The following is a 57,671-nucleotide window of genomic DNA, read 5'->3' on the forward strand; positions in this document are numbered from 1 at the left end:
CGCGTCCGCGGCTTAAAGAGTCCTTTGATCCAATCGAGTGTAGCGGTAATCCAGAAGCCCCAGTTAGAACCGGCCTGCAATTGCTTCATGTATATAAAACCCATCGCCGCGCCGCCTAAGTGCGCAATATTTCCGCCGGCATTCGGACCGGTCGCGCTTAGGAAGGAAAGCACTACTAAAAATGCTGCGATATACTTGATTCGTACGGGACCAATCAGGAATAAAAAGAAAGTATAGTTCGGCAGCTGCGTGGCCGTGGCCACAATGATCGCATTGACTGCCGCCGAAGCGCCCACCATGGTGACGTTATTACGCTCGACAAAGAACGGTACAGTGTTATAGACCAGCAGGTATAGCGCCCCGCCGGCAATGGCGCCTAACACATAAACAGCAATAAGCTTATCACTACCGAGGTACTCGGAAAAGAGGCGGCCAAAATAATATAGCGCCAGCATGTTGAAGAAAATGTGCCCCAGGCCGCCGTGCATGAAAGCATACGTCAGAATGGTCCAGGGGCGGTGAATAAATTCCTGGATTGGCGACGGAATAGTAAACTGCAGGTGTACCCAGCTCAAGGCGCTGGAGAGTCCGGAAATATCACCCACCACCGACAAAATACCCAGCACAACAAAAACGACCACATTGATGATGATCAGCTGGATCGTCGCATTGTTATACCGGCTGAATGCATTCTTAAATTCTTCGAGCATAGGTCAATATCAAAAGTAGCTGCCACCCTGGCTCCGCCAGATGCGCAGCAGTATAAATGCAAAGATAATGCCCCCCAGGTGGGCAAAGTGTGCTACACCGGCACCGCTGAGTAAAAAGGTCATGCCACCCAACACCCACACCAGGTACTTGGCTTTGATCGGAATGGGTGGAAACAACAGCATCATCTCCATATTGGGAAACATCATACCAAAGGCCATCAGCACACCGTATCCTGCACCCGAGGCACCCAGCATCTGCGACCCGGGGCCGTGCAGCACGAATGCTTCCATCAGCAAATGAAATACCCCCGCGCCGATACCCGTCACCAGGTAAAAGATAAGGAACTTTTTCTGGCCCCAGAAATTCTCCAGAATCGGTCCGGTGGTGGCCAGCACCAGCATATTAAAGAAAATATGCATAAAGCCGCCGTGGGCGAACATATACGTAAACAGCTGGTACGGCTTGAAGTATGGCGTCTGCACGCCATACAAGGACAATAGCTCGGTAAGCCCCTGTACAAAGTTCTGCAGTACAAAAACGATCACATTGATGATGACAAGATTGCGTACAACCGGTGTTAATCTGAACATAGAGTGTGTTTTAGTCGCTACCTGTTAAGTCTATCGAAAGTAACTTTCTATTTTATTGAGTTCCAAAATAAAAAACGTCGGCCGGCCATCCGGCGCATAATTGGGTGTGGTACAGGCGAACAAATTGCCGGTCAGCGACCGCATTTCGGCCTGTTCCAGCATCTGTCCCGACCGGATCGCCGCCCGCTTGGCCAGCGACCGCATCAGATTTTCCTGTAAGGGCAGCACCAGCTCGTCCTGGTTGATCTTAAACTGCTCGATCAATCCCTCAAACAGCTCTCTTTCATTGCCGGGTTTTACCCCGGCCGGAATGCCGTTCACCACCATTGTGTTTTTCCCGAAAACCTCCACGCGGAAGCCAAACGCGATCAGCTCCTGGTGGATTTCCAGCACCAGGGCAAAATCGGCCGGCGAAAACGTAATGGCCTGGGGAAACAAGCTTTGTTGGCTTTGGGCTGTCTTGTTCTTGACCTGCGCCATGAATTTTTCGAACAACACCCGCTCGTGAGCAGCCTGTTGATCAATAATCATCATGCCCGATTTTACCTGTTTAACGATGTAACGCCCGTGAAGTTGGAATAAAGGCTTATCTTCTGCCACCGACGTTGTGGTCGTCTGGTTCATGGCACTCTCAAACCGCAACGTATGCACCGGCGGCGTATCCTCCACCGGCCGCGACGGCGTCGGCGTACGCTCCAGGCCTTCAAAGAGCTTTTCCCAGTTGTCGGTATTGTTAGGGTGCTTGTGCAACGCCGTGCTGAAGCGCTCGTCGAAGTAGGCCTCGCGCGTTTCGCCGGCAGCGTTGTTCAGCTTGGCTATCAGGTTTACGTCTGCATCGAAGTCGATGGCCGGTGTCAGATTGTGCGACCCAATGGCCTGACGCACCGCCGCGCGTACCACGGCATATACCGCCCGCTCGTCTATAAATTTGATCTCGGTTTTGGTGGGGTGCACGTTCACGTCGATGTGGCGCGGGTCGATCTCGATAAAAAGCACATAAAACGGAAAGCTGCCCTCCGGCAGCAGCCCTTCAAAGGCGCTCATCACCGCGTGATGCAAATAGTTGCTGCGAATAAACCGGCGGTTCACAAAGAGGAACTGCTCGCCCCGCGTTTTGCGCGCAAAGTCAGGTTTGCCCACATACCCCGAAACTTTTAATTGATCGGTTTCCTCCTGGCAGGTAGCCAGCTGCGCCTGATAGGTCTTGCCGAACAGGTTGACAATACGCTGGCCGATCTTGGCGGCCGCCAGGTCGTACACCAGCTCGTCGGCTTGCTGCAGCATAAACCCAATGTCGGGGTTTGCCAATGCCAAGCGTTGAAATTCGTCTATGATATGGCGCATTTCCACCGCATTGGACTTGAGGAAATTGCGGCGGGCAGGAATGTTAAAGAATAAATTTTTGACGCAAATGCTCGTGCCCTTCTCGCAGGCAACCGGCTCCTGTCGCTTGACCTCCGAGCCCTCCACCGTCAGTAAGGTACCCAGTTCCTGGTCGCCCATGCGGGTCTTCATTTCCAGTTGAGCCACGGCGGCAATGGACGCCAGCGCCTCGCCGCGAAAGCCCATCGTATGAAGTGTAAAGAGATCTTCCGCGCGGCGAATCTTGGACGTGGCGTGGCGCTCCAGGCTCATGCGGGCATCGGTCTCGGTCATGCCCATGCCGTCGTCGATCACTTGTAGTAATGTCTTGCCTGCATCTTTGACGATCAGCCGGATGTTGCGCGCCCCTGCGTCGATGGCGTTTTCCATCAGCTCTTTGATAGCCGACGCCGGCCGCTGCACGACCTCGCCGGCAGCGATCTGATTGGCGATGGCATCAGGCAGAAGCTGGATAATATCAGGCATGAAACAAGACGCTAATGTATGACGATGCAAATGTGCACATTTTACCGCACGATTGGAGATGTTTTTGGCTCAGGTGGCCGAATTGCCGGCCATCCTGTTTTATCCGGTATGGTTTTAACCATTAACTTAGCCGTAAAGTTGGCGGTCTCCCTATTTTTTAAACGCAATAACCGGATGACAAAAAAAATCTTCTTCTGCCTGCTGGCAGTACTCACGGTATTTTCGTCCACGCAGGCTCAAACGACACGTACGCGCGAGGCCTGGGTCGACAGCGTCTTCAACGCCCTCAACACCGGCAAACGCATAGGCCAGCTATTCCTCCTGCCTGTATCGGCCACCATGAACGAATCGCAGCTGCGTGACGTCGAGGCCAAAGTAAAGAACGACCAGGTCGGCGGACTGCTCTTTGCCGGCACCACCACGCCCGTGCTGCAAGCGCGCATCATCCGCCGCATGCAGGGCGAAGCCGACATTCCCCTGCTCATGGCGCAGGAAGCCCCCGCCGGTCTCGGCTCGACACCCGACAGCCTGCTGGCATTCCCGTCACCCATGATGCTCGGCGCCATTCGTCCCGACTCGCTCCTATACCAGCTGGGCCGCGAAGTAGGCCGGCAGTTAAAACTGTTGGGCGTGCAGCTGTACTTCACATCGCTGGGCGACACCGCCCGCAACCCTGCCCCCCTGCGCATGAGCCGGCTCTCGCTCGGCGAGAACCCGCAACGTGTAGCCGCAAAGTCGGTAGCGTTTCTGCAAGGCCTGCAAAGCCGGCAGGTGCTTTTGTGCGCCACACACTTTCCACTCAAAGGCATTACCGTGACCGATGTACAAAAAGGTCATCCCTTTATACAACCGTCGCTCGACTCGGGGCAAGTATACCCCTATAAACAACTTTTCAGTGCCGGGCTATCCGCCGTGATGCCCGCTTCAGGCTCCTTCCCCTTGTTCTATGCCAACAGCAACGATGCGCGCAAAAATGAATTTAACTCCGCCGCGCTCGCGTCTCTCTATACCGGCCCGTGGCTGAAGCAAAACAGCGGCTACCGTGGCATGAGCTTTGGCGACATCCGCAGCACCGCAGGCATGGCCAAAAATCTGCGCGCCGGCGAAGCCGAGCTCAACGCCTTCCAGGCCGGCAACGACATGCTGGTATACCCGGCCGACATCGGCGACGCCATCCGGCGCATACGCCGGGCCATACGCCGCGACGAAACCCTGGAAGCGCAACTCAACGCTTCCGTTAAAAAGATCCTCGCCGCCAAATACGATGCCGGGCTGAACACCCCACAACCACCACCGGTCGATAACGTACCGGCTACATTGCATCCCGCGAAAACACGTATGCTGGCCGAGCGGCTGGAACGAGCGGCCATCACCGTGCTGCGCAACCAGGCGGGCACACTGCCGGTCAAAGTACTCGACAATAAATACTTTACCTACTTTGCCACCGACACGACCAAAGTCAACGGCGCGTTCTACGAATACCTGACCCGCTACGCGCAGACTGCGCAGTATATCATCGACGAAAATACCGGCACCGATGTATTCGCCAAAGCCGCCGAACGTCCCGGCACGATCATCATCGGCATCTTCCCGCAAACCACCCAGGAGACGATCGATCGCGTCAGCGGCATGCTCCCCCGCCTGCTCAACTCCAACGAAGTTATACTCTGCGACTTTGGCAACGAAAATTTTTTACGAACAGCATCGCGCTTCCCCACAGTCATTACCACCTACAAACATTCGCCCGAGCTGTTACGCAGCGTAGCCGAAGTCATCTTCGGCAGCTTGCCGGCCGACGGGCAACTACCCCTCGCCGCCTCGGCGCTTTTACCGGCTGGGCTCGGCGCCGCCACACCGGCACTGAACCGGTTGGGCTATGCGGTGCCCGAGGCCGTCGGCATGGACAGCCGCCTCCTGGCCCGCATTGACGACATCGCCAACGAAGCCATCCGCAGCCAGGCCACACCCGGCTGCCAGGTGCTGGTGGCCCGCCACGGCAAAGTGGTATACGACAAAACCTTCGGTTACCAGACCTACGATCGCAAGACACCCGTCGACGAGCAAACCATTTATGATCTGGCCTCGCTCACCAAAGTGTCGGCCACGTTGCAGGCCGTCATGTTTATGCATGATAAGAGATTGATCGACCTACACCGCAAGGTGTCGCTCTACCTGCCCGAGCTGCGGCGGTCGAATAAAAAAGACATTACCATCATGGAGCTGCTCACGCACCAGGCGGGATTGCAACCCTTCATTCCCCTGTGGCCCCAGACGGTAAAAGACACTACTTTCCTGCCACAATACTACAGCCGCACGCGCAGTGCAGCCTTTCCGTTGCAAGTGTCGCCGCACCTGTACACCAACCAGGTCATGCGTGACTCCATTTGGTCGTGGGTCATTCAGTCCAAGCTGACCGAGAAGCCGCCACGCACACCCTATCCCTACAAATACAGCGACCTGAGCTTTATGATTCTGCAGCACCTGGCAGAGAAGGTGCTCAACCAACCGCTGGAAGACTTCGTGGCCCAAAACTTCTACGAGCCCCTCGGCGCATACACCACGGGCTTCAATCCGCTCGACCGTTTCCCGATGCAACACATTGCCCCGACCGAATACGACAAGATCTACCGGCGCGAGCCTGTAGCCGGTACGGTACACGACGAGCGTGCCGCCATGATGGGTGGTGTAAGCGGCCACGCCGGCCTGTTCAGTACCGCCAACGACCTGGCCAAGCTCGGGCAAATGCTCTTACAGGAAGGGAACTACGGCGGCTACCGATACTATAAAGCGGAGACTGTGCGCCTCTTTTCCGACCGCATGTATAAGGGGCGCCGGGGATTGGGCTGGGACAAACCCGTGCAGAGCGACTGGAACAGCCCCACGTCCCTGCTGGCGTCGCCGCGTACCTATGGACACACCGGTTTTACCGGAACATGCCTCTGGGTAGACCCTGAATTCGACGTAGTCTATATATTTCTCTCCAACCGGGTCTATCCCGACCGCAGCGGCCGCTTGAACTCGGCTAATATCCGCTCGCGTATCCAGGACGTCATTTATCAGGCAATCTTTCAATATTGCGCGAATTCGCAATAAATTAACATTTGCACGGAAACTTACGTGCGCTTAAAAGGGTTACGCTTCCATAAATCCTACCACCACGTGCAACAGATAAAGATCGGCATCGTATGCTACCCTACCTTTGGCGGTAGCGGCGTCGTGGCCACTGAACTCGGCAAGGCCCTGGCCCAGGAGGGCCACAAAGTACATTTCATTACCTACTCGCAACCCCCGCGGTTAGACCTCTTCAACGAAAACCTGTTCTACCACGAGGTGGACTTCCGCAGCTACCCCCTGTTTGAATTCCCCCCCTACGAGCTGGCACTGGCCAGTAAAATGGTCAGCGTCGTGAAGAACGAAGGCCTCGACCTGCTGCATGTGCATTATGCCATACCACACGCCTCGGCCGCATACATGGCCAAGCAGATCTTGCAGTCGCAGGGCATCGTCATACCCGTCGTCACCACGCTGCACGGTACCGACATCACCCTGGTGGGAAAAGACCCTTCCTACGAGCCCGTCGTTACCTTCAGCATCAACCAGTCCGACGGCGTAACGGCCGTGTCAGCAGACCTGAAAAAAGAGACCTACGAATACTTCCCCATCGTGAATGACATCGAAGTCATTCCCAACTTCATCGACCTGGAGAAATTCAAGAAGCAAAAGAAAGATCATTTCAAAAAAGCTATTTGCCCCCACGGCGAAATGCTGGTGGTGCACACCTCCAACTTCCGCAAGGTGAAGCGCATACCCGATGTAATTCACGTCTTCGCCAACATTCGCAAAGAAATTCCGGCCAAGCTGCTGATGATCGGCGACGGTCCCGAGCGTAGCCACGCCGAGAAGATGTGCCGCGAGCTCGGCATCTATGACGACGTTCGTTTCCTGGGTAAGCTCGATGCCGTAGAGGAAGTACTGTCGGTAGCCGATCTTTTCCTCATGCCTTCCGAAAAAGAAAGCTTTGGTTTGGCCGCGCTCGAAGCAATGGCTTGCGAGGTGCCGGTGATCTCCAGCAACACGGGCGGGTTGCCCGAGCTGAACATCAACGGTCAGACCGGCTTTATGAGTCCTGTGGGAGATGTGGAAGATATGACCCAAAAAGCGTTGTTGATCCTCGACAAGAACAACCTTCCACGCTTTAAAGAAAACGCGCTGAAGCGGGCACAAGAATTTGATATAACACGCATATTACCCTTATACGAAAATTATTATCAGCGAATTCTGGAAAAAACTGCAGCTAAAACCATTGTTTAGACGTTATTTCAGCCAGAGCCAGAACCTAATATGTGATTTTCACAAAAGTCTAGTATGTGTATGGAGGCATCAGTATCACCCAAAAACAAAGGAACCAAACAGCTTTTTAACAACCCGATCCTGGAAAAGCTGTCCAGAACACACATTTCAGTTCCTTTGATTGTGTTTTTTGCGTACTCAGGAGGATTGCTCTATTGGAGCATCACGCACACAACCCTTGACCCCTGGCAAACCATAGGCCTGTTCGCCACAGGTCTTATTGTGTTTACGTGGGTGGAATACAATGTGCATCGCCACGTATTCCACATGCCCACCTACAGCAGGGTTCGGGAAAAACTGCAATACACGCTACATGGTGTACACCATGAGTTTCCGAAAGACAAAGACCGGCTGGCGATGCCGCCGCTGCTGAGCATTACGATCTCTACCGTGCTGCTGCTGCTGCTGCGCGTCATCATGGGCGACCTGGTATTTGCGTTCCTGCCGGGCTTCCTGGTGGGCTACGCCGCATACCTGGCCGTACACTACATGGTACACGCTTACCAGCCCCCGAAAAATGTCTTCAAGAAGCTCTGGGTAAACCACAGCGTACACCATTACAAAGACGGCGAAGTGATCTTCGGTGTATCGTCTCCGTTGTGGGACTACATTTACGGTACCATGCGCGACAAGAAGGCAGCCTAGCGCGTTTGTAAAACATTTCAGAAAGCCATCGGGCCATGTGCCGGGTGGCTTTCCTGTTTTTCAGGCTTAGATACGTGTACCTTTAACAGGCGCCGTCTTCACGACAGGCTTCTTAGCATACGTAGGACACGTGTGCGCAAAGCCGCACGAAGAAAGAATCATTGCCACCAGGGCGAAGAGTAAAAGAGACGGTTTCATAACGACTGGTTTAAACTGCAAAACAAAGATATTAACGACGGTTTATCGCCGTTTTCCGTTTCCCATAGAATTCTTACATATGCGTCTAAAGTTTTAAGAAATTAAACTTTGACGCTGAACCAGAATAGTGTAATTATTGGTTACAGTTTGAAAGAACAGCATGCTCGGACACCGCTTTACTAAGTATACGCCACCGGAAGAAAAGGGAAAAAGTGATTTTGACAAATTGCTCAACATCTTCATGCAGCTGGTGCTCATGACTTCTGGAAACGTAGCAGAAGCGCTTCAATGGCTTACGGAAGTAGACCGCCAACATGGCCTGACAAATGGCACGTATGGTATTGGCGATTTTATTGAAGATCTCAAGAAGAATGGATACGTCACCGACGAAGGCCCGCGGGGTGAGTTTAAATTGAAGCCCAAAAGCGAACAAAGCCTGCGGCAATCCGCGCTCGAAGAAATCTTCGGCAAGCTCAAGCGCACCAAATCAGGCGAGCACAACACATCTCACAGCGGGCGCGGCGATGAACAAACGACCGAACGGCGTGACTATCAGTTCGGCGACACACTGGAGCAAATCGCGGTAACAGACTCGTTGCGCAACGCGCAGATCAACCACGGAGTCGAGAGCTTCTTCATGACCGAAGAAGACCTGGAAGTGATGGAGAGCGAATACAAAACACAAACCTCTACCGTATTGATGATCGACATCTCGCATTCCATGATCCTCTACGGCGAAGACCGCATCACACCTGCGAAAAAAGTAGCGATGGCCTTAGCCGAGCTCATCACCAAAAAGTATCCCAAAGACACCCTGGACATACTCGTTTTCGGCGACGACGCCTGGCAGATCGCCATCAAAGACCTGCCCTACCTGCACGTGGGTCCCTACCATACCAACACCGTGGCGGGCCTCGAGCTGGCCATGGACATTTTACGCCGGCGCAAGAACGCCAACAAGCAGATCTTTATGATCACCGATGGCAAGCCCACCTGCATTAAGCAGGGCATAAAATATTATAAGAATGCCTTTGGCCTCGACCAGAAAATACTCGGGGCCACGCTCAACCTGGCGTCGCAGTTGCGCAAGCTGAAAGTACCGGTCACGACCTTTATGATCGCCACCGACCCCTACCTGAAAGCCTTTGTGCGCGAGTTTACCAAAGCCAACAACGGCAATGCGTACTACAGCAGCCTGGAGGGATTGGGCAACCTCGTCTTTGAAGATTTTAAACGGAACCGTACAAAAAACCTGTAACGGAAACTACGGATTGTTCCGCCGTTCCTTCCCGATATACTTATCTGATTTTCACACACCGTATGCAGCATACATCCATCAAAAACGTAGGAGACCTAAAAAAATCGGGCTACACGCCACGGTCTATTCGCGAAGAGCTTCGCCAGAATCTTATTCAAAAGCTTCAAAAGAAAGAATCGGTGTTTGCCGGCATCTGGGGGTATGAAGAAACCGTCATTCCCGACCTCGAGCGTGCCATCCTGGCCGGCCACGACATAAATTTATTAGGTCTGCGGGGTCAGGCCAAAACGCGTCTGGCCCGCCTCATGGTCAACCTGCTCGATGAATATATACCCGTCATCGAAGGCTCTGAATTAAACGACGACCCGCTCGCGCCCATCTCCCGCTTTGGCAAAGACATCGTAGCCGAGCGCGGCGACAATACACCCGTAGTCTGGCTGCACCGCGACGAGCGCTATACCGAAAAGCTGGCCACCCCCGACGTTTCCATCGCCGACCTCATCGGCGACGTAGACCCTATCAAGGCTGCCAGCCTCAAGCTGCCGTACTCCGACGAACGTGTTATTCACTTCGGCCTCATACCCCGCTCGCATCGCTGCATCTTCGTCATCAACGAATTGCCCGACTTGCAGGCCCGTATACAGGTGGCCCTCTTCAACATCTTACAGGAAGGCGACATCCAGATTCGCGGCTTTAAGATCCGCATGCCGCTGGAGATCCAGTTTGTCTTTACCGCCAACCCGGAAGACTATACCAACCGGGGCAGCATCGTCACGCCACTGAAAGACCGTATCGACAGCCAGATCATTACGCACTACCCGCGCACCCTCGACATCGGTCGCCGCATCACGCAACAGGAGGCGCGTCTCAAAGACGAGCAACGCACACGCGTAGCAGCCCATGATATTACCAAAGACCTCGTCGAGCAGATCGCCTTCGAAGCACGCAAGAGCGAATATGTCGATGCCAAGAGCGGTGTATCGGCACGTCTCACGATCTCAGCATACGAAAACCTGGTCGCCGCCGCGGAACGCCGCGCCATTATCAACCAGGAAAAAACAACCAACGTCCGCATTGCAGATTTCATTGGCGTGGTACCGGCCATTACCGGGAAGGTGGAGCTGGTATACGAAGGTGAACAGGAGGGCCCGGGCATTGTCGCCCAGAACCTGATTGGCAAAGCCCTGCGCACGCAGTTCGCCAACTACTTTCCCGACCCCGACAAATTCCGTAAACAGAAAGAGAAGAGTCCCTACAAAAAAATTGCCGACTGGTTTAACGACGGCAATGCGGTAGACGTGCTGCACAACATGCCCCAGGCCGACTTTGAGAAAGCCCTGAAGGCCGTGCCCGGTCTTGCCGAGCTGGTGCAAGCGTTGCACCCCAACCAGGATGTCGCTTCGCGGCTGCTGCTGATGGAGTTTGCCCTGCACGGATTGGCCGAGCACAGCCTCATCAGCAAACACAACCTCACGGCCGGCCTGCAGTTTAAAGACCTGCTCAGCGGCATGCTCTCCATGCCTTCCGGTAAACCGGAAGAAGACGACGACGATAACGACGACGAGTTTTCGAGCGGACGATTCCGGTAGACACCGGCATAACGCCAGGCTCCATGAAGCTACACGAATCGTATACCTTCCATGCGCAGCAATATCAACAGCTCAAGGACCTGGTGGCCCGGGGCGAAGGCCTGACGCTGGAGTTCAAACGCAAAGCTGCATTTCCCGACAAGATCGTTCGGGAGATGATCGCTTTTGCCAATACCAAAGGCGGTATACTCCTCGTCGGGATCGGCGACGACCTCAGCATACCGGGCCTTAAATATCCCGACGACGAATCGTATGTCATACGCCAGGCCTTGCAGAAATGCACGCCGCCGCTGGCGTATACCGAAACATTTATACCCGTTGGCAACGCGCGCACCGTACTGCAATACGAGATCCCGGAGAGCATTGTTAAGCCGCATGGATTACTGGTAGGAGCAGCGCGCAAGGAGTCGTTTGTTCGCGTAGAAGACAAAAGCATCAAAGCGAGCCGTGAAATGCGTCAGATCATCCGTCGTTTAGGCATGAAGCGTGATGTATACTTCCATTATGGCGATTATGAAAAGTTACTGATGCAATACCTCGACAAGCATCCATCCATTACGTTGCAAACATTCATGGCCATTAGTGGACTGAAGAAATCGCAGGCGTCGAGTAAGTTGATTTTGCTAACCGTAGCCCGGGTCTTGAAAGTAACGCCGCACGAGCGGGGCGATCTGTATTCACTGGTATTACGGCCAGGCAGCCGTTCAACGGGGACGTAAAGGTATAAAAAAACTTCGTTTTATTCCCACTATCGAAATCTTAACCATTTCTTTACATTTCGTCATCGCGTTCCAATCAAGCGCAGATCGTGAAGCATGGCTAAAGCAAAGAAGGAGAAAAAAGTTTTCGTTCTCGACACCTCGGTTATCATCTATGAACACAACTCCATCCTGAATTTTGACGAGCATGACGTCGGTATCCCGATCACCGTGCTGGAGGAGCTGGACAACTTCAAAAAAGGAAACGACACCAAGAACTTCGAAGCCCGGGAGTTTATCCGGCTCATCGACAAGCTCGCCAAAGACCGCAGCCTGCAAGACTGGAACCCCATCAACGGCAAGGGTAAGGGCAACTTCAAGGTGCTGATGGACACCCACAGCGCCATAGACGCCAACAAGATCTTCAACGAAGTAAAAGCCGACCACCGCATTCTCAATGCGGCGCTGCAGCTACAGAAAGACGAGAAGTCCAAGCGCGTCATTCTCGTCTCCAAAGACGTGAACCTGCGGCTCAAAGCCAAATCGCTCGGCCTGCAGGCGGAAGACTATACCACGGGCAAGGTGCAGAACATCTCCTCGCTCTATAGCGGCCGCACCGTAATCGACAACATCGACTCCAACCTCATCAACCTGCTCTACGAAAAAGGCTACTGCCCGCCCGAAGAGCTGCTGGGCAAGCTCGCCCCCGTCAAGAACCACTACTATATATTGAAGAGCGGCAAAAAGTCGGCGCTGGCCTACTTCAACCCGTTCAACAATATGATCGAGCATGTCGAGAAACGCGCCGTGTACGGCGTCAAGCCGCGCAATGCCGAGCAAACCTTTGCCATACACGCCGCCCTCAAGCCCGAGATCAGACTGGTGTCTATCCAGGGCGTGGCCGGTACGGGCAAAACGCTGCTGGCGCTGGCCGCCGCCCTCGAGCAGAAACGCGAATACAAACAGATATACCTGGCGCGGCCCATCGTGCCCCTCAGCAACAAAGACATCGGCTACCTGCCCGGCGACATCAAGTCAAAGGTCAACCCCTACATGGAGCCGCTGTGGGACAACCTCAAGTTCATTCAGAACCAGTACAACGAGACCGACAAGGAATACGCCAAGATCACCGAGATGATCAACCAGGAAAAGCTGGTCATTACACCCCTGGCCTATATCCGCGGACGCAGTCTCTCCAACATCTGTTTCATCGTAGACGAAGCGCAGAACCTCACGCCACACGAAGTGAAGACCATCATCACCCGTGCCGGCGAGAACACCAAGATCATCTTCACCGGCGACATCTACCAGATCGATACACCCTACCTCGACTCACAGTCCAATGGGTTGTCGACGCTCATCGACCGTCTGCAAGACCACGAGCTGTACGCGCACGTAACCCTCGAGAAAGGCGAACGCTCCGAGCTGGCGAATTTGGCGAACGAGTTATTATAATTGATTCTGGTTCAAGTCTTCCGACCGAAGGGAGGGCGACTTGGACCTGGCTCAATGGCAGTCTTCAGACTGGCGAGGAACCTCTACCGATGTCGATTTAATGACCACTGATTACGACGTGACCTCGTCATCAGTCTGAAGACTGCCATTAGACAGGCACAAGTCTCCGCCCCGAAACGGGGCTAAGACTTGCGCCAGCGCATACTATAAGATAACTGTTACTACAGTTATTCCTTTTTTCGGACATTACCTTACATCAAATTCCCACAACAGGATTGAGGATTAGGGAAAGCTATTGAAATCGAAGAGAAAACACCGTTTTTTCCTTTGGCTCAGAATTGGTTGCTTACTGGGCAACCCGACAAAGCCAAAACGAAAAATCGTTATGATACTGAGTTTTCTTTTTAAGCAAATGCCATTGCGCAAGCAAGTGAGCTATCTCCAGAAAAACGGAATTATGCTAGGCTCCCGCCTCAAGAACGGCCGCACGATCTATATCTACATGCTCCGGAATCTGTTTGTGGAAGTATACTTCAAAGACGATAATACAGACGAAACCCCGGAGAAGCTTAACATCCTCCAGGGTCTCCACAATCTGAATGAATACTTAGAGAAGGAATTTAAGACAACGACAACCTTCTAACAGTATTCGGTATTATTTCTTCAGGACTTTCAGCATGGTTTCGCCAATCTCAGCAGGCGATTCCACTACGTGAAGGCCACACTCGCGCATGATCTTCATTTTAGCCTCGGCAGTATCATCTGCGCCACCGATGATGGCACCGGCGTGGCCCATTCTACGGCCTGCAGGGGCCGTCTGACCCGCGATGAAACCCACGACAGGCTTCTTGTTACCATTTTCTTTGATCCAGCGGGCAGCCAATGGCTCGTAGTTACCACCGATCTCACCGATCATCACGATCGCGTCAGTCTCGGGGTCGTTCATTAACATCTCCACAGCGTCTTTCGTCGGTGTGCCGATGATCGGGTCGCCACCGATACCGATCGCCGTAGAAATGCCCATGCCGGCTTTCACGATCTGGTCAGCGGCTTCATACGTCAGCGTACCAGACTTCGACACAATACCGATACGGCCTTTCTTAAACACGAAGCCCGGCATGATGCCTACCTTCGCTTCACCCGGTGTGATTACGCCCGGGCAGTTGGGGCCGATCAGGACTACGTCTTTCTTATCTTTTACATATTTTTTAGCAGCCATCATGTCCTTCACCGGAATACCTTCGGTGATGGTGATGATCACTTTAATGCCGGCGTCAGTAGCTTCCAGAATGGCGTCAGCGGCAAAAGCCGGAGGTACGAAAATGATCGATACATCGGCGCCGGTCTTTTCAACCGCATCTTTTACCGTGTTGAATACTGGTCTTCCAAGGTGCTCTGTCCCTCCTTTTCCAGGCGTTACACCGCCTACCACATTTGTTCCGTATTCAATCATTTGACCGGCGTGGAAAGTACCTTCCGAACCGGTAAAACCCTGAACGATTACCCTTGAATTTTTATTGACCAGTACACTCATGGATGTTTAATTTTTAGGAAGCACAAAAATAGGATAATAAAACTTCCAACCAAACGTCCTACATTAGGCCTGGAAACGTGTTTTTAGCACGAAAATCCGACTTTTTCGCGTGTCTGCGCCACATCGCCGCCGTGCGCTGGCACGACACCCGCGCTACGATCCGTCTATCCTCGCGGGGTGCCCTTCCAGTAGAAATTCGATGCTTTTCCAGTGCCTTTCGACTTTGCTTTCGCCCCATACCAGGGGTGGCAAAAGTCTGTCAAATACCGAGATATTCAATAGATATCCAATATATGAGCAATAATTAACCAATAGATATTCAATACTTATATAGGTATTGGATATCTACTGAATATTGCTTGCTGGTATTTGTGTCATTTATTGGTATGATAGGCAGTAAGCCTACTTTTGGCGGGCACGGTAGCCGCCGTAAATGCAAAAAGGCCGCCCCGGAACTCCGGGACGGCCTTTTTTTTGTAAATCGCCTTATTCGCGAATTATTTAATCTTCTTCTGTTCTTTGGGGTCCACTTTTGGCTTCTTCATGTTGTTGCCTTCCAGGAACTGGCTGTAGCTCTCCTTAAAGTCGGGTACAGTCGGCTCCAGCTTGATGGCATCCTGGTAAGCGGTGCCAGCGTCGATCAGCAGGCCATTCTTCTCGTAGAAGCCTGCCAGCATCAGCTTGGCAACGGCCGTTTGCTCCTGACTGAAGTCCGTCAGCTCGGTCTTGATCCGCTCCTTATCAGCTTTCGACAGACGCTTCAGCGTGTAGGGCTCGGATTTTTTATTGGGATCCGTCTTTGAGCTCACGAATACAATGATGTTGTCTTCATTCGCAAACCTGGCGTCGCTCAGATTGATGGTCACACTGGAATCAGACGTCTCGATGTTGGCCAGCACGTCATCAAACATGCTTTTAAAATTCACGACGTAGGGTGCGGGCAACTTATTATTCCAGGCAATCGTGATCGCGTCGTTATAGACCACGGGGTTCTTCGTTGGCAGCGGCAGGTATACCGGAAACTCCTCGCCGCGTGTTACAGACCCAGTAGCCGCCAGGTTGTTTTGACGCTGTTTGTTTGCGCTCAGCACAAAATCAGTGTATTTGTTTAATACACTGGCGTTACCACTAACACGGGCGGCCAGGTCCGCAACTTTGTATTTGCCGGGTTGCTTCAACTCGAGCGTTTTGCCGCTCACGTGCGCCAAACCAATGTAGGCGTTCTCCGAAACTTTTACTTCGTCCTTCGACCCCAGGCTGGAGCCGACCTTGATCGCCTGCCAGTTCTCGCCGGCTTTTACTTCATTCTTTCCTTTGTTGACCAGTACCCGAAACGCATAATCCTGGGCACTTCCTTCCAATGATGCGACCGCCAACAGGCCGATCAAAACCAACTTTAAAATTTTCATAGGGTGTTTGTTATGGGGGTTCTTTTTGACAAAAATAGAACAATAGGGTTATTGCACCTAAACGCAAAAGCCACCGCTTGGGTGGCCTCTGACGTAAAATTTTTTATTTTCTTAACGCTTAATACCTGCACGAATCAAATAATCTTCATACATGTCTTTATATTCTTGCACTTCCGGTGCCAGCTTGATCGCCGCTTCGTAAGCAGCGATTGCATCGATGGGCAATTTCTTTTCTTCATACAGTTGCGCCAGGATGATCTTGTTGATAGCAGTCTCTTCGGTGATGTCCTTCGCAACCTCGTCGATAGACGTTTTCAGCGCCGCACGCTCTGCCGGCGTCAGTTTTTTGATCATCTTCTCGGCTGATTTTTTTGTAGGATCTGCTTTGGAGTATACCTCCAGCACCACCGCGTTCTGTCCGGCAAATTTCGCGTCGTCCAGGTCGATTTGTATGGCGGGCTCGTTGGTCTCGAGTTTTGCCAGCTGTTCACCAAACATGTCGTTGATGACCACGATATAGGGGCCTTCTACTTTGTTGGCCTCCCAGGTAATAACGGTCTTGGCGCTGTTATATACTGTGGGGTTTTCCGGCAATTTGATGGTGATGGCAGTCGCTTCGCCGCGATGTACCGCTCCCGTGGCGCTGAGGCGGTTCTTCTTGGCCTCCGCCGAGTTGTTGCTCATGATAAAATCGGTGTACTTGCCCAGTACCGTAGAGCTTCCGCCTACTTTGGCGGCCAGGTCGGCTACTTTGTAGCTGCCGGGTTGTTTCAGCTCGACCGGTTTGCCGTTGGCATGAACCAGCCCGATATAAGAGTTGTCCGATAGTTTCAGCTCGTCATCGCTTTTCAGCGTGGCACCGGTGCGGATTGGCTGCCAGGCTTCGGCGCCTGATTTAACCTGGTTTGTGCCCTTATTGGCCAGCACTTTAAAAGCATAGCTCTGGGCGCCTGCCAGGGTGGCAGACAGTAAAAAAATCGAAAAAAAGCTCAACTTGACAGTTTTCATGGGTTCTTGGTGTCCTGATGTAATGTTTATACTCCTTCCTTCTTAATGGTAAACCACCCGCGGGTTTTTATCGCAGAAAGACCTGCGCGCACCACGCTGTGATATAACTCAAAGCATGTCCCCACGACCGCCAGCGCCGCCAGCGTATATGTCAGATTAAGCTTGAAATTGAACCAATAGAGGGCATAGATCATTAAAAACGTGCACACCAAAAACTGCGCCAGCTGTACGAGAATACTCAGCGCATCAAACCAAACCGGAATTTTCCTGTTTATATACGTGAACAGCACGACGTTTAGAAAACACACCAGAATCGCAATGGCATACTCCTGCCAGGCCTCCAATTCGTCTATATAGGCTTCGTCCAAAATCATCGAAATAACATTGGCGTGTACGACCACGCCGTACATGTCGGGGCGGGTTTTGCCGGCAAACTGCTTATTGAGTGGTGTGATAAATTTATCGTCCCACGAGGTATCGAGCATGTCGTTGCCCATAAAACCGAAGAGCACGATGCGGTCTTTTATAATGGAAGGTAAAAATGACGTGGTGTCAAACGGATTGTACCAATCGAGATAGGTATAGCGGCTTGAAAACTCTGGGGCAGAGGCTTTATAGGGATCGGGCACGTTGCCGCGGTAATTAATTACTTCGGAGTGATTTCCGCGATCAAGAAAATGCATAGTCTTGGCAGAGTCGTATAACATCGCGATGCGCGTGGAGAATGCCAGTTCTGTTTTGCCACCCTCCATCTTCATGGAGGGATTCAACCGGCGACAAGTCTTCAGGTCTTCCTGGTGCTCGGCGTCCGTCTCGAGATTGGCAAAACCCTCGAAGGCGTTGCGGCGTATGAGGGTGTCGGTGTGTTGCAAGGAATCAAAACGTGCTACATCGCCGTATTGCGCCAGGAGCTTGCTCGATCGTAACAATTTTGTCACCAGCACCACGTTTCCAGCTTCGGCAATGGCATCGGCGAGCATCAGGTTGCTGAGAGTGTCATAGGCCAGCGGACAACAGACAGAATCTATGTGCCCGTCGAAGCATTTACCACACCCAAAGAACACATCGATACCGATGACCTTCGGTTTGAAGCGGCTTATGGCACGAATCTGTTGGGCGATCTCGCCGCGCGTCAGGTTGCCGATGTTGACGATCGTGATATTCTCGTCGGGCGGCGGTACCTCTAAACGTAGGTTGGAGAAGGTGATGTCCGTAAGCTCCATGTCGCCGAGCGCTTTTCCAAGCGGATCGAATACGTTAAAGATGTTGAATTGCGACACTTCCCGAACGGCAAGCAATACCAGGAAAACGAAAATAGTCGCAATGAGCGAGTCTGACCAGAATTTACGCATGGCGGTAGGCGATGTATCAGGTAAATTTAGAAATTTACCGGTGCTTTTCGAAAGCACCCTGCATGACACCCCGTAAAGCGCGTCCTACACCCGATCAATTTGTTACCGGTATCCGGCAGGGTAACCGTGTTTTGCTGGGGCAAGCCATTACCCTGGTGGAAAGCACCCTGCCTGCTGATCAGGAGCTTGCGCACGCCCTGCTGGCGCTGCTGCTGCCCTATACCGGCAACGCCATCCGTATGGGCATTACCGGCGTGCCCGGCGTCGGCAAGAGCACATTTATAGAGACACTGGGCAAACACATTACCACCCAGGGCAAAACGCTGGCCGTCCTCACCATCGACCCCAGCAGCCGGCTGACCGGCGGCAGCATCCTCGGTGACAAAACCCGCATGGAAGAGCTGTCGCGCAACCCGCGTGCCTTTATACGGCCTACGGCAGCCGGCGATGCACTCGGGGGTGTCGCTCACCGCACGCGCGAAGCGATGTTGCTTTGCGAGGCTGCCGGCTATGATGTGATCATCGTCGAGACTGTGGGTGTCGGGCAATCGGAAATTTCTGTGCGCAACATGGTTGACTTCTTTCTGTTGCTGATGCTGGCCGGTGCGGGGGACGAGCTGCAGGGTATCAAAAAAGGTATTATGGAAATGGCCGACGCCCTGGTGATCACTAAATCAGACGGCGAGAATAAAAAAGCTGCATTAGAGGCCCGGGGTGCCTATACGCAAGCGTTGCACCTGGCGTCGCCGTCGGCCAACGACTGGACAGTACCGGTGTTAACAGCTTCGGCTTTAACCGGCGATGGCTTTGATGAGACGTGGGCCACGGTAGAACGTTACTGCGATCACACCAAGGCTTCAGGTTTCTTTCAGACCACCCGCCGCCGGCAGAATATCAACTGGTTTAACGATTATTTTCAGCTGCTGCTGCAAGCGGACCTGCAAGCTTCCGTACAGGCTATCCGCAGTACCCTGGAGCAGGCTGTGGCACGACAGGAAGTATCGTCACATGAAGCGGCGCTTCGTTTACTGCAAGCATACCGCGATCACCATCGTACGCTATAGCGGCACGAGGTCGCGAAACCAGAAGTCGAGCGATGAGGGCTCAGGCTCGCCCGTGGCGGATACTTTCTGAAAGGTATAAGAGCGCTTGACTACCTCTCCCGCGCGAAACGATAGCGGCTTTTGGAATAACGGGCCATCGTATACCAGCGTATGGAATTCACCATTCTCACCACAACAGTCTACACCGGCAGGTAACGAGGCGGCAAAGGTGTTGTCGATTGTTACCCCCAGTCGGCCGGGCATGAACCACGATGCGCTGGCGGAACACAGTACCGTTTTATACCCTGCGGCCAGAAAGTCGTGCAATAGTTTTTCAGAGGGTATGGCCCACAACGGATAGATGCCTTTCAGGCCTACGGCGTGCAGCATCGCTTCGCGGTATGCGCGCAAGTCTTCCAGGAAGATGTCACCGAAGACAACGGCCTTTATACCCGCTGCTGTACATTCCCGGTAGAAGTCTTGCATGAGGGTTTCGTAGGCACCGTGATCAGGCGATTCAGGAAGGTATAATTTGTGAAGGGGCATGCCGAGGCAGGTGGCCTGCTCATCAATCAATTCTTCGCGAACGCCGTGCAGGCCTACGCGACGGGTGCTGGCGCCAATGACGGTGTGCAGGTGCACTACGTTGTAGAGCCCTGTGGCCAGAATCTTGTGCAAGGCAAAGGCGGCATCTTTCCCGCCACTCCAACTGATTGTTACATTTTGTTTTCCCTGCTGCATAAGCCTTTCGCGTCCACACCGTCTCCGGCTGTTGCGGTCTACTATTCTTCCGGTTGTTTGTTTATGGGCGTGGTGACTCCCTTTTTATGTCCATAAGGACAATGACGGCATCCGCGCCCGCAGCAAAAGCCCCGCTTGAGGAAAAAGGCCTCGGTAAAAACCATGAGGCCATTTTCCATGTAATAGTAGGGGCTATTTTCTTCGGGCGCGGATTTTTCCGTCACGTCGTCTTTCATTTCTTAAAGATAAACTGCGTGGGGCCAACGCCCGTCGCGAATGATGTTTTTGCCGTGCCGTCGCTGGCATACACGTATACTTCGCCGCTGGCTGAAAACAACCGGGCATCTCCGACGTAAAAGTCACCATTCTCCGGGTTTACGCCAAACGAATACAGGTCTGTTACATCTTCCGCTGTAAACAATGGCGCCGCGGGCGCTTCTTTAGAATCGACTGGCATGCTATAGATATTGTTGCCACCCGTGAGGTACAGTGTCTTTCCGTCGGGAGAAACCGCCAGATCGGCACCAGCCCGGAAGTCGAGGTGTATTTGCACCTGTACAGTATTCTTTACATCGAAGCTTTCCAAATAGCTCTCCTCTGCGTCATAGGCGCCGCGGCAAATAACCCACACCCTGTTATTAGCATCCAGCACCATGCCGGCGGGGCCAGGCGTCACAGCTATATCTCTGATCACTTCATTTTTTGAGGGGTCGATGATGGATACTACGTGTGCAGCACCAAAGTTGTTAATGGAGGCGAAGAGGTAGCCGCCGGCATAAAATAATTCGCCGACGCCTGGTCTTGTCGGGATCGTGTCGGTGATCGTCATGGTCTTGGCATCCGCGACTACGATAGCGGAGCTGGTCAGGTTGTAGTCTGCATCGTAAGGCCCCCATACGCTGATGTATGCCTTGTCGTTGATTATCGACACGTACTGAGGCTTGTCCAATATCGGCTCAGCTACGGTTTTTTCACGCGCGAAGGTGGTGCTGTTGGCTACTTCGATCGTATTGCTGCCATTCAAAACAAGATAGGCACGATCGCCGTCCAACGTGATGGATTGCAATACGTCGCCTGCAAAATCGCCGGCCGCATTGCGAAATATATTCTGCGCGGAGGAATCTTTTTCGGGATTATAGTAGGTAACGCTGGCATTGGCTGCCAAAAAGTTACCCTCGTTGGCTACCAGCACACCGGTTACAACCGACGAAGCCGTTTTTCCGCCATCATCATCCGAACAGCGTTGGAAGACCAGTATGGCGCTGAAGGCTAGTAGCCATACATAAGATTTCATTTTCATTTCGATATGGAATTTAGTTGGTAATTAAGTTGCAGGGTATAATACCGGCCGGGCATGGCATAGGCGGCATATTGTCTGTATTCTTCGTCCAGCACGTTCTGCGCCGACGCTTGCAGGGTTACTACATGGCGTCCGACGGTTAAGGTCCGCCCCACGGACAGGTCGATACGGGCATACGGATCTAACGAATAGTCTGCTTCGTTCGCAAACAGGTAGTATCGCCGGTCGCTGTACTGCGCCTGTACCGTGGCGTTATAGCCGCGCCAATTGCCGCGCAGGTAGCCTGACGCGGTCTGCACAGGGGTATAGATCAACTGCCTGTCCAGGGACCACGGATCATTGGGTGGCACCTCGGTGCTAATGGAGCGTGTATATTGATAGTTGACGCCTGCTATGACGGTTACGACACCCTGGTATATCGGGCCATGCACACGTATCTCGACACCTCGCACCTGCACATGCCGGATGTTTCGGGGAATGTAGTTGCCTCCTACCGGCACCCATTGTATCCATTGATCGACCTCTTGCGTGTACCACGTATTTTCGACCGTCAGCTGGTTCCAGATCCACCGCCAGCCAGCTTCTGCGGCATAGCTTAGTTCCGGTTGTAGATTCCTGTCGCCTGCGTTCAGCCAGTAGCGATCGTTGAATGTCGGCACGCGGTAGTTGCGGGAGGCGTTGCCGCGAAGGGTAAACGTTGCAGCAGGCCTTTTCACGACAATGTATTCCACGCCGAGATACGGCAGAAAGGGTGGCGAGAAACCTGACACCGCAGGCTGGCGCAGGTTCAACGCCAACGACAAGCGTGTACCGATGCTTTTTTGCAGGGACACCATAAAATCAAACCTGTCTTCTTCGGCATGGCCATCTTTATACTCGTCGATATCAGCGCGGATGTGATTCCACTCGGCGCTTACTTCGGTGTGGATGCGTGCCGGCAGGACAAAGGCATGTTTGACGCTACCCGTCCAGCGGGTTACAAGGTCCTCTTTACGATAAAAGAGTACGTCGCGCACGTAGCCGCCGGTGGCGGTAAATTGGCCGCGGCGGCCGTTGCTTTTGTACTGCAGACTAAGGCGATGATTCTTATCGCGCTGCGTGGCGTCACTAAAATACTGCCCGATGGGCGGCTGCACCTCGCGATCGGCATCATGATACCAATAGTGCAACGCCAGCGACTTTGTATTGGTCAGGTTGTATACGATGTCTTGTAGTATGCCCATCTGCTTGAAGGCCGCATGTGGCTGACGCTGGCCGAGGGCTTGTATCGTAAAGTCATTTTCGCTTTGCACATGGTATACTTGTGTGTGCGAGTTCCACCGCCCCAGGGTGAATGCTCCACCGGCTTCGGTAGTATACTGACCAAAGCTTCCCACTACCTGTGCGATGTGAAATATTTCCTGAGACGACGCTTCGGGTGAGGTTAGCAGCACCGTACCACCCAACGCACCACTACCATAGCGAGCACTGCCGCCACCAGCGTGTACCTTGACAGAACCAAAAGCCGATGCTGGTAAGATGGAGAAGTCTGCTTGCCCAAGGGAGAAACTATTGATATTTATACCGTTCCACAACACGGCCGTATGTTGCGGTGCCGTACCCCGCAGACTAACGCCCGAGATCATGCCCTGCCCGTAACTTCGAAAATACACTGGCAGTTGTGTGGCCAGTACTTCGCCGAGATGCGTGGAGCGTTGCTGACGCAACAATGCAGAGTCGACCGTAGTAAAAGAAGAGCCAGCCAGGAAGCGCTCGTCGGGTATACCATACACTTCTACCGAGTCCAGCAACACGGGGGCTGTCTGTTGTGCAAAACAGTACACGCTTGTGAGCACGCTCACGACTATAAAAATACCTACCCGCATGAATATTTCTTCGACTACTATACTTCTAACCTTTCACCCGAAAGTCGGAAGCCTGAAAACAGATTTTAGTATCACGGCAGGTCTCCTGGCTCGCCCGGCTTTTGCTTACCTTCTCGCCCTCCCGACGCATCGGGACAGACAATGGTGTTGCAGAACAAAAGTTGAATTTCCGCCAGGAGTAGCAAACAGCCTGGCAGACCGGGATTACAGTTGCGGGGACAGCTCCGGATTTGACTTGAAGTCTTACCGGTATTCCCTTTTCATCTTCTGCGGTTGCAAACAGCAGAAGAACCGTGAATCGGGTGCGAACTTAATTATTTTCTTAACATTGCAGCTATGTATCGTGTAATCATTTTTGCGCTGGTGCTCGTCGTGGCGGGCTGTAACCGTCCTGCCGCCGACCAACCAACAGCCGTTTCCCTACCTTCCCAAACGTTATTGAAGTATGCCCGGGGCTTTACAGTCGCCTATAATGGGAATATAAAGACCGTAACAGTATTAACACCGTTTCAGGGGGCGTCCAAAGGTTTTACATATTTGCTCGTGCCGACGGACGAGGAAGTGCCCACCCACGCACCCGACGTGAAGGTGATCCGCACGCCCCTCTCCTCCATCGTGTGTACCTCCACTTCGCATATACCGCTGCTGGACTATCTCGGCGAGACCGACAAGCTGGTGGGTTTTCCGTCGACCGATTATATCAGCTCGGAGAAAATGCGCCGCCGCGTGGATGCGGGCCAGGTAAAGGACCTGGGTGTCGACAACAGTATAAACCTGGAGCAACTGGTCATGCTGAAGCCCGGTATGTTGATGGGCTATACCCAAAGCAGCGACTATGGGCAGTTTAAAAAAATGGAAGACCTGGGCGTGCCGGTAGTGATCAATGCAGAGTACCTGGAGAAACATCCGCTGGGCCGCGCCGAGTGGATCAAGTTTATGGCGTTGTTCTTCAACCAGGAGAAACGTGCCGACTCGGTGTTCCAGGTTATCGAAAAAAGCTATCTCGACGCGAAGGCCGTGGTGGATACTGTACGCACCCGCCCCACGGTGCTGAGTGGCGTGGTGTATGGTGATGCGTGGTTTCTGCCCGGCGGACAGAATTATGCGGCGCGTATCCTGAACGATGCCGGCTGTCAGTACCTGTGGGCGGCAGATTCGTCGACGGGTGCGCTGAAGCTCAGCTTTGAGCATGTTTATGAAAAAGCGCACGACGCCGACTTCTGGATCGGTGTAGGCTCTTACAACACTTTGCCGTCATTACGCGCCGCCGACCATCGCTATGCACAGTTCAAGCCGGTGACTACGCACCAGGTGTACACTTACGATGCACGCAAAGGCGCGCGGGGTGGCAGCGAGTTTTTGGAGCTGGGGTACCTGCGCCCCGACCTGATCTTGCGTGACCTCGTCAGGATCGCGCACCCCACATTGCTGCCTGATCACACGTTATACTTCTACGCGCCATTGCAATAGGGCATGCGCTTCGCGACGACAACCGACCCAACAATTCGTTGAAGGATAGCGCCAGTATGCGCACGACCTTTTAACTTTGTATGCGATGAGGATTGTGAGCCGCTTTTTGTATTGCTGTCTGCTGCTATTTTTTCTTTCGGATGCTGCACATGGCGGTGTGGCCGAGGAGCTGTCGGTTTTTGAAGAGAATGGAAAGGTGGGGTTGAAAGATGACCAGGGCAAGGTGCTGATCCCGGCAAAGTACGATGCACTGGGATGGAGCGACGGCCGCTTTTCAGTCATTGATCAGGCTATTGGGTATAAGCTGAACGGCCGCTGGGGCCTGATCAGCATCACCAACCACACACTCACCAAAAACGAATACGAAGAAATCCTTCCCGGCGATGGGTCGGTGCTCATTGCCCGCAAGCAAGTGCAACCCAATGTACTGCGCGTGGCCACAGGCTGTCTGAATACAGCGGGCAAAGAGATCATCTCCTTTCAATACGACGGACTGCGGCTTGCCTCGCTACGGGCTATTGTCTTTAGCAAAAGCGGCAACACCTATAAGTACGGGCTGCTGTCGCTGGACAACCGCACCGTCATTCCGCAACAGTATCAAAGCATCTACCCGATCGGCAGCTTGCGTTTTGCCGTGGAGAACTTTGACGACAAGATTGCCATCTTCACGGAGACCGGTCGCCAGCTTACCGGCTTTACGATCGACCGCATGGCACCGTTTACCAAGAACTACGCCACCATTTATCAGAATGGCATGCAGGGCGTGATCGATCGCGACGGACAAATAAAAGTGCCGCCGCGGTACCGGGGCATTGCCATTCTGGAAGACGGTACCATCAAAGCACGCGAGGCCGATGAGTGGCAATTCCTGAACGGTCAGAACAAGCTGACACAAAAGGTGCAGGCCGATGCATTGTATCCGGTTGCGCCGAACCGGTTGAAAGTGATGCAGGGCGGCATGCTGCAACTGACAGACCTTTCGCTGAAGCCGCTTTCGCCGCAGCAATACAACACGATTGCGCCCTTTCAACATGGTAAGGCCCTGGTAAAGGTGCAGAACAAATACGGACTGATTAATTTGTCAGGCCGTACACTTATTCAGCCGACACACGACAGCCTGGTGCTTGTGCTGACGCACCACCGCGCGCTGGCGGGGCAGCGCCAGGGTAGCCGGTATAGCTGGACGTTGATCGATACGACGGGCACGCGTTTGTCTTCGAAGTCGTACGATAACATCGACCACTTTGACGGCACCTACTTTATGGTCCGCGCCCGCGGCTACGCCGGCACCATGGACCTGGCAGGGCGCGAGGTCGTGCCGTGTACGTACGATTCGGTGTTGCAGACCAAAGACAACTTGCTGGTGGTAAAGTTTCGCGGGCAGTATGGCATCATCAATCAACGCGAGGAGTGGCTTGTTACGCCCCGGGCGTCGAAGCTGTTTTTGCTCGGGCACGACCGCTACATCGAGCAGACACCGCGGACGCGTTTTCTGAAGTCGCTGGACGGCAACGTTATTTATTTTACCGAGAACCCCCTGACGTATTTTCCCGATTACATCCTGGAGCTGCTGCCGTCGGGTACGCTGTGGAAGATCGATATGAACGGCCGCATTGCCGACCGGCGTGTATTTCCCACCGAGGCGCTGGAAAAGATCTACGAAGAAAGCGAAGGGCTACGGGCCATTCGCAAGAACGGCAAGTATGGCTTTATCGACGACCTGGGGCGACTGCGCATTGCCAACCGGTACGAAGGTGTAAAACAATTCAGCGAAACACTGGCACCCGCCATGATTCGCGGGCACTGGGGCTTTATCAACCACGACGACCAGATCGCTATTCAGCCGGTATACGACGAGGTATCAGGTTTTCAGAATGGCTTTGCGCTGGTGAAACAAAAAGGCTTCACCGGCATCGTCGACAAAACGGGCCGGTTATTGTTACCGGCCCGCTATGAAGATATTACCGTACTGCCTACGCGCAACCTGCTGATTCGCAGCAACGGTCTGGTAGGACTGGCGGACAATACAGGCAAAATTCTGATCCAACCCAAGTACCAGCAACTGGAAGACACCGGCAAGGGCTTTGCCGTGGTGGAGCGCGAGGGCACGTATGGCGTCATTACGTTGCAAGGTATCAGCACCGTGCCGATGATGTATGACACGATTGTGTACGATCCGTTTAACAACGTCTTTCTGGCGCTGAAGAAGTCACCCTGGCAAAACCTGACGGTCAATTGATCATGCGATGTTGGCCGACAGCCGGGCGACGATCACTTGCCGTTGCTCGCGGTGGCCGCAGTAACTACAGCGATAATGCTTTAGCAGCACCCCGTCGTCTGACAGGGTTGGTTCCTGGGCAATGTCTTCGCTGTGAATCTTCAGGGTGAAGTAGCCGCACTCCGTGCACTCTTCGGCGTGCTGGTAGGCGGTATATTTTTCAATCTTTTTGTAGCCTGTTTTATCATCCAGCCAGATGTCGTAGTCAATGGAGTGTACCTTGCCGTCCTCCATCTGCTCTTTCTCCAGGTGATGCTCCTCTTCCGACTCGGCCAGCTTGCGCATCATGTTACCGTCAGGCGATGTACGCGGCGTGTTGCGCAGTTTGTACAGGCGACGTTCAAGCTTGCCGGGGTAGTAGATCCGCACCAGGCTGAAGAACACAAAGTACGCAATGATCACAAAGCTGACCGATATGAACAGGCGCACATAGAACCAGCGGTGGCCTTCTTCCTGTATGGCCTGTGAGCCGACGGTGTTGCCAAAGAAGGCCGCCGCGAATACCACCATCATAACCGAGAACCAGAAATACCGGATCTCGTGCAGGTTTACATAATCATACTTTGCTTTGTAGTCTTTGAGCATAAAGATGCGAAGCTCATGATACGCCAGGAGCAGGATGGCCATGCCGATACAGACAGCTGCGCCGGCATACATGTATCCGTGCCATGAATCCAAAAAAGTAGACGTAATTTCCATAGACGCTGAATGTTTATGTTTCAAAGAAATATAACAAAAAATCGCGTTATTTTATCGTTTCAAACGGTGTAGAAGGTACACGGGTAGCGTTACCCACCGCAACTTTAATTCTTGTTTTTTGCGGATGTATTGTAATATTGCGGCTTAACTAACACCACATCAGTTTAATTTATAAGCTATGGCTAACAACTTACTGAAAGGCAAACGCGGCATCATTTTCGGTGCACTGGACGAAAACTCCATTGCCTGGAAAACAGCGCTGAAAGTAAAGGAAGAGGGGGGTGTGTTCACCCTGACCAACGCCCCCATTGCGATGCGCCTTGGCAAGATCAATGAGCTGGCGAAGGAATGCAATGCGGAAGTTATTCCGGCCGATGCCACGTCTGAAGCAGACCTGGCCAACCTCTTTACCAAATCCCAGGAGGTATTGGGTGGCAAGATCGACTTCGTACTGCACTCCATCGGCATGAGCCCCAACATCCGCAAGGAGAAGCCTTATGGCGACCTGAACTACGAGTGGTTCCAAAAGACGCTCGACATTTCGGCGCTGTCGTTTCATAAAGTGCTGCAGACCGCCGAGAAGCTGGACGCCCTCAACGAGTGGGCATCGGTGCTCGCCCTGAGCTACATTGCCGCACAACGGTCGTACCCCGACTATACCGACATGGCACAAGCGAAAGCCATGCTGGAGTCGATCGCCCGCAGCTACGGCGCGCGCTACGCCAAGCTGAAAAAGGTGCGTGTTAACACCATTTCGCAGTCGCCTACCCGTACCACGGCCGGCTCGGGCATTTCGGGCTTCGACGTGTTCTTTGACTTTGCCAACATGATGTCGCCGCTGGGCAACGCTTCTGCCGAAGATTGCGCCGCCTACATCGCGGTGATGTTCTCTGACTTCACCCGCATGGTGACCATGCAGAACCTGATGCACGACGGTGGTTTCTCTGCTTCGGGTATTACCGAAGAGATCGTCGAGCGCCTTAGCAAATAAAATCGTTACTCCCTGGCCTGGCGGGTACACCCCGTCCGGCCGGGGTTCTTTTTAAACTCCGCCGGCATGGTTGCCTTTCCGCCTTGTAAGATCAATCTCGGTCTCCACATTCTCCACAAACGAACCGACGGATACCATGCGCTGGAGACTTGTTTTTACCCCGTGCCGTGGACGGACATTCTCGAAGTGATTCCTTCCGACACGCTGGCGTTTTCGCAGTCGGGCGATACCATTCCCGGCGATCCCCACGACAACCTCTGCCTGCGGGCCTACCACCTGCTGCAAAAAGATTTTACGCTGCCGCCGGTCCGCATTCACTTGCACAAGATCATTCCCACGGGCGCCGGCCTGGGGGGTGGTTCCTCTGACGGCGCCTATACGTTGCGCCTCCTCAACGACCTGTTCAACCTCAACCTGGCGCCTGCCGCCCTGGCGGCGTATGCCGCGCAGCTGGGCAGCGACTGTGCTTTTTTCACCCAGGACGCGCCGCAGCTCGGCACCGGCCGGGGAGAGATCCTGACGAACATCGGTATCTCGTTAAAAGGCAAATTCCTGGTGCTGGCCAAGCCGCCCATTCACGTCTCCACTGCCGAGGCGTACGCCGGCATAACGCCCGCGACACCGGCAACCCCCCTGACGCAAATACTGACACAAGAACCGCTTGCTGCCTGGAAAGGAAAGCTTCACAACGATTTTGAGGCCTCCGTTTTTGCACGGCACCCCTCGATTGAACCCCTGAGAGAAAAATTATATCGCGCCGGGGCTGTGTATGCCAGCATGAGCGGGTCGGGTGCGGCCGTGTTTGGCATTTTCGACAAAGGTGTGGACCTGGCGTTTGATCCGGGCGTGTTGCATTGGTCAGGTGTGCTGACCCGGTAGTATATATCCCATATCCCTTCCCATACTGCTTTTTGCCTCCGTGTACCGTCTGTGTGCGGGGCATTTTTATCTTTGCCGCTTTCTTGTAATTTTAGAATTAACTGTAATCGAAAGCATGAACTATTGGCTGGTAAAAAGTGAACCGAGCGTATACTCATTTGATGACCTGGTACGCGACAAAAAGACGGGATGGGATGGCGTGCGTAACTATGCGGCGCGTCTGAACCTGAAAGCCATGAAGAAGGGCGACCTGGCCTTTGTTTACCATAGCATGGAAGACAAAGCCGTGGTCGGCATTGCCCGCATTACCAAGGAAGCTTACCCCGATCCGAAAGATGAGAATTGGGTAGCGGTGGAGCTGGCGCCGGATAAAAAGCTGAAAAAACCGGTGACGCTTGCACAAATCAAAGCCGATAAGCGTTTAAAAGATATGGCGCTGGTGAAGCTGTCGCGCCTTTCGGTACAGCCTGTTAAGCGTGAAGAATTTGATATGGTCATAGCCTTAAGCGAAGAAAAATGAGAAGGAATGTACACCGTTCATGGTGGATGCTGGTCTTGCTGACCGTCCTCGGTGCGCCGGCCACTACGGGTTGGGCCCAGGTGCAGCAACCACACCGCTTTGAGCGGGAACAAAAAAATTCCGACGACTACTACAATGTCATCTCTCTCAAGGAAGAGGGTCTCGCCCTTTACCGCGAGCGCGACAAATACAAAAACAACAATCGCATTTGGGAGTTGCTGCTGCTCGACACCGCGCTGCAAGAAAAGCGCGTCGTAGAGCTCGAGATCAAAGAACGGTATAAAATGGTCGGCTACGAGGTTGTGCCGGGCCAGGTGTACTTTTTGTACCGCACCGGCGAGACTACCCGCAATGACTTCGAGCTGGTTCGTGTTACACTGGCATCGGGCGAGTCCACGCGGTATTCCATCAAGCCCGACCTCGACTTTAAGCTCACGCATTTCAGCAAGGCCGGCGGCAGCTTTGCCTTTGGCGGCTATGTTAATAACGAACCGGCTATCTTTTTGTACGAGCTGGAGACGGGCAATAGAAAGGTCGTGCCGGGCTTCTTCCAGAAAGATACCGAGCTGGTAGACCTGCGCACCAATCAGAACGGTACCTTCAACACCGTCACGATCGACCGCGGTAGCAAGGGCGATCGCTTCATGCTGTTCCGCACGTTTGACGGCAGCGGCGAGCTGTTGCTGGAAGACCGCGTACCCATCGAAGAAAACCGTACGCTGCAGACGGGCATTACCAGCACGCTGGAACGCGAAGACCTGGTGTTGCTTGGCACCTGGGGCGAGCGCAACTCCAAACAATCCAACGGCTTTTATTCGCTGGTGGTAGATCCTTTTAACGAACAGAAGATCCACTACTTTAGCTTTGGCGAGCTGGCGCATTACCTGGAATACCTCTCCCCCAAGCGCATGAAGAAGATCCAGGAAGACACCCGCGAAGACCTGGCCGCCAACAAGATTCCGAACTACATCAACTATGTGATGCCGTTTAAGCTCAACGAATACCGGGATGGCTACCTGCTGCTGGCGGAAGTGTATACACCTTCCAGCAATTTGAATCCTTACTACAGCAACCCCTATTATTATAATCCCTACTCCTACAGCCCTTACGGTTCGTATGGCGGCTATGGCCCTGGGTACTATTATCCAGGCATGGGGCGTATGTACCGGCCGTATGCGTATGGCAACAACGTTAAGAATAACGACGACATCAAGAGCAGTGAGACCGTGTTGCTGGCATTTGACGCGACCGGCAAAGTGAAATGGGATCACAGCCTGAAGCTGGAAGACATCAAGCTGCCCTCGGTGGAGCAGGTGGCCGACTTTAGCCTGAAAAACGGCCACGTGCATTTGCTCTACAAAAATGAATCGGATCTGATGGTAAAGTCCATTCCATTAAAAGAAGATACTACGCAACTGCTACAGGAGAAGATCAAGCTCCTGGATCCGATCGACGAAATACGTTCGGAGAAAGAAGGCGAAGGAAGCGTGCGGCATTGGTACGACAACACATTCTATGTATGGGGCTACCAAACCATCCGCAACGTTGCTAAGACCGATCGCGTGCGCGACGTGTTCTATATCAACAAAGTGGTGGTACATTAACCTGCTTTTTTGGCTGGCAGCCACTGTTTGCCAGGCACAGGTAGAGCAATCTGCCCGGTACGAAATTCCCATGTTCAGCTTCGGCCAGCAATTCGAGATTGTGCCGGCGTTTCAGAATGGCCTCTTTTTATATCGCCGCCTCACGGGCATTCCCAACGAGCCCAACGACCAGCTGGAGATTCAAAAATTAGACACCGCGTTCAATTCAACGTGGCACGGCTACCTGGCCGTACAGAAAAAATACCTGTTGGTAGGACGCAAGGCAGATGCCGACTATTTATACCTGCTGTTTCACTACGTTGACTTTACCCGCAACGACCTGGAGATGTTCGCACTGGAACAAGGCACGGGGCGATACGTGCGCCATGTTATCAAGAACTTTATACCCTTCAATCCGTCGGAGTTTCAAGTGACAAAAGAAGGTGTTCTGCTGGGCGGGTACTTTAACAAGATTCCCGTGGTGATCTTTTATTCCTTTGACACGCAGAAGTCGCGGTTGCTGCCGGGGTTGCAAAGCGACATAGGCGAGCTTACGCATATCAAGGTGCATACCGACGGCACCTTTGACGTGTTGGTGAGCGCGCGAAACTTACAGGGCACACGCACGATTTGGGTAAAGAGCTACAACGCACAGGCTGACCTGATCCGCAACCTGCCGCTGGAACCGGAAGACAACAAGAATCTGCTCTTTGCCCGCTCGCTTAAAACTGCGAACAATATGCAGGTGATTGCCGGCGTGTATGGGTCGCGTAATTCAGAATATTCCAAAGGCATCTTCATGGCCAGCATTGATCCCTCGGGGCTGCAGCAGATCCGGTATTACAACTTTGGCGACCTGCAGAACTTCTTTAAATACATGAAGGCGGGGCGGGAAAAGCGCGTGCGCGAGCGTATTGCCCGGCGGCGCATCCGCGGCAAGAAGATCCGTTTTAACTACCGGTTTATGGTGCACGAGCTGGTGCCGTACAAAAATCAGTATGTGCTGCTGGGCGAGGCGTTCTACCCACATTACACGTCGGCGGGGGCGGGCTATTCGGGCTTTTTTATGCCCAACACCATGGGTCGCGGCAACTACATTCGCGACGGCCGTATTTTTGACGGCTACAATTACACCCACGCCGTGGTGATGGGCTTTGACAACGACGGCAACCTGCAGTGGGACAATAGCTTTGAGATCAACGACGTCAAGACCTATACGCTCGAGCAGTTTGTGAAGCTGGAGCCGCATGCCGACAAGATCGACCTGCTGTACATGTTTCGCAATGAGCTGCGGACCAAAATCATTCAGGGCAACGAAGTGCTGGAAGGCAAGACATCGGAAATTATCCGCACGGGCCGCGAGAACGAAATCACGCGGATGGACGAAAGCAACACCTCGCGGCTGGACTATTGGTACGGCAACTACTTCTACGCCTACGGCGTTCAGGACGTCTTTAGCCCCGAATCGGGCAAGCGCAAGGTCTTTTTCATCAACAAAATCAGCAGCCGGTAGCCGGAGGGCGCGGTGTAAATTGCTATATTTGCCCGCCGTATGCAGAAAAAACTTATCCTTGACACCGACCTCCTCGATATCACGATAAGTCGTCTTTGTCAGCAATTGATTGAAAATCACGGCTCTTTTTCTGAAACGGTGGTCATCGGCATGCAGCCCCGGGGCATTTATGTGGCCGAGATCATTCACCAGAAGCTGGAAAAGCTGGTGAAGACAAAAATTCCGCTTGGCTACCTGGATGCTACTTTTCACCGCGACGACTTCCGCCGCCGCGAGATTCCGGTGAAGGCCAATGAAACGCGCATTGAGTTCACCATCGAAAACAAGCAGGTGCTGCTGGTAGACGACGTGTTGTTTACGGGCCGCACGATCCGCGCCGCCATGGACGCCATGATCACTTTCGGGCGTCCCAAGAAAGTAGAATTACTCGTTCTGATAGACCGGAAATATACACGCGAGCTGCCGGTGGCGGCAGACTATGTCGGCAAGGCTGTGAACACGCTTACGTCGCAGCGCGTGCTGGTGGAGCTGGAAGCACAAGGGCATAAACAAAATAAAATCTGGTTGATCAATAAGGACTAAAGGGCTATGTCGAAACTCAGTCAAAAACATTTGCTTGGCATTAAGAACATTACCCGCGAAGACCTCGAACTTATTTTTGAAACCGCTGAGAATTTTAAAGGGGTCTTAAACCGCCCCGTGAAGAAGGTGCCTTCCTTGCGCGACATCACCATCGCCAACGTCTTTTTTGAAAACTCCACCCGTACCCGTCTTTCCTTTGAGCTGGCCCAGAAGCGGCTTTCAGCCGACGTCATCAACTTTTCGGCTTCCAACAGCTCGGTAAAAAAGGGCGAGACCCTGCTCGATACCGTCAACAACATTCTGGCCATGAAGGTGGACATGATCGTGATGCGTCATGCCAGCCCCGGTGCGCCGCACTTCCTGGCCAAACACATCAACGCAAACATCGTCAACGCCGGCGACGGCACACACGAGCACCCGACGCAGGCGTTGCTGGATGCCTTCTCCATTCGCGAGAAGCTCGGCTCGCTGGCGGGCAAGAAGGTGGCCATCATCGGTGACATTCTTCACTCGCGCGTGGCCCTGTCCAACATCTTCGCCCTGCAAAAGCTCGGCGCGAAGGTAATGGTGTGTGGCCCGCCCACGTTGCTGCCGAAGTTCATCAGCCAGCTGGGTGTTGAAGTAGAGCTGGACGTACGCAAGGCGCTGCTGTGGTGCGACGTGGCCAACGTGCTGCGCATTCAGCTGGAGCGCCAGCACATCAAATATTTTCCTTCCCTGCGCGAGTACTCCCTGTACTACGGCATTACCAAAAAACTGCTCGACAGCCTCAAGAAGCCGATCCTCATCATGCACCCCGGTCCCATCAACCGCGGCGTGGAATTGAGCAGCGATGCAGCCGACTCGTCACATTCCATCATTCTCGACCAGGTGGAAAACGGTGTGGCAATCCGCATGGCCGTGCTGTACCTGCTGGCGGGCGCGAACGCCTAAAACACCGTTAGCGTAAGCCAAAACCATTCGATTCCTTTTTCGTATTTTTACCTACTCTGAAGACGCTATTCGTATGATCTATAATTCCATTATCGAAACGATCGGCAATACCCCAATTGTCCGGCTTAACAATGTGGTAAAGGGAATACCCGGTACCATTCTGGCCAAGGTAGAATATTTTAACCCCGGCAACTCGACCAAAGACCGCATGGCCATTAAAATGGTGGAAGACGCGGAGAAGGCCGGCCTCCTGAAACCCGGCGGTACGATCATCGAAGGCACGTCGGGTAACACCGGCATGGGCCTCGCGCTGGCGGCCATTGCCAAAGGCTACCGTTGCATCTTTACCATGGCCGATAAACAATCGCAGGAGAAGATCAACATTCTGAAAGCGGTGGGCGCCGAAGTTATTGTGTGCCCCACGAACGTTGCCCCCGAGGACCCACGCTCGTATTACTCTGTGGCGCGCAAGCTCAACAAAGACATTCCCAACTCTATATACCCCAACCAGTACGACAATCCGTCAAACGCAGCGGCACACTATGCCACTACCGGCCCGGAAATCTGGAAACAGACCGGCGGTAAAATCACACACTATGTTGCAACGGTCGGTACAGGCGGCTCGATGTGTGGCACGGCACGCTACCTGAAAGAACAGAACCCTAACCTGGTGGCGGTAGGTATCGACACCTACGGATCGGTATTCAAGAAGTACAAAGAGACGGGCATCTTTGACGAGAATGAAATTTACCCATACATGACCGAAGGCTTCGGCGAAGACATTCTGCCCAAGAACGTGGACTTTGACGTGATCGACTCGTTCATCAAAGTAACGGATAAGGATGGCGCTATTGCTGCCCGCCGGCTGTCGCGCGAAGAAGGTTTGTTTGTGGGTTGGTCCAGCGGCTCGGCCTTGCACGGTGCACTGGAATATGCGCGTGAGAACCTGAAGAAAGACGATGTGATGGTCATTCTGCTGCCCGACCACGGCACGCGCTATTTGGCAAAAGTATACAACGACCAGTGGATGAAAGACCACGGCTTCCTCGAGACCCGTGCGTTTAGCTCGGCCCGCGATATCATCACCCGCCGCGCCGGCAACGACAGTCTCATTACCGTGAGCAAGGACGCGAAGGTGAGCGAAGCCATTCTGTTGATCAACCGCCAGGGCATCGACCAGATACCGGTGACAGAGAACGGCCACTTTGTTGGCAGCGTAAGCGCTTCCAGCTTGCTGGAGAAGATCATTCAAGACCCGCAGCTGCAAGTCAAGCCTGTCGGCGAGGTGATGGACAAGCCCATGCCGTTTGTGGCACCCGACAGCACACTGGACGTACTGTCGTCACTGTTGAACAAGGACAATAAAGCGGTGCTGGTGCGCGACGATTCAGAGAAGGTACACATCATTACGCAGCACGACGTGCTGCAAGCCATGACGAGCTAAGATTTTGGGGGACTATTTGTCCTCCAAAATCTCAATTTCTACCCGTACGTTTTCTTGCGCACGATTACCCATCTTATCATAGAGCGGGCGCTTGCCTCCCCATGCTTTTATATCCATACGGTCGGGCGCAATGCCTTCACTGATCAGGAAGTTCTTAATAGCAATGGCACGCTCTTCCGACAGTGCCTTGGCCGAACCAAAGCCGTCTTTGGTATCCTTCAGCGAAAAGAACTCCGTGGTTCCCTCCGGCAGGGTGGTGATCTTACCGGTAGCATTGCCGTTGGTATGGCCGTGGATACGGATCTTATACTTCGGATTTTCCTTCATCATGTCGAGCAGGCTTTGTACTTCATAGCGCGACTCGGGTCGCATGACGGCGGCATCGCGGTAAAAGAGCACATTGAACATCACGGCGATATCGCCCTTGCTCAGCCGCACCAGCCCAAACGGTATTTCTACGGCGCCTTCGGCGTTGGTTTCAATGCCTTCGCCTTCCGGCTTATTATAGTATAGGTTGATCTGCCGCTTGCGATAACCAAATACCTCGGCGACCACCCCGATGCTGTCGGTCTTGCTGGCGGGGTCGCCCACCTTTACGATCTCATTCCCTTTGTAATCCCCTATTTTCCGGGCGCGGTCCAGGTCGATGGCTTTCACTTCGCCTTCTACCTTCGCATTGTCGGTGGCGCGGTAGAGGTGGAAGATAAAGGGCTTGCCCGGCTTACCGTCGTCGATGACCTCGGGTTTCTTGTCGGGCTGGGGCGGCGCGGCTACGGTGGTGACTACCGGCTCCGTTGTGGCCGGGGCAGGCTCTACCGGCACCTGTTCCATTTTCTGTTGGGTGTCGGGGTTGATGTCTACGCCCCTGGTCTTTTCCGGAGGCGACGCAGTCGTTCCCAGTTCGAGCGAACCACTGAATACCCATGTATCGGCCAACTCAGACCGGGCACGCAAACGACGTGCTTCCGAGATGGCCGCGGCACGATCTGCAGTGCGCAGCACGAACACATAGTACAGCTGCCGCGCGGGGTTGAGCTGAATGTTGGCATGCAGGCTTAGATCGTGGTTGGCGTGCCGGGTAAAGCGGACAGCATTACGTTGATACTTAAATGCCCCGATCACGACGTAGTTCTGGGCATCGTCTGGTTGTTGCTCCCGACGGATGGAGTAGGCAGGCTGTACCGCGAGTACAGAGAAAATTCCTGCCAGTGCGGAAAAAAATAGGGTCTTCATGACTCACTGGCTTTGTTAGGTGATTAAACCAATACAAACTTAGTAATGATTTAACAAAAACCAATTAAATGTCTACTTATCAGTTGCTTACATTTTAGACAGAACTTCAAAGCGCTGCTCCAGCATGTCACCGCTTTCGTCCATAATGGTCAGGATATGCTTCCCCTGGCCGGGGCGGACCGTGAGGTGGTGATGACGCTGCGTGCTGCCCAGATACTCGCCGTCGAGGTGCCAGAACACGGTAGACTGCGGGTTGCGATGGGCCAGCTCAAAGACGGCGTCGCCCAGCTGGCCGTTGAGGTCGCGGGGGATGTAGATACGGGCGCCGGGTTTCGGGTAGATCAGATCCATTGCCACCACTGCGGAGGAAGGCTGACAGTCTTTGCGAAAGGGTGGCAACGACCGGTACGACACATTATGCGGACGGAAGTAATATTCCTGCGCGGGCGGCAAGACAAACCAATTTACGTCTACCATGCGGTCTACCGGCTCGCAGTTGCTGTGAACACGATACTTGCGGTCGCCTGATAAGTGTACCCTGCGGTGGAGGGGACAAGCGCCCGTCTGCAGGCCGCGGCTATGTACCCAGCGCGTGGCGACCTCGTCGCACAGCGGACTGTTGCGATAGCCGCTTTTGGCGCAGACGGTAATCCTGGTCATTTCAGCTTCCGGTCGCGCGAACCAGCGATTACCGGGCAGCTGTGAAAATATGTCAAACATCACTGGTGCAGCAGCATCCGTGCCGGTCAGCCCGGGACGCCCTTCGCCATCGGCATTGCCTACCCATACGCCCACGACGTAGTCGGGCGTTACGCCTACAGCCCAGCCGTCGCGAAAGCCAAAGCTGGTGCCCGTCTTCCAGGCAATCTTTTTTGCACTGTTGAAGTAGCGCCACCCTGATTCTTCGCCCGGGCGGTATACCTCTTTCAACGCGTCAAAGGTTTGATAGATCGACGCAGCGTCCAGCACGGAGGAAGCTTCGCCTGCGACAGCCGTGGTATCGACGGATGCGAGCCTGTATGTCAGCGGGTGTATATCTTGTAGTATATACTTATTGGCACCGGCCAACGTGAAATAGCGATTGAGCGTACGGGCCAGGGAGGCGTACATGCCGGTGATATCCCAGAGGGTGCCTTCGGCGCCGCCCAAAATGAGCGATAGTCCATAATGATCGGGCGGATGCTGCAGCGTGGTCATGCCCAGGTCTTTTAACAACGTATGGAATTTTTCGTAGCGGTAGTTGCGCAGCAGGTTTACGGCCGGCACGTTGAGTGAGCGGATCAGGGCGCGGTCGGCGGCCACGGCGCCGTCGTAGTCTTTCGAGAAATTCTTGGGGGTAAAGCCGTTGATAAAGATCGGTATATCGGGCAGCAATGTACCGGGCAATATTTTTCCTTCTTCAAGCGAAGCCGCAAAGAGAAATGGCTTGAGAATGCTGCCCGTGCTGCGGGGGGCGCGGGCTACATCGACATCGTCGCCCCGGTAATTGCGTGTATTGCTTACGTTACCAACGTAGGCCAGTACCCGGCCCGTGGCGACCTCCGCGACGATGGCAGCACCGTGATGGATCTGGTTGCCCAGCAGTCGTTGGTGGTGGTCTTGTATAATCTGTTCGACGCGTTGCTGCACGTGCTGGTCGAGCGTGGACCGCAGGGTGTGGCCGGCAAGTCCCTCCTGCTGCATGCGCGCAAGCAGGTGTCGCGCGTTGCGTGGCAGCGGCAAGGGTTCTTCGGGAATAGGCTCTTCTTGCGCCAGCTGGCAGGTGAAGGCATCGATATGCCCTTGGTCGCGCAGCTTCTCCAACAGCCAGTCACGTTTGGCTTTGAGCTGGGCGCGGTTGCGGCCGGGGTGGATCAGCGCAGGGGCATTGGGCAACACGGCCAGCAATGCCGCCTCGCTCCAGGAAAGCGATCGCGCATCGCGGCCAAAGTACCGCCAGCACGCGGCATCAATGCCCACCACGTTGCCGCCAAACGGCGCGTGCGAGGCATACAGGGCCAATATCGCGTCTTTGCTGTGCCGCCACTCCAGGCGGGTGGCCAGGATGATCTCGATCAGTTTTTCACCGACAGTCCGCCCTTCTCCTTTCCGGGCCAGCCGTATCACCTGCATGGTAAGGGTACTGCCCCCGCTCACTACGCGCCTGGCAGCCAGATTTTGGCGGAACGCGCGGCCCAACGACAGCACGTCGACCCCCGGGTGGCTGCGGAAACGCTTGTCTTCGTACGCCATCAGGGCCACTGTAAATTTTTCCGGAACGGTGTCCGTTTCCGGGAATCGCCATTGGCCATCGGGGGCGATGGCGGCGCTCAGCAGGTCGCCGCGGGCCGATTCAAGCACGGTGGAGTAGGGATCGGTAAAAAGCGTGGCCGGTAACGAGAAGTAGTAGACTACCAGGGCGACCCCCAGCAAGACTGTACTAATTTTCCATTTTAACCCCCGTGACATGTTTGGGCAAAAATACCATTTTCCTGGCGGCCGGGAGTTACTAAATTCACCGCCTGAGAATTATTATCCATACTATCTAACCGCTACCGTTTCGCATGAGTGCATTGATCAACCTGGTAAACCAGATCTTTGAGATCGAGCAAAAAAACACCAGCAAAGGTGACCCTGCGGACCTGGGCCGCAACATGGAGCGCCTGCGTCATCACCTCGACGAGCTCGGACTGCAATACCACAGCCCCCTGCATGAAAAATATACCGATACACGCACCGACTGCGTGGCGAGCATCGTCGGCGACCTGGTAGACGCATCGATGTATATCACCAAGGTGATCAAACCCATAGTCTTTCAAAAAGATACCGCGGGCAATCGTACCATCGTGCAGAAAGCCGTCGTTATAGTTGAACATCGTACCGTATGAGTAGCACCATTGACTTTGCCATCGACCTGGGCACCACCAACTCGCTTATTGCGAAAGGGCAGTTCGGGACCATTGAAGTATATAAAAATCCCATCGGCCACAAAGAGACACTGCCGTCTGTCGTGGGCTTTCGCAACGATCGAATTCTGATTGGCGATAAAGCCCGCGAGTATGTGGAGAAAGACCCCGAGAATGTATTCGGCGGCTTCAAGCGCAAGATGGGAACATCGGAAACATTCTTCGTCAAAAACCTGCAGGCGCAGAAAACTCCCATCGAGCTCTCGGCCCTGGTATTGAAAGAACTTAAGACCTTTGTGCACAACGCCCCTGCTATACCGTCGGTGGTCATTACCATACCGGCATCCTTCGACACGGTACAATCCAACGCCACCAAGAAGGCAGGCTACGAAGCCGGCTTTAAAGAAGTCGTGTTGCTGCAAGAGCCCATCGCCGCGTGCCTGGCCTTTGCCAACAAAAGCGATGGCGGGCAGAAACAAGGCAAGTGGCTGGTGTACGACCTGGGCGGCGGCACGTTTGACGTAGCCATTGTCTCCATCTCCGATGCTGAGCTGACCGTGATCGATCACAAGGGCGACAATTACCTGGGCGGTCTGGACTTCGACAACCTGCTGGTGGAGCGAATCATTCTCAAGCAACTTTTCCAGCGCCCCAACTTGAAAAACCTGCAGGCAAAAGCGGCCAACCAGGCGATTGAGTTTAAGCGCTTGTATCAAATCTTACTACACAAAGCCGAGAACGCCAAGAAAGAGCTCTCCGTCAGCCCACAAACCGAAGTGGAAATTTCGGTAGAAGATGATTCCGGCGATATACAGGATATCATATTAACGCTCACCCGCGCCGACTTCAACAGCTGCATTGAAGACAAGGCTTTGTATACCATCGACCTGATCAACGAGCTGCTGCAACGCAATGCCCTGGCCACGACCGACATTCAACAGGTCGTGTTGGTAGGGGGCAGCACGTATATACCGTTGGTACGCGAGCTGATTGAACGCAAGCTAAACATCGGTGTGAATGCATCGGTAGATCCTACTACCGCCGTTGTGGTAGGGGCTGCGCAATATGCCGCCACGAAACGGGCCGAGGCACAGGCCGACGTCCCGGCGCAGCCGAGGAGTACCAGCACCACGGCCCGCATACGCGTGAAAGCATCGTATCTCAAGACCAGCATGGACACCGAAGAGCTATTTCTCGCTACGCTGGAAGGCGACATCACGAATCTACATTATCGTATCCAACGGGAAGACGGTGGTTATGACTCGGGGTTAAAGAAAGCCACAGAAAAAATACGCGAGTATCTCACCTTGTTGCCCGGTCAGTTAAGCCGGTTCCAGGTGAAATTCTTCGACGACCGTAACGACCCTGTGGAGGCCGAGATCGACCCCATCGAGATCGTGCAGGGCAAGTATAACATTCACGGCCAGCCGCTGCCCAACGACATCTGCCTGGAAGTAGACGACCTGCAAGAGCGCACGACCAAGCTGGAGCTGATCTTTGGTAAGAACAGTGTCTTGCCCCTGAAGAAGACCATCTACCGCGAAGTCTCTAAAACGATCTATAAGAACAGCAAGGATAAACTGATTGTCAGCATCCTGGAAGGTGATCGCTTTGCTTTTCCCTCGACCAACCAGGTGATTGGTCTGATCGAGATCAACCCCGAGGAGCTGAACGCCGACCTGGTCAAAGGATCGGACCTCGAGATCAAGCTGGAGATCTCCGAGTCACGCGACATCAACGTGAATGTATACCTCAGCATGACGGAACAAGAATTCAAGAACGTCTTCAGCCCGTCGGAGCGGTATGTGAGCATTGGAAAACTAGAAGAGGAAGTTGACATTCTCATTGCCAAGCTGAAATCCGAGCTGCGCCAAAATGAGGCGACTGAAGATTATGAAACGGCCGGCAAGCTCGATACATACCTGCAAGAGGCTATGGTGATCCGTCAGGGCCTGGACAACTTGAACACATCGCTTAACAGCGACGAGAAGTATCACCTGGAAGAACGTAAGCGCAAGCTGGCCCAGAAATACGATCAGCTCGGAAGACTCCGCAAACTGACCGCCGCGCGGACAGAATACTTTGAGGTTAAAAGTCGCCTGGTCTATGAGTTCAGCCAAAGCGATGAAGCGCGTGTGAAATATGAAACCCAGTATAAGCAGGCCATCGACAGCGAGCCGGGCTTTGTCGCGTCGGAAAGCGTTTTCCTGGTGGAAGCGAAGACCAAACAGCTGCGCATCATTCTAAACGACGTATTGCTTAATTCGCGTGATTTCCTGATCAGCCTGTATTACGACCTCGCCGGGCGATCGAAAGATGAGTTTACAGACAAGCAGCGGGCGATAGGCTACCTGGAGCAAGGTGAGAAGGCTCTGGAGCGACAGAATTATAACGAGTTGAAAGTAATCAACCTCAACCTGCTTCAACTGCTACCGGATAAGAGCGAGTATGTACGTCTGAAGAACTTTAAAGGAACGGGCATCGGGTGATGTCTGTTCTTACTTATACCTGGCAAAGCCTTCGTATTCTGTAAAATGCGTATTGTTGCATCCTACTACCTGCAGGCTGTCTTTAGCCGGCGAAGTAAATACAATGGCCGCCACGCCGTGAGACGGATAGGCGCCGATGTACTGATAGGATCGTTTCAGATAGTTTAATGTTGTGGAATCCGGCGACAAAAATGCACCACGCACAGTACGCTCAACGCCGGCGCGCATAAGCAGGTGTGCTTTGAAGGTGACGTCATACGACCAGTCATTGCCGACATAAAACGACAGAACATCTTGAAGCTCCATCTTCGTTTCTATCTTTTGTCCCTTCGCCAGGTATGCAGTGTATATGGCCTGCTGGTTACGTAGAAAGATCACGATATCATAATCTGAATTATTGAGCAGTTGGGAGGGAATGGAGCTTGACGGCTGATAGCTCAGCAGAGACTCGCAGAAGTCAGGATATAGCGGCGTGCCGGTAGGCGGAACGTATGGCGGCTGCCGGCGGATCACCTCGGCAATCGAGTCTTTCCCTTGAACCGTCATTTGTCGCTTCACAATACTACGAATCTGTGCAGTAAAGGTTTGATATCCCATTTCTGAACGTGTGATACCCGTACCGGGAATGCTGGTCTGATTTAAGTTGGGCCCTGTATACCCATGATCATCGTCGTCGGCGAGGTTGATCAGGACACGCAGCAACGTGATGATAAAAAACGCGATGCCAATAAAGGCGCCACACCCCGACCGTGAGTCACTGTTGCTTGACTTCGCCTCCTGCTTCTCCTGATGACGGTTAAAGATGGCGCGATTTTGCATGATGATCCGCTTGGTCTCCGTGCTGCAATTGAGCCCTTGCAGGTACGAGTATATACGCTGACAAAAATCGGCATACGTACGTTGTATCTCTACCGACAGGTTGATCAGCGCAATGGCCAGCATCTCTCGATACTGCGAAAGCGCCTCGGGCAGGTCGTTCAGGAAATCAATGAACGTACCGTCTACAAAATCATAGTGCCCCGGCACAAAGCTTATCTCTTTCCTCTCCGTGCGTTTGAGCTCCTCTGCCAGCGACTTGAGCGAATGCCCAAGCTTGCCGAAGGTGTCGTCGAAGAACGTCGATTCCAGCAAATGGCGGGCTAAGAGGAAAGAACGAGCCGTTGCAAAGTCTCGTTTTAGAAAGGCTTGATTGATACCCTTCCCTACCGGTTGTACCAGGTAGGGTGATATAAAAATCTTAAACTGTCTGAACTCCGCCCGATAGCTGAGGTTGCGGTCATATAACGGGCCGGCTGCGGGCGCAGTGCCTTTTTCCAATAGGGCCAGTAGGCGGGGGTTATCGTATATCCATTGATGAAACAGGTAGGACTGTTGTTGCTTCAGGTCTTCGATCAACGTCAGGATGTCGTCTTTGGTAAGCGACTGCGTTCCCACCTGCAAGCTGCCTGTGCCACCATGGTCGAGCTCGATCAACAACCGTTTCTGAATGCGGAGCAAGTTGTTTACATCGGGTTGCTCTTGCGGAGCTCCGGCATATTGCAAAACGGGAATGGGCGATCGGTACTGCATGATACGTTGGAAAGATACCGCAAACACACTTTCCCCGGCTTCTATTTGGGGGCCAAACCTTACGTGCAGTATAATTCACCTGGAAGTAAAGTTTATCCGGGCCACCAAATAAGGCGTTTAAGGGCGCTTTTGCGATATTTTCTCCAATAATACATTGTCGGGCATAAGTTGTAACCCACCGTTACCGGTGGTCAACGAAACACGTGCGTTTTTTTTACCCGTGCCGGCAGGAAGGTGATAGGTTTTATCTAACAGCACCAACGTGGTGGTATCAACTTTGGTAAAAATCCCGTACTGTGCTTTTACATCGGTCCAGGGATACACACCGCGTTTTATACTACCGGGAGATTGCCAGCTGTTGCCTACATAAAAGGCCACCTGGTCGCGCATGCTGATCGACGTTCGTAATGATTCTCCTCTGGAGAGAAAACCATTGTATAAAGCCGAATCCCCTATAACAAACAGTACGGCATCATACTGCGACCCGTTCACAATCGTCAACATCCGCGCGGCCGTAGGTTTATAGTTCGATAGATGCGTACCCGGTACGGCATGATGCCACAAGGTATGCTCGTTGTTTACCTGGGGATTCGTTAACAATATATACCGCATGGAGTCGGCGCCGGCAGGCGTCAGCTGTTTTTGAACGATAGTTCGCAGACGATTGCGATAGCTGCAGTAGGTTTCCTCTATGGTGGGAATCTCTTCTTCGGCCCGACGCAATACAGTGCGGGTCTCCGGCCCTGGTGGATAAAATGGATTAAGCGGATCGATACGAACGAGCACTATAAGACCATAGACCAGTATACACAGGCCCACCAGAATACCTAGTACTTTGCTTGCTAGTAGCACATAACGAAGCCTTTTGAAGGTGCGGTAGCTGGATATCAACACGCTCCGTATAGGCGGAGCACATCGTAATTCCAGCATGCAATTGTATGCGTTGCTGGAAAAGTTGAGCACTGTCGCTTTTTTCGCCAGCAAGTTTACGAGGCACAAGCTTAACCATTCGCGAAGGGAGGCATGACTTTCCGGAAGGCCATTCAACAACGCTATAAAGTCGGGTGTAATATACCCAAACCACTCGCGATCAAATGGTGCTTTGTCAGACTCCACCCGCTCAAGCGCCTGCGCCTGATCGTCCAACAAATGGGCCAGCCGCGCCAGTATCTCTTCCGCTCGCGTGGGCACTAACAATGTGGCCACTTCGAGAAACCGTCGTACCCTGGCGAAATCACGCTGTACAAAAGACTGATTCATTCCGCGGCCAATCGACTCCACCAAATAGGGGGCTATAAAATCCTGAAAGGATTCAAAGGCGGGTTCGGCTACTAACCAGGGTTCGTACCGTGGCCCTTCCTCGGGCACCTGCCCCCACTCCAGCAATCCCAACAGGGCGGGATGGCTTTCAATCCACTTGTGAAACATGCGCTCTTTCGCCGGCCGTAGCGCGCCTATCAGCTTAAGAATGTCGTCTTTGGTCCATGCGTCACTTCCGACCCGCAGCATATCGCCACCTTGATGCTCGAGTTCCAGCAACAAATCTTTTTGTATTCGTAGCCTCTGGGTTTCATTCCAGGACCGAGGGTCGGGATGATAACCGTTTAGATATAGAAGCGCATAAGGAGACCTGTACTGCATTCCCGGAAAGGTATAGATAAGTACGGTATCTTAGAAATAAAAAATCTCCGGAGTTACCCGGAGATCTTTATACTATACAAATACCGCTGTGGCTATTGTGCCGGTGATCCTTTTACTACCTCCACCACCTGCCCTTTTTTGCGGGCGTAGATGCTCTTGTCGTACATAGCCTCACAGTTGACCGCCGGCAGATAGTACGAACCGGCGTAACCGGCCGTCAGACTGACGTGGAACGTCTTGCGCTCCGTGGCGGAAAGATTGAAATAGGTATATACCCGGTCGTCTCGAATATCCTGGTATTGGAAGGAGCTGTTGGCCAACTGGCCTTCATCGTCAGTAATACGCAGGTTGTTGATTTCCCAGCCAGACGGGAATACTTGCGACAGGGCCAGGTTTTCATACGACGAGCGCGTGCCGTTGTGGATGACCGTAACCTCGGCCAGGAACTCGGTGCCTTGTTCGAGCCGCGTTATGTCCAGGTCTTTGCCGTCGGTGTCTGTATACCGCACGCTGAGCGTCAGGTTGCTCTGCGCGTCTTCCTCCGCACCGCGGGCCGGCGTGCCTTCCATGATAAGCCGTGTAAACAGCATGCCGCCGCTTTCGTTGGTGATCTTAACACTTTCCTTGCGCAGCCCCGTCAGCGGGATGGCTACCTGCGCCACGGGCAGCTCGGTGCTGGCCTGCACCGTCTTGCCGTTGAGGACATAGGAGAACTTCAGCGTACCGCGTTTCTCCATACCGGCAAAAGCTCCGATGGCTTTCAGACAGAAGGCCGTCTCCTGCGTGCTCATCCAATAGCCGTAGTCGCCCAGGTACTTCGATATTTCTTTCAGCACGGCAAAGGCCTTGGTCTTGTCGCCCAGCGCCGCGAGCGTCTCCAGGATCAGCGCCTTATCGCGTACATCCGAGCCATAGCTATACGACAGCTCACGATACGGTTTCACCGTAGTCGTCAGGTTAGTGATCAGTTTCGTGGCAGCCTCAGGCTGACCCGCCTTCGCGTAAGCCGCTGCCAGCATCCACGCGGACGTGGTGTTGAGTTTACCCAACTCACGCAGTCGGTTCATGGCCCCCATCTCCGGCGCACCGGCCAACGCCAGGGTATACAGGCGATACGCCTGCATCAGGTCGTTGTTATAATAGTTATCGTTGCGACGCCATTCCTGCGCTTTGTTTTTCTGGTACTTCTTCCAGCGTTTCAACATGTCAGCCGGCACGTAATAACCTTTCGCCTCGGCTTCCACCAGGAAGTGGCCGGCGTATGTGGTCCCCCACGGATCAGAATGTTCCGCCGGACCGGGCCAGTAGCCAAAGCCACCATCACTTTGTATAAAGGACTTCAACCGCTCGATACCCGCTGTCACGTTGCGTTGGATATTTTTCTTTTCGAGCTCGGTCAGCTCCTTCACCTGTGCGAGGTATAGTTGTGGCAATACCGACGACGTTGTCTGCTCGATACAACCGTGCGGGTACTGAATGAGGTATTTCAAACGACTGCCCAGGTTGATCGGTGGCAGGTTTGAGACCTCCACCACAGCCGTATTGGTACCCGTTATACCAAACGGCACTGCTTCGGCGGCCCAGCTCTTGCCGGCCTCCAACACCGACTCCGTTACCTTGGTCACGGGGGTGTTCGGGTTCCGCACCTCGATCTCGATCACATCGGTCGATTGGAATTTACCCGAACTGGCCGTCACTTCTACTTTCGCAATACCGGCCTCTGCTTTTACCGCCAGATCGAAATCTACCGTCAGATCACCATTCGTCGGCATCGCTACCGACTGGCTGGCATTGCCGGCCAGGCGTAGCGGACCCGATACCTTCACATCTATTTTTACATTCTTAATACCTTTCTCCTGCGTAAACAACGTTATCGGCAACTTAACCGTTTCTTCCGGGCCCAGCACACGCGGCAGCGTAGCCAGCACCATCAACGGCTTGCGTACGGGCGTAGCCTTCTCGGCTTTGCCATAGGCACCTTCGTAGCCCGCTACCACCATGGTTTTAACCGACCCGATATATTGCGGCATGACGAACGTATGACTGTTGGTGCCACTGTTCAGGGTATACGGGCCGAAGTACTTCACCACCGGTTTAAAGCGGTTCGCGCGGGCGTCGTCTTCCTTGGCTGCCAGCTCGGCATCACCGCCGATTGCCAGCAGGCGTTCCAGGCGGGCGCCAAAGGCTCCCATCACATCATCAAATACATCCCACGTGCGAACGCCCAATGCCTCGCGCGCATAGAAGCGGTTCCAGGCATCGGGTGTTTTAAAGCGGGTGATATCCAACAACCCTTCGTCCACCACGGCGACGGTATACGTCATTTTGCGGTTGGTCTTTTCGGAAATGCGAATCGTAACCTCTTTACCCGGCTCGAGCTCGTCAGGCATGGTGATAACCGGCTCGAGGTGGGTCTTGGGATCCTCCACGCGAATGGACGACACGCCATACAACCGTATCGGCAGATCGTTCACCGTCTGCGCGTGCGGTTGTAACAGCGATACGTGCACGTAAATATTCGGCGCCATGTCCGGCGAAGTATCGAAACTGAACTTGGTCTCGCCTTGCTGCGTCTCTACCCAATAGGTCTTCAGCACACGGCTGCCGTTCTCAAGGCTTACCAACGCACGGCCACCCGGTGCACTGCTAGGAATAGTGATGCTTACCTTCTCGCCAATATTATAGTTCGTCTTGTCCGTGGTGAACGAAAGCATCGTCGCACCGCCACGCGAGTCGTCATCATCGCGGGCGCGGCTGTACCAGCCCGGCTCGTCGATATAGACGATCTGTCCTGTGCAGTGGCCCGAGACGGGATCACAGGCGCGCACAAAGTAACGACCGTACTCGTACTCGCCCATTTTCATTTCAATTGTCCAGTTACCCTTGCCGTCAACGGTCCTGGCCTTGTCGCTCTTCACCAGCTTCGAGTACGAGCCTTCTATATAGTTGGCAATGCTCTCTTCCGAATTATCCCACCACCAGCGCCAGCCAAGCTTATATACCGACACCTCAATATCATCGCGCGATACGCCCTGACCGGTTTCATCCAATGTTACCAGGTTGAACGTATGCGGTTTGTCGAAATAGAGAATGCCACTATACTTCTCGCCTTCCGGCGCCTTCATACCGATGTACGACTCGTATGGATAGTAGGGAATGCTGAACCGGTCGGTGCTGAAGTTACCACTCTCTTCAAATACCTTCCCACGAAAAACCGCCGTGAGGAAACCTGGGGCGGCCGACGTGGATTCTAAACTTACATTGACGGTGGCCTTACCTTCATCGTCGGTCATACCTTCGAATACCGGCTGCGCCTCGCTATAAAACTCGCGGGCGGGATCTTCAAAGACATAATCCGGGTACCTGGCAAAGGTTGTCGGGGCTTTTAACAGCAGCATGTCGAACTCGGCCTTCAGGTTGCGGCCAGGTGCGCCGTGCAGCCATTTTACATCCAGCTTACCCGTGGCGGTAGCCGAGGTAAACTTGTCGGTGCCAAAGTCGAGGTTGATCTTGAGTCGGTTGGGTTTAACCGTTTCGATCTTCAAAGTTTGTGTAAACTCGGTACCACCTACTTTCACACGGCCAGTCCAGTTGCCGGTAGGCGCATCGGAGGCCGTAGCGGTAGCAAAAGAATAGAAGCCGTTCTCGGAACCCGACCGCACCAGCCGGTTTACCACCTGCCCTTGCGGGTTTTGCATTTCAAACACCACGGGGTGTGTCGCCGGCAACTGTTTGTTTTTGTCCTCAAGAATGAAGGTGAGGTACAGCGAGTCCCCCGGGCGCCATACGCCACGGTCGCCATACAGGAAGCCCTTTAGACCACGCTGTATCACTTCGCCCGTTACATCAAAGTTACTAACCGAAAGCGCATCGCCATTCATCAGCTTTTGGTAGCCGCGTTGTTGGCCGTTCTTTGCTATCAGCGCAAATGGTGTTTCTTTGGTGAGCATCGTTGCCTTGCCTTCCGAGTCAGTCGTGGCTGAGCCTATCAACTGCTGTTGGTAGTCATAGAGCTCGAGTTGCGTGCCTGACAGCGGTTGCGTTGTTTTCAGATCGTTCACAAACACCAGCGTGTTGCCATCGTCGCCTCGCTTGGCGGTAATGCCCAAGTCCGATGCCAGCACGTTGCGCTTAATAGCGCGGTTGTTGGTGTAATACGAAGAGTGGCAAGGGTTGTCACGTTCTTCCCAGTCGTAGTCTTCATAATAGTAATAATCCTCGTAGTCGTAACCTCCTTCGTCGTAATAGCTGTTGGATTCTTCGTCCTCGAACTGGCCGACATTCTCGTCTACAACCTCCTCTTCTTCTCCGCCACCTTCACAGGTATAGGTAGAGTAGGATCTCTTAAATGAAATCTTTACCTGGTAGATGGCACCTGGCTCGGTACTGATCATTTTCGACAGGTCAAGCGTATAGCGGTTCCATTTGCCCAGGTCGGTAACACCGGCGTTGTCCAGCTGCACCGTGGTCTTCAGTATCTTCCTGCCTACGCGTTGCAGCTCTTGCTCGCCTTGAATATTATTTACCTGCAGGAACTGCAGGATGTTACGTTCGAATATCTTGAGAATGGTAACGTCTACCGACTTGAGGTTCACCGCCTCGAATGGCAACACCATGCCATCGCTGCTCGGCAGAATAGAACCCTTACCTGTAAAGCGTACGGACGGTGATACCTGCTCGAATACAACCTCGGTCGTCGTAGCATCTTTCATTTTATAGTCCAGGATGTTGCGAATGCCCGCTTCGATGCGAATCACCTTGGAGCCTGTCTGCCGTACCGGGGGGTATACATTGATCTCGTTGTCGCGGATCTCGAAGTCCAGCGTGCCCGCTTCGGCCATGGAGATGAGGCCCGTCAGGTCCTGTTTTTCTTTCAGGGGATCGGAGAACTGCAGTACAACATACTGGTTAGGGTGCTGTACCACGCGGGCCTGCATTAGCTTGAAGTCGCCCAGGGAAGGTATCTCTACTACTTTATCCTCGTCGCGGTCTATGCCCAGTGGTTTACCTTGCACGGACAATGTTACCTCGCTGGCTTTATCCTTGCGCGCTACATCCTCCACGACGAAAGCATGTTGCTTGCCATCGGGATTATGTGTCCACGTTATTTTAAGCGTATTACCCTCCTGGCGGGGCGTCAGCATTTTTTCCACCACATCTTTTTCGGCAAAGTCGGCGGTATACAGGTTGCCTTCAATCTTTTGTCGCTTCAACTCCGTCTTGATATAAGGCTTTACATTGTCGACTCCGATCTCGAAGTTCTGCGGCATAACCTGGAAGGTATACGCAAACGTGCTCAGCTCAGCGGCAACCTCCGGCATCAACTTCGACAGGGCAAAGTTTACTTCGTAGATCTGTCCCGAGATCAAACGCTTGTCGGGCTGGAACTCTACCGTGCGGCGGTCAAGCCAGACGGTTTTACCGTCGATGGACGGGCTAAAGGAAAAGAGCTTGGCGGGGTTCTCCTGCCCGATCAGTGACGAGTCCACGACATCGGTGGCCAGGACAATCCGTACTGTCGTACCCGACGACACGACACCCGCCGTGTATGACGAGATGTACTCGCCAAAAGCTGGGTTGATGTAACTGGGGCCCGGTTTAGACCCGGTTGACGTGGTGAAATAGAAAATTCCAGAGGCAATAATGCCTATGACGGCCACACCAAGGCCGATTTTCTTCCAGGAAAAACTTTTCATGAAGCGTTCGAAGCGTTAAAATGACGTTTAGCGGACAGGCGACTACCTGATAAATCAGGGGTGTCTTTTTCCTCAAATTTAAAGTACTTTGTGAAACCTTACCGACTGTTACCATGAAATCTCTTTCGATCCTTGCTGTTGATGACCAATCCCTTTTTCGTGAAGGATTGGCGCTTGTGCTGACCCGGCTCTTTCCCGATGTAAACCTGCGCCAGGCCGGTAGTGGCCCGGAAGCCCTGGAAATGCTCCAGGAGCATCGTTTTAACCTGCTGTTGCTGGACATCGGCATGCCCGGCATGAATGGCATTGAAGTCGCCCGCCAGGTGCTACGACAATACCCCGACCTGCGCATTATCATCCTGACACAATACAACGGCGAAGGCATGATCACCCACCTGGTACGCCTGGGGGTGCACGGCTTCTTGCTCAAAAACAGCGAGTCTCAAGAAATCAAAAAAGCCATCGAAACCGTATTGGACAACCGCCAGTATATTACCCCGATGATCCACCCGTCGTTGCTGAAAGAAGAAGCCGTTGTTGCTGCTCCTTCCATTCAGTTCAGCAAACGTGAAGCGGATATATTGATATACCTGAAAATGGGTAAATCCAGCAAGGAAATTGCCGAACGGTTGGCATTGAAAGAGAATACCATCAATAGCTACCGCGAAGATATGCTGCAAAAGACCAAGACCCGCAACGTGGCGGAGTTGATCTCCTATGCGTATGAGAACGGCGTGTTAGGTTAACACGTCGGCCGCCGTGGGCATGGCGGGGAACTTGTTGGAAGCAGTATCTTTCTGCTGCTGCAGGTTAAACTCAATGATCACGCGCAACCCGCGGGGCGATACATCTTCGCGACGCAACGTAGCGCCGATGCTGTTGGCCCGCTTCAACAGGTTGATCATACCCATGCCGGAAGTTTTTTGCTCGTGCTCCTGACGGCGATAGTCAGAACCATCGTCCTCCACTGTGATGGTCAGGTTTTCATTGTCCCAATGTATATGTACCGAAATGTTCCAGGCATTGGAATGCTTGATGGCGTTTGAAAAAAGCTCCTGCACCATGCGGAATAAGCTGAGCTTTTGTCGTTGCTGAATCGGTACGGGTGTACCGCTTTGTACAAAGTGTACGTGGGTGCCCTTCATCGCGTCCAGCTTATGGCACAGCTCGCGAATGGCAAAGTTCAGGCTCATACCTTCGATAAAATCCGGTGACAGATTCCAAATGATGTTGCGGATGGTTTCAATCGTCAGGTTGAGATTCTTCTTGACCGTTATGAGCTTCGCCTCGATGTGCGGCGGCAGGGCGTCGGCTTCGCGCATCACCAATTCCAGGTCTAAGTGTATCAGGCTCAACACGGTACCAAGCTCGTCGTGCAGGTCGCTGGAAATGCGTTGGCGATCGTGCTCGATAAACTCATTCACACGCGACCACGGAATTAATTCGGCCGCAGGTTCTGTCCCGCTGCGCGACGTCTTTTTCGGAGCCTTTTTTCCGCCAAAGAGATACACCAGCAAGCCGGTAAAGATTGCGCTGCCAAGAGCCACCAGAATATAGGTAGTTACCATATAGCTAACTGAAAAGGTTGAAGTTATACCTGTCACTAATAAATACATTACTAAAATATCACACCTACCGACAGCTCCTCGTTCTGACGCTAGATACCGCCACCCGCACAGATGTAACTGCAAAAGCGTCCGTAGCATGTACTGGAAACAGAGACACGACAACAGGTGTGCGGGGAGTAGCCAATGATACTCAAGGGAATAGATCAGGGCACGGCAGGTCTTAGGATTCTTGTATAAGTTCGATTTTTCCAACGTAAAAAACAACGGTGCTGTGAGTTAGTTTCACAGCACCGCAAGTTTCCTGGGCGATAATAAATACAATATTTACACGCGTTCAGCCACCTTGTTCATAACGGCTGTCTGAAGCTGGATCGACTCGTTGTGGATCAGTTTCAGCAACTCCTGTGTGAAGTCCTCGTTCAGGCCCATGGCTTTACCCAGCGTGATGCGGGTCTGAATGATCTCCTCCCAGCGATTTACCTGGAGGATCGTCACATTGTTTTCTTTCTTGTATTGACCAATCTTCTCCGAGATTTTCATGCGCGAAGCAAGCTTCGACATGATCTCGTCATCCAACTGGTCGATCTGCTCGCGCAGGATGCTCAGGGTATCTTTGAAAGTCTTGCTGTCAGACGACACTGTACGGACCACCAGGTCTGCTACGATCTTGCCCAATACAGCCGGAGTAACTTGTTGCTTCGCGTCGCTCCACGCAGCATCGGGGTTGATGTGGCTTTCGATCATCAGACCGGCCATGTCAAGGTCGAGCGCTTTTTGCGAGATCAGGGCGATCAGGTCACGGTTACCGGCGATGTGGCTCGGATCGCAGATGATGTCGAGCTCGGGAATGCGGGTCTTCAGCTCGATGCTCATGTCCCACATGGGAGCGTTGCGGAAGGGACCTTTCTCGAAGGAGGAGAAACCGCGGTGAATAGCCGCCAGCTTCGTGATACCAGCTTTGTTCAAACGCTCCAGCGCGCCGATCCACAGCTCGAGGTCGGGGTTGATGGGGTTCTTAACCATCACCGGAATGTCAACACCTTTCAGCGAGTCGGCTACTTCTTGCACTGAGAAAGGGTTTACCGTTGTACGGGCACCCACCCACAGAATATCAACACCTGCTTTCAGCGCGGCCTCAACGTGGGCGGCATTGGCCACTTCGGTCGTGATCGGCAAGCCAGTCTCTTTCTTCGCTGCCGCCAGCCATTGCAGGCCGGGTTCGCCGGCGCCTTCGTATTGGCCCGGCCGGGTGCGGGGCTTCCAAATACCCGCGCGCAGTGCGTGGACTTTACCAGTAGCCGCCAGTTGCTTCGCGGTGGCAATGGTTTGTTCTTCTGTTTCTGCGCTGCACGGGCCGCTGATGATAACGGGTTTGCTGGCGGTTGGCAACCAGGAAGACATCGATTCGAGTTTCAAAGAATGTTTCATATGGGTGAGTAGTTAGATTTTTACAGTAGATGATGATGGTGTTTGTTGTTGAGTTTGTTGTTGAGTCTGTTGCTGTGTTTTGAGCTCGATACCGTCCAGCACGCGGCGGATCTCATTCGCGCCGGACATGATACGGTTTAGCTCCTGCGTGTCGCGCTTTAGCAAATGATAGTGGAACCGTTGCAGGTGCATGATATACTCTTGCAACGCCTGGCTGAGGTAATCGAGGTTCTGCTCGAAGATCGGCGCCCACATGGCCGGCGAGCTTTTCGCCAACCGCACCGTAGACGCAAAACCGCTCCCCGCCAACGCGAAGATGTTTTTCTCGTCCTTCTCGATGTCGAGTACAGTCTGTCCCAGCAAGAATGAGCTGACGTGCGAGAGGTGCGAAACGTAGGCTACGTGTTTGTCATGCTCCTCCGGCTCCATAAAGATTGTATTCAGCTCCAGGGCGTCGAATACACGGCGCGCAACGGTCAGGGCATGCTCGGAAGAACGCTCCTGCTCGCAGATGATATTGGTCTTGCGCTGGAACAACCCACGGAAGGCCGCTGTCGGGCCGGAGTTCTCCGTACCGGCAATAGGATGCGCCGCCACAAACTGCGCCCGCTTGGGGTGGTTCGCGACCGCGCGGCAAATCGAGCTCTTGGTAGAGCCTGCGTCCAATACGACCGCCTCGGACTTCACTAAGTCCAACACCGCAGGCAGTGTTTTAGCCAGGGCATTTACCGGTATCGCCACAATCACCAGGTCGGCGTCGCGCAACGCTACGTCTGCAGGCAACACACGGTCTACCAGGCCCAGGGCCACGGCCTGTTCGCCGTTCTCAGCATTCTGGTCTACACCCGTCAGCGACGTTGCCAGTCCGGCGTGTCGCAGGTCGAGCGCCATCGAGCCGCCAATCAATCCTAACCCTATTACAGCTACGTTCATACTTTCGCGGTCGTTGCGGCTGGCGCAGCAGCCTGTTTCTTTAAAAAGCTCTTCACACGTTCCAATGCCTCTTGCAGCATGGTCTCGGTACAGCACAACGACACGCGGATGTAGCGGCGTCCAGCCTCACCGAAAATAAAGCCCGGGGTGATGAACACCTTCGTGCCGTATAAGATCTCGTCAATCCATTTCTCCACATCGGCAATGTGGTCGGGCGCTTTCGCCCATACAAACAATCCCGATTGATCGGCATACGTACAGCCCAGCACGTCCAGCAGCTGTAGTGCCACCTGCTTACGTTGACGGTATACCTGGTTCAGTTCCTTAAACCATACCTCGCCGTTCTTCAGCGCTTCCGTCGCCGCATGTTGCAAGCCCAGGAACATGCCCGAGTCCATGTTGCTTTTTACTTTCAGCACCGCGTCGATAAATTCTTTCTTACCTGCTACCCAGCCTAAGCGCCAGCCCGCCATGTTGTGCGACTTGCTCAGCGAGTTCAATTCCAGCGCCACCTCGTCGGCACCTTCAATGGAAAGGATGCTCATGGGATTGTCGTTCAGAATAAGGCTATACGGATTGTCGTTTACGATCAGGAACTGATGCTTGCGCGCCAGGTCCACCAAGGCCTTCAGCTCTTCGCGTGAAGCAACACGGCCTGTCGGCATGTGTGGGAAGTTCACCCACATAATCTTTACCTTCGACAGATCGCTCTTCTCCAGCTCGGCAATGTCAATGCCCCAGTTCAACGATTCTTTCAATGCATAAGGACGCAGTGTGGCGCCCACCAGGTTAGCAACAGAAGAATACGTGGGGTAACCCGGATTGGGAATCAGCACCTCATCACCTTCGTTCACAAAGGCCATGGCGATGTGCATAATGCCTTCCTTCGAGCCCATCAACGGCAGGATTTCGGTTTCGGTGTTCAGCGTGGTATTATATACCCTACGGTAGAAGTCGGCAATCGCCTGGCGGAATGCCGGTATACCTTTATAGTTCTGATAACCGTGGTGTGCAGGGTTCTTCGCCGATGCAATCAGGGCATCGATCGTAGCTGAAGACGGCGCCTGGTCTGGGCTGCCAATGCCCAGGTTGATCACCCGCAGCTCGGGCGTGTCAAGGCCTCGTACTTCGGCCAGCTTCCGGCTGAAGTAGTACTCTTCCACATTGGCAATTCGTTTCGCTGTCTGTATCATACGCTCTCTATGGCTACTTGTATTCGACCTTCGCTTTTTTATACTCCCCTAAAACATTCAGGTTCTTTACCTGCCGCATGACGGCGCTCATGGCATCATCATAGTTCTTGCGGCGGCGCCACTCCACATCAATGTGAATGGAGTATTCGCTCGGCCGGCCAATGATCGGAATCGACTGGATTTTGGTCAGGTTAATACGGTTGTCCTTAAATGTGGTAAGCGCATCCGCCAGGCTACCCACCTCGTTGGCTACCTCAAAACACATAGACGCCTTGTTGCTTTCGATCTTGCGGTCGGCACGCTTGGCCAGGACCAGGAAACGCGTGAAATTCTTCTTGTGCGTCTCGATACGTTTTTCCAGGATCTGCAGTCCGAATTTCTTGGCGGCAAATTCGTTGGCAATAGCCGCTGTATTTTTCAGCTTCAGCTCTTTCACCCGGCGGGCCGACAGCGCTGTATCATCACTCTCGCGTATCTCTACGCCATTCAAAGAATGCAGGAAGTCCGAGCACTGGCGGATGGCCATGGGATGCGACTCAATGGTCTTAAT

At 53.4% G+C, this 57,671-nt stretch carries 45 protein-coding genes and 1 riboswitch (2 of these 46 cut by a window edge); of the genes, 22 read left to right on the plus strand and 23 right to left on the minus strand.

Annotation, left to right across the window (positions count from 1 at the left end):
• The 3 genes in view from KK062_RS16640 to mutL are tightly spaced (at most 30 nt apart) and all read right to left on the minus strand, a layout consistent with a single transcriptional unit that may run on beyond the window.
• Window positions 1–710 carry the 5' portion of a rhomboid family protein gene (locus tag KK062_RS16640; RefSeq protein ID WP_254085457.1) on the minus strand. The gene continues 184 nt to the left of window position 1, outside the view, so 710 of the gene's 894 nt are visible here — the first part of the coding sequence; the start codon lies at window positions 708–710; its stop codon lies beyond the left edge, outside the window.
• 9 nt (window positions 711–719) lie between these two features.
• Window positions 720–1,301 (minus strand): rhomboid family intramembrane serine protease, encoded by a 582-nt coding sequence (locus KK062_RS16645; protein ID WP_254085458.1) that lies wholly within the window; start codon window positions 1,299–1,301, stop codon window positions 720–722.
• 30 nt (window positions 1,302–1,331) lie between these two features.
• Window positions 1,332–3,149 carry a DNA mismatch repair endonuclease MutL gene (gene mutL, locus KK062_RS16650; protein ID WP_254085459.1) on the minus strand — a complete coding sequence of 606 codons (1,818 nt, stop codon included), beginning with the start codon at window positions 3,147–3,149 and terminating at the stop codon, window positions 1,332–1,334.
• A gap of 174 nt (window positions 3,150–3,323) precedes the next feature.
• Between mutL and KK062_RS16655 the strand changes: the two genes are divergently transcribed.
• From KK062_RS16655 to KK062_RS16665, 3 genes are all read left to right on the plus strand, one after another.
• Entirely contained in the window at window positions 3,324–6,242 is a 2,919-nt protein-coding gene (locus KK062_RS16655) for a serine hydrolase (protein ID WP_254085460.1), read from the plus strand.
• Window positions 6,243–6,317: 75 nt separating this feature from the next.
• On the plus strand, window positions 6,318–7,460 hold the full coding sequence (bshA, locus tag KK062_RS16660) for an N-acetyl-alpha-D-glucosaminyl L-malate synthase BshA (protein ID WP_254085524.1): 1,143 nt from the start codon (window positions 6,318–6,320) through the stop codon (window positions 7,458–7,460).
• 60 nt (window positions 7,461–7,520) lie between these two features.
• Entirely contained in the window at window positions 7,521–8,144 is a 624-nt protein-coding gene (locus KK062_RS16665; protein WP_254085461.1) for a sterol desaturase family protein, read from the plus strand.
• A gap of 66 nt (window positions 8,145–8,210) precedes the next feature.
• Here the strand turns inward: KK062_RS16665 and KK062_RS30760 are convergent, their stop codons facing one another.
• Window positions 8,211–8,342: a hypothetical protein gene (locus KK062_RS30760; RefSeq protein WP_262899239.1), complete on the minus strand. Its 132-nt coding sequence runs from the start codon at window positions 8,340–8,342 to the stop codon at window positions 8,211–8,213.
• A gap of 160 nt (window positions 8,343–8,502) precedes the next feature.
• Between KK062_RS30760 and KK062_RS16670 the strand changes: the two genes are divergently transcribed.
• From KK062_RS16670 to KK062_RS16690, 5 genes are all read left to right on the plus strand, one after another.
• Entirely contained in the window at window positions 8,503–9,600 is a 1,098-nt protein-coding gene (locus tag KK062_RS16670) for a vWA domain-containing protein (protein WP_254085462.1), read from the plus strand.
• 62 nt (window positions 9,601–9,662) lie between these two features.
• Window positions 9,663–11,189 (plus strand): P-loop NTPase family protein, encoded by a 1,527-nt coding sequence (locus tag KK062_RS16675; protein ID WP_254085463.1) that lies wholly within the window; start codon window positions 9,663–9,665, stop codon window positions 11,187–11,189.
• Window positions 11,190–11,212: 23 nt separating this feature from the next.
• A complete protein-coding gene (locus KK062_RS16680) occupies window positions 11,213–11,908 on the plus strand; it encodes an AlbA family DNA-binding domain-containing protein (protein ID WP_254085464.1) in 696 nt (231 codons plus the stop codon).
• Window positions 11,909–12,004: 96 nt separating this feature from the next.
• Window positions 12,005–13,342 carry a PhoH family protein gene (locus tag KK062_RS16685; protein ID WP_254085465.1) on the plus strand — a complete coding sequence of 446 codons (1,338 nt, stop codon included), beginning with the start codon at window positions 12,005–12,007 and terminating at the stop codon, window positions 13,340–13,342.
• 385 nt (window positions 13,343–13,727) lie between these two features.
• Window positions 13,728–13,985 carry a hypothetical protein gene (locus KK062_RS16690; protein ID WP_254085466.1) on the plus strand — a complete coding sequence of 86 codons (258 nt, stop codon included), beginning with the start codon at window positions 13,728–13,730 and terminating at the stop codon, window positions 13,983–13,985.
• 12 nt (window positions 13,986–13,997) lie between these two features.
• Here KK062_RS16690 and sucD read toward each other — a convergent pair whose 3' ends face one another.
• The 4 genes from sucD to KK062_RS16710 all read right to left on the minus strand — a co-directional run bounded on the left by sucD (window position 13,998) and on the right by KK062_RS16710 (window position 18,645).
• Entirely contained in the window at window positions 13,998–14,876 is an 879-nt protein-coding gene (gene sucD / locus KK062_RS16695) for a succinate--CoA ligase subunit alpha (protein WP_254085467.1), read from the minus strand.
• Window positions 14,877–15,373: 497 nt separating this feature from the next.
• Window positions 15,374–16,285: a hypothetical protein gene (locus tag KK062_RS16700; RefSeq protein WP_254085468.1), complete on the minus strand. Its 912-nt coding sequence runs from the start codon at window positions 16,283–16,285 to the stop codon at window positions 15,374–15,376.
• Between the two features lie 111 nt (window positions 16,286–16,396).
• Window positions 16,397–17,293 (minus strand): hypothetical protein, encoded by an 897-nt coding sequence (locus tag KK062_RS16705; RefSeq protein WP_254085469.1) that lies wholly within the window; start codon window positions 17,291–17,293, stop codon window positions 16,397–16,399.
• A gap of 26 nt (window positions 17,294–17,319) precedes the next feature.
• Window positions 17,320–18,645: a CHASE2 domain-containing protein gene (locus tag KK062_RS16710; protein ID WP_254085470.1), complete on the minus strand. Its 1,326-nt coding sequence runs from the start codon at window positions 18,643–18,645 to the stop codon at window positions 17,320–17,322.
• Window positions 18,646–18,707: 62 nt separating this feature from the next.
• Here KK062_RS16710 and meaB point away from each other — a divergent pair, with 62 nt between their 5' ends.
• Entirely contained in the window at window positions 18,708–19,709 is a 1,002-nt protein-coding gene (gene meaB / locus KK062_RS16715; protein WP_254085471.1) for a methylmalonyl Co-A mutase-associated GTPase MeaB, read from the plus strand.
• Here the strand turns inward: meaB and KK062_RS16720 are convergent.
• From KK062_RS16720 to KK062_RS16735, 4 genes are read right to left on the minus strand one after another with little or no spacing between them, the layout of a single operon-like run.
• Window positions 19,704–20,429 (minus strand): Dph6-related ATP pyrophosphatase, encoded by a 726-nt coding sequence (locus KK062_RS16720; protein WP_254085472.1) that lies wholly within the window; start codon window positions 20,427–20,429, stop codon window positions 19,704–19,706. The genes meaB and KK062_RS16720 overlap by 6 nt on opposite strands.
• A gap of 41 nt (window positions 20,430–20,470) precedes the next feature.
• Window positions 20,471–20,665, minus strand: coding sequence for a C1orf53 family protein (locus KK062_RS16725; RefSeq protein WP_262899240.1), 195 nt, complete (start codon window positions 20,663–20,665; stop codon window positions 20,471–20,473).
• Complete coding sequence (locus KK062_RS16730; protein WP_254085473.1) at window positions 20,662–21,729, minus strand: DUF5074 domain-containing protein; 1,068 nt, start codon at window positions 21,727–21,729, stop codon at window positions 20,662–20,664. Before KK062_RS16730 ends, KK062_RS16725 begins: the two co-directional genes overlap by 4 nt.
• Complete coding sequence (locus KK062_RS16735) at window positions 21,726–23,594, minus strand: TonB-dependent receptor (RefSeq protein ID WP_254085474.1); 1,869 nt, start codon at window positions 23,592–23,594, stop codon at window positions 21,726–21,728. The genes KK062_RS16730 and KK062_RS16735 overlap by 4 nt, the downstream gene beginning before the upstream one ends.
• A 58-nt stretch (window positions 23,595–23,652) precedes the next feature.
• Window positions 23,653–23,905, minus strand: a riboswitch (cobalamin riboswitch).
• 25 nt (window positions 23,906–23,930) lie between these two features.
• On the opposite strand from KK062_RS16735, the gene KK062_RS16740 reads away from it, so the two are divergent.
• Together KK062_RS16740 and KK062_RS16745 are read left to right on the plus strand one after the other, a co-directional pair.
• Window positions 23,931–25,064 (plus strand): ABC transporter substrate-binding protein, encoded by a 1,134-nt coding sequence (locus KK062_RS16740; RefSeq protein ID WP_254085475.1) that lies wholly within the window; start codon window positions 23,931–23,933, stop codon window positions 25,062–25,064.
• Between the two features lie 85 nt (window positions 25,065–25,149).
• The gene (locus KK062_RS16745) at window positions 25,150–27,303 is read left to right on the plus strand and encodes a WG repeat-containing protein (RefSeq protein ID WP_254085476.1); all 2,154 of its coding nucleotides are present in this window, start codon (window positions 25,150–25,152) and stop codon (window positions 27,301–27,303) included.
• Here KK062_RS16745 and KK062_RS16750 read toward each other — a convergent pair whose 3' ends face one another.
• Window positions 27,304–28,041: a hypothetical protein gene (locus KK062_RS16750; protein ID WP_254085477.1), complete on the minus strand. Its 738-nt coding sequence runs from the start codon at window positions 28,039–28,041 to the stop codon at window positions 27,304–27,306.
• A gap of 178 nt (window positions 28,042–28,219) precedes the next feature.
• Here KK062_RS16750 and KK062_RS16755 point away from each other — a divergent pair, with 178 nt between their 5' ends.
• The 8 genes from KK062_RS16755 to KK062_RS16790 all read left to right on the plus strand — a co-directional run bounded on the left by KK062_RS16755 (window position 28,220) and on the right by KK062_RS16790 (window position 36,486).
• Window positions 28,220–29,032: an enoyl-ACP reductase FabI gene (locus tag KK062_RS16755; RefSeq protein WP_254085478.1), complete on the plus strand. Its 813-nt coding sequence runs from the start codon at window positions 28,220–28,222 to the stop codon at window positions 29,030–29,032.
• Window positions 29,033–29,098: 66 nt separating this feature from the next.
• Window positions 29,099–29,911, plus strand: a complete 813-nt coding sequence (ispE, locus tag KK062_RS16760) for a 4-(cytidine 5'-diphospho)-2-C-methyl-D-erythritol kinase (RefSeq protein ID WP_254085479.1) — start codon at window positions 29,099–29,101, stop codon at window positions 29,909–29,911.
• Window positions 29,912–30,026: 115 nt separating this feature from the next.
• A complete protein-coding gene (locus KK062_RS16765) occupies window positions 30,027–30,431 on the plus strand; it encodes an EVE domain-containing protein (RefSeq protein WP_254085480.1) in 405 nt (134 codons plus the stop codon).
• Window positions 30,428–32,035 carry a hypothetical protein gene (locus KK062_RS16770; RefSeq protein WP_254085481.1) on the plus strand — a complete coding sequence of 536 codons (1,608 nt, stop codon included), beginning with the start codon at window positions 30,428–30,430 and terminating at the stop codon, window positions 32,033–32,035. The genes KK062_RS16765 and KK062_RS16770 overlap by 4 nt, the downstream gene beginning before the upstream one ends.
• A gap of 70 nt (window positions 32,036–32,105) precedes the next feature.
• Window positions 32,106–33,527, plus strand: coding sequence for a hypothetical protein (locus KK062_RS16775; protein ID WP_254085482.1), 1,422 nt, complete (start codon window positions 32,106–32,108; stop codon window positions 33,525–33,527).
• Window positions 33,528–33,566: 39 nt separating this feature from the next.
• The gene (gene pyrR, locus KK062_RS16780; protein WP_254085483.1) at window positions 33,567–34,109 is read left to right on the plus strand and encodes a bifunctional pyr operon transcriptional regulator/uracil phosphoribosyltransferase PyrR; all 543 of its coding nucleotides are present in this window, start codon (window positions 33,567–33,569) and stop codon (window positions 34,107–34,109) included.
• Window positions 34,110–34,115: 6 nt separating this feature from the next.
• The gene (locus tag KK062_RS16785; protein WP_254085484.1) at window positions 34,116–35,042 is read left to right on the plus strand and encodes an aspartate carbamoyltransferase catalytic subunit; all 927 of its coding nucleotides are present in this window, start codon (window positions 34,116–34,118) and stop codon (window positions 35,040–35,042) included.
• 73 nt (window positions 35,043–35,115) lie between these two features.
• Window positions 35,116–36,486, plus strand: coding sequence for a pyridoxal-phosphate dependent enzyme (locus tag KK062_RS16790; RefSeq protein WP_254085485.1), 1,371 nt, complete (start codon window positions 35,116–35,118; stop codon window positions 36,484–36,486).
• A gap of 12 nt (window positions 36,487–36,498) precedes the next feature.
• Here the strand turns inward: KK062_RS16790 and KK062_RS16795 are convergent, their stop codons facing one another.
• Entirely contained in the window at window positions 36,499–37,719 is a 1,221-nt protein-coding gene (locus KK062_RS16795) for an OmpA family protein (protein ID WP_254085486.1), read from the minus strand.
• Between the two features lie 87 nt (window positions 37,720–37,806).
• Window positions 37,807–40,167, minus strand: a complete 2,361-nt coding sequence (gene pbpC / locus KK062_RS16800; protein WP_254085487.1) for a penicillin-binding protein 1C — start codon at window positions 40,165–40,167, stop codon at window positions 37,807–37,809.
• Between the two features lie 95 nt (window positions 40,168–40,262).
• Here pbpC and KK062_RS16805 point away from each other — a divergent pair, with 95 nt between their 5' ends.
• Window positions 40,263–40,586: a hypothetical protein gene (locus tag KK062_RS16805; RefSeq protein ID WP_254085488.1), complete on the plus strand. Its 324-nt coding sequence runs from the start codon at window positions 40,263–40,265 to the stop codon at window positions 40,584–40,586.
• The gene (locus KK062_RS16810) at window positions 40,583–43,093 is read left to right on the plus strand and encodes an Hsp70 family protein (protein ID WP_254085489.1); all 2,511 of its coding nucleotides are present in this window, start codon (window positions 40,583–40,585) and stop codon (window positions 43,091–43,093) included. The genes KK062_RS16805 and KK062_RS16810 overlap by 4 nt, the downstream gene beginning before the upstream one ends.
• A gap of 9 nt (window positions 43,094–43,102) precedes the next feature.
• Here KK062_RS16810 and KK062_RS16815 read toward each other — a convergent pair whose 3' ends face one another.
• From KK062_RS16815 to KK062_RS16825, 3 genes are all read right to left on the minus strand, one after another.
• Window positions 43,103–44,662, minus strand: coding sequence for a hypothetical protein (locus KK062_RS16815; RefSeq protein WP_254085490.1), 1,560 nt, complete (start codon window positions 44,660–44,662; stop codon window positions 43,103–43,105).
• A gap of 117 nt (window positions 44,663–44,779) precedes the next feature.
• The gene (locus KK062_RS16820; RefSeq protein WP_254085491.1) at window positions 44,780–46,204 is read right to left on the minus strand and encodes a hypothetical protein; all 1,425 of its coding nucleotides are present in this window, start codon (window positions 46,202–46,204) and stop codon (window positions 44,780–44,782) included.
• Window positions 46,205–46,395: 191 nt separating this feature from the next.
• On the minus strand, window positions 46,396–51,999 hold the full coding sequence (locus tag KK062_RS16825) for an alpha-2-macroglobulin family protein (protein WP_254085492.1): 5,604 nt from the start codon (window positions 51,997–51,999) through the stop codon (window positions 46,396–46,398).
• 113 nt (window positions 52,000–52,112) lie between these two features.
• Between KK062_RS16825 and KK062_RS16830 the strand changes: the two genes are divergently transcribed.
• On the plus strand, window positions 52,113–52,745 hold the full coding sequence (locus KK062_RS16830; protein ID WP_254085493.1) for a response regulator transcription factor: 633 nt from the start codon (window positions 52,113–52,115) through the stop codon (window positions 52,743–52,745).
• Here the strand turns inward: KK062_RS16830 and KK062_RS16835 are convergent.
• The 5 genes from KK062_RS16835 to KK062_RS16855 form a co-directional block, all read right to left on the minus strand.
• Window positions 52,737–53,567, minus strand: coding sequence for a sensor histidine kinase (locus KK062_RS16835; protein WP_254085494.1), 831 nt, complete (start codon window positions 53,565–53,567; stop codon window positions 52,737–52,739). The two genes, KK062_RS16830 and KK062_RS16835, sit on opposite strands and share 9 nt — an antisense overlap.
• Window positions 53,568–53,891: 324 nt before the next feature.
• Window positions 53,892–54,995: a chorismate mutase gene (locus KK062_RS16840; RefSeq protein WP_254085495.1), complete on the minus strand. Its 1,104-nt coding sequence runs from the start codon at window positions 54,993–54,995 to the stop codon at window positions 53,892–53,894.
• 12 nt (window positions 54,996–55,007) lie between these two features.
• Window positions 55,008–55,928, minus strand: a complete 921-nt coding sequence (locus KK062_RS16845) for a prephenate dehydrogenase (protein ID WP_254085496.1) — start codon at window positions 55,926–55,928, stop codon at window positions 55,008–55,010.
• Window positions 55,925–57,121 carry a pyridoxal phosphate-dependent aminotransferase gene (locus KK062_RS16850; protein WP_254085497.1) on the minus strand — a complete coding sequence of 399 codons (1,197 nt, stop codon included), beginning with the start codon at window positions 57,119–57,121 and terminating at the stop codon, window positions 55,925–55,927. The genes KK062_RS16845 and KK062_RS16850 overlap by 4 nt, the downstream gene beginning before the upstream one ends.
• Window positions 57,122–57,134: 13 nt before the next feature.
• A protein-coding gene (locus KK062_RS16855) for a prephenate dehydratase (protein WP_254085498.1) crosses the window boundary here: on the minus strand, window positions 57,135–57,671 show its 3' portion. Its footprint extends 306 nt past the window's final position; the window shows 537 of its 843 coding nt (coding positions 307–843); the start codon falls outside the window, past its right edge; its stop codon occupies window positions 57,135–57,137.

This window comes from Dawidia cretensis (assembly GCF_018598175.1).
Lineage (GTDB): Bacteria > Bacteroidota > Bacteroidia > Cytophagales > Cyclobacteriaceae > Ohtaekwangia > Ohtaekwangia cretensis.

Bases quoted from the DNA above. Each gene is read 5' to 3' on its own strand.
- KK062_RS16680 (WP_254085464.1), top strand. From the start codon at position 11,213: ATGAAGCTACACGAATCGTATACCTTCCATGCGCAGCAATATCAACAG.
- KK062_RS16840 (WP_254085495.1), bottom strand. From the start codon at position 54,995: ATGAAACATTCTTTGAAACTCGAATCGATGTCTTCCTGGTTGCCAACC.
- KK062_RS16815 (WP_254085490.1), bottom strand. From the start codon at position 44,662: ATGCAGTACCGATCGCCCATTCCCGTTTTGCAATATGCCGGAGCTCCG.
- KK062_RS16755 (WP_254085478.1), top strand. From the start codon at position 28,220: ATGGCTAACAACTTACTGAAAGGCAAACGCGGCATCATTTTCGGTGCA.
- mutL (WP_254085459.1), bottom strand. From the start codon at position 3,149: ATGCCTGATATTATCCAGCTTCTGCCTGATGCCATCGCCAATCAGATC.
- KK062_RS16845 (WP_254085496.1), bottom strand. From the start codon at position 55,928: ATGAACGTAGCTGTAATAGGGTTAGGATTGATTGGCGGCTCGATGGCG.
- KK062_RS16720 (WP_254085472.1), bottom strand. From the start codon at position 20,429: ATGCAGCAGGGAAAACAAAATGTAACAATCAGTTGGAGTGGCGGGAAA.
- KK062_RS16705 (WP_254085469.1), bottom strand. From the start codon at position 17,293: ATGAAAACTGTCAAGTTGAGCTTTTTTTCGATTTTTTTACTGTCTGCC.
- KK062_RS16665 (WP_254085461.1), top strand. From the start codon at position 7,521: ATGGAGGCATCAGTATCACCCAAAAACAAAGGAACCAAACAGCTTTTT.
- KK062_RS16690 (WP_254085466.1), top strand. From the start codon at position 13,728: ATGATACTGAGTTTTCTTTTTAAGCAAATGCCATTGCGCAAGCAAGTG.
- KK062_RS16750 (WP_254085477.1), bottom strand. From the start codon at position 28,041: ATGGAAATTACGTCTACTTTTTTGGATTCATGGCACGGATACATGTAT.
- pyrR (WP_254085483.1), top strand. From the start codon at position 33,567: ATGCAGAAAAAACTTATCCTTGACACCGACCTCCTCGATATCACGATA.
- KK062_RS16835 (WP_254085494.1), bottom strand. From the start codon at position 53,567: ATGGTAACTACCTATATTCTGGTGGCTCTTGGCAGCGCAATCTTTACC.
- KK062_RS16805 (WP_254085488.1), top strand. From the start codon at position 40,263: ATGAGTGCATTGATCAACCTGGTAAACCAGATCTTTGAGATCGAGCAA.
- KK062_RS16830 (WP_254085493.1), top strand. From the start codon at position 52,113: ATGAAATCTCTTTCGATCCTTGCTGTTGATGACCAATCCCTTTTTCGT.
- KK062_RS16730 (WP_254085473.1), bottom strand. From the start codon at position 21,729: ATGAAAATGAAATCTTATGTATGGCTACTAGCCTTCAGCGCCATACTG.
- KK062_RS16655 (WP_254085460.1), top strand. From the start codon at position 3,324: ATGACAAAAAAAATCTTCTTCTGCCTGCTGGCAGTACTCACGGTATTT.
- KK062_RS16700 (WP_254085468.1), bottom strand. From the start codon at position 16,285: ATGAAAATTTTAAAGTTGGTTTTGATCGGCCTGTTGGCGGTCGCATCA.
- KK062_RS16790 (WP_254085485.1), top strand. From the start codon at position 35,116: ATGATCTATAATTCCATTATCGAAACGATCGGCAATACCCCAATTGTC.
- KK062_RS16785 (WP_254085484.1), top strand. From the start codon at position 34,116: ATGTCGAAACTCAGTCAAAAACATTTGCTTGGCATTAAGAACATTACC.
- sucD (WP_254085467.1), bottom strand. From the start codon at position 14,876: ATGAGTGTACTGGTCAATAAAAATTCAAGGGTAATCGTTCAGGGTTTT.
- KK062_RS16775 (WP_254085482.1), top strand. From the start codon at position 32,106: ATGTTCAGCTTCGGCCAGCAATTCGAGATTGTGCCGGCGTTTCAGAAT.
- KK062_RS16740 (WP_254085475.1), top strand. From the start codon at position 23,931: ATGTATCGTGTAATCATTTTTGCGCTGGTGCTCGTCGTGGCGGGCTGT.
- KK062_RS16735 (WP_254085474.1), bottom strand. From the start codon at position 23,594: ATGCGGGTAGGTATTTTTATAGTCGTGAGCGTGCTCACAAGCGTGTAC.
- KK062_RS16765 (WP_254085480.1), top strand. From the start codon at position 30,027: ATGAACTATTGGCTGGTAAAAAGTGAACCGAGCGTATACTCATTTGAT.
- meaB (WP_254085471.1), top strand. From the start codon at position 18,708: ATGACACCCCGTAAAGCGCGTCCTACACCCGATCAATTTGTTACCGGT.
- KK062_RS16685 (WP_254085465.1), top strand. From the start codon at position 12,005: ATGGCTAAAGCAAAGAAGGAGAAAAAAGTTTTCGTTCTCGACACCTCG.
- KK062_RS16745 (WP_254085476.1), top strand. From the start codon at position 25,150: ATGAGGATTGTGAGCCGCTTTTTGTATTGCTGTCTGCTGCTATTTTTT.
- KK062_RS30760 (WP_262899239.1), bottom strand. From the start codon at position 8,342: ATGAAACCGTCTCTTTTACTCTTCGCCCTGGTGGCAATGATTCTTTCT.
- KK062_RS16770 (WP_254085481.1), top strand. From the start codon at position 30,428: ATGAGAAGGAATGTACACCGTTCATGGTGGATGCTGGTCTTGCTGACC.
- pbpC (WP_254085487.1), bottom strand. From the start codon at position 40,167: ATGTCACGGGGGTTAAAATGGAAAATTAGTACAGTCTTGCTGGGGGTC.
- KK062_RS16710 (WP_254085470.1), bottom strand. From the start codon at position 18,645: ATGCGTAAATTCTGGTCAGACTCGCTCATTGCGACTATTTTCGTTTTC.
- KK062_RS16675 (WP_254085463.1), top strand. From the start codon at position 9,663: ATGCAGCATACATCCATCAAAAACGTAGGAGACCTAAAAAAATCGGGC.
- KK062_RS16825 (WP_254085492.1), bottom strand. From the start codon at position 51,999: ATGAAAAGTTTTTCCTGGAAGAAAATCGGCCTTGGTGTGGCCGTCATA.
- KK062_RS16725 (WP_262899240.1), bottom strand. From the start codon at position 20,665: ATGAAAGACGACGTGACGGAAAAATCCGCGCCCGAAGAAAATAGCCCC.
- KK062_RS16795 (WP_254085486.1), bottom strand. From the start codon at position 37,719: ATGAAGACCCTATTTTTTTCCGCACTGGCAGGAATTTTCTCTGTACTC.
- ispE (WP_254085479.1), top strand. From the start codon at position 29,099: ATGGTTGCCTTTCCGCCTTGTAAGATCAATCTCGGTCTCCACATTCTC.
- KK062_RS16670 (WP_254085462.1), top strand. From the start codon at position 8,503: ATGCTCGGACACCGCTTTACTAAGTATACGCCACCGGAAGAAAAGGGA.
- KK062_RS16810 (WP_254085489.1), top strand. From the start codon at position 40,583: ATGAGTAGCACCATTGACTTTGCCATCGACCTGGGCACCACCAACTCG.
- KK062_RS16645 (WP_254085458.1), bottom strand. From the start codon at position 1,301: ATGTTCAGATTAACACCGGTTGTACGCAATCTTGTCATCATCAATGTG.
- KK062_RS16850 (WP_254085497.1), bottom strand. From the start codon at position 57,121: ATGATACAGACAGCGAAACGAATTGCCAATGTGGAAGAGTACTACTTC.